Origin of the sequence: Mycobacterium sp. 1245801.1, from assembly GCF_001673055.1 — a bacterium.
GTDB classification, from domain to species: domain Bacteria; phylum Actinomycetota; class Actinomycetes; order Mycobacteriales; family Mycobacteriaceae; genus Mycobacterium; species Mycobacterium europaeum_A.
Map to the genome: position 1 here is coordinate 1 of NZ_LZKY01000306.1, position 57,281 is coordinate 57,281.

Annotated in this window: 50 protein-coding genes; 17 read left to right on the forward strand and 33 right to left on the reverse strand. The window is 67.9% G+C overall.

Translation table 11 applies throughout. From position 1 onward, the window contains the following. Nucleotides 1-253: 253 nt before the first annotated feature. Genes A5622_RS19510 through A5622_RS19540 form a run of 7 tightly spaced genes read right to left on the reverse strand, consistent with a single transcriptional unit; the run spans nt 254 to nt 10,214 of the window. Nucleotides 254-1,372: a Xaa-Pro peptidase family protein gene (locus tag A5622_RS19510; protein ID WP_066861300.1), complete on the reverse strand. Its 1,119-nt coding sequence runs from the start codon at nt 1,370-1,372 to the stop codon at nt 254-256. Then, entirely contained in the window at nt 1,362-2,597 is a 1,236-nt protein-coding gene (locus A5622_RS19515; protein ID WP_066880659.1) for a Xaa-Pro peptidase family protein, read from the reverse strand. The genes A5622_RS19510 and A5622_RS19515 overlap by 11 nt, the downstream gene beginning before the upstream one ends. After that, a complete protein-coding gene (locus tag A5622_RS19520; RefSeq protein WP_066880720.1) occupies nt 2,594-3,766 on the reverse strand; it encodes an amidohydrolase family protein in 1,173 nt (390 codons plus the stop codon). The genes A5622_RS19515 and A5622_RS19520 overlap by 4 nt, the downstream gene beginning before the upstream one ends. 23 nt (nt 3,767-3,789) lie before the next feature. Then, nucleotides 3,790-7,311 carry a carboxylic acid reductase gene (car, locus tag A5622_RS19525; RefSeq protein ID WP_066880661.1) on the reverse strand — a complete coding sequence of 1,174 codons (3,522 nt, stop codon included), beginning with the start codon at nt 7,309-7,311 and terminating at the stop codon, nt 3,790-3,792. 19 nt (nt 7,312-7,330) lie between these two features. Beyond that, nucleotides 7,331-8,278, reverse strand: coding sequence for an SDR family oxidoreductase (locus A5622_RS19530; RefSeq protein WP_066880663.1), 948 nt, complete (start codon nt 8,276-8,278; stop codon nt 7,331-7,333). Continuing rightward, nucleotides 8,272-9,495 (reverse strand): cytochrome P450, encoded by a 1,224-nt coding sequence (locus A5622_RS19535; protein WP_066880665.1) that lies wholly within the window; start codon nt 9,493-9,495, stop codon nt 8,272-8,274. The genes A5622_RS19530 and A5622_RS19535 overlap by 7 nt, the downstream gene beginning before the upstream one ends. Then, entirely contained in the window at nt 9,492-10,214 is a 723-nt protein-coding gene (locus tag A5622_RS19540; RefSeq protein WP_066861317.1) for a TetR/AcrR family transcriptional regulator, read from the reverse strand. The genes A5622_RS19535 and A5622_RS19540 overlap by 4 nt, the downstream gene beginning before the upstream one ends. A 135-nt stretch (nt 10,215-10,349) precedes the next feature. On the opposite strand from A5622_RS19540, the gene A5622_RS19545 reads away from it, so the two are divergent. Next, entirely contained in the window at nt 10,350-10,826 is a 477-nt protein-coding gene (locus tag A5622_RS19545) for a nitroreductase family deazaflavin-dependent oxidoreductase (RefSeq protein ID WP_066880667.1), read from the forward strand. 40 nt (nt 10,827-10,866) lie between these two features. Here A5622_RS19545 and A5622_RS19550 read toward each other — a convergent pair whose 3' ends face one another. From A5622_RS19550 to A5622_RS19560, 3 genes are all read right to left on the reverse strand, one after another. After that, nucleotides 10,867-11,358, reverse strand: coding sequence for a DUF2231 domain-containing protein (locus A5622_RS19550; protein ID WP_066880669.1), 492 nt, complete (start codon nt 11,356-11,358; stop codon nt 10,867-10,869). Nucleotides 11,359-11,385: 27 nt separating this feature from the next. Further along, complete coding sequence (locus A5622_RS19555; RefSeq protein WP_066880671.1) at nt 11,386-12,018, reverse strand: hypothetical protein; 633 nt, start codon at nt 12,016-12,018, stop codon at nt 11,386-11,388. Nucleotides 12,019-12,131: 113 nt separating this feature from the next. Next, a complete protein-coding gene (locus A5622_RS19560) occupies nt 12,132-12,944 on the reverse strand; it encodes a SigB/SigF/SigG family RNA polymerase sigma factor (RefSeq protein ID WP_066861329.1) in 813 nt (270 codons plus the stop codon). 849 nt (nt 12,945-13,793) lie between these two features. On the opposite strand from A5622_RS19560, the gene A5622_RS19565 reads away from it, so the two are divergent. After that, complete coding sequence (locus A5622_RS19565; RefSeq protein ID WP_066880673.1) at nt 13,794-14,714, forward strand: SDR family NAD(P)-dependent oxidoreductase; 921 nt, start codon at nt 13,794-13,796, stop codon at nt 14,712-14,714. Nucleotides 14,715-14,742: 28 nt separating this feature from the next. On the opposite strand, the gene A5622_RS19570 is transcribed toward A5622_RS19565, so the two are convergent. From A5622_RS19570 to A5622_RS19580, 3 genes are all read right to left on the reverse strand, one after another. Then, complete coding sequence (locus A5622_RS19570; RefSeq protein ID WP_066880675.1) at nt 14,743-15,378, reverse strand: cutinase family protein; 636 nt, start codon at nt 15,376-15,378, stop codon at nt 14,743-14,745. Nucleotides 15,379-15,520: 142 nt separating this feature from the next. Beyond that, nucleotides 15,521-16,009 carry a hypothetical protein gene (locus A5622_RS19575; RefSeq protein WP_066880677.1) on the reverse strand — a complete coding sequence of 163 codons (489 nt, stop codon included), beginning with the start codon at nt 16,007-16,009 and terminating at the stop codon, nt 15,521-15,523. Between the two features lie 101 nt (nt 16,010-16,110). Further along, a complete protein-coding gene (locus A5622_RS19580; protein WP_066861341.1) occupies nt 16,111-16,782 on the reverse strand; it encodes a TetR/AcrR family transcriptional regulator in 672 nt (223 codons plus the stop codon). A 205-nt stretch (nt 16,783-16,987) separates the two neighbouring features. On the opposite strand from A5622_RS19580, the gene A5622_RS19585 reads away from it, so the two are divergent. Beyond that, nucleotides 16,988-18,754, forward strand: coding sequence for an amidohydrolase family protein (locus A5622_RS19585; protein ID WP_066880679.1), 1,767 nt, complete (start codon nt 16,988-16,990; stop codon nt 18,752-18,754). Between the two features lie 43 nt (nt 18,755-18,797). Here the strand turns inward: A5622_RS19585 and A5622_RS19590 are convergent, their stop codons facing one another. Continuing rightward, on the reverse strand, nt 18,798-19,397 hold the full coding sequence (locus A5622_RS19590; protein WP_066861346.1) for a TetR/AcrR family transcriptional regulator: 600 nt from the start codon (nt 19,395-19,397) through the stop codon (nt 18,798-18,800). A 119-nt stretch (nt 19,398-19,516) separates the two neighbouring features. Here A5622_RS19590 and A5622_RS19595 point away from each other — a divergent pair, with 119 nt between their 5' ends. Further along, nucleotides 19,517-20,062, forward strand: a complete 546-nt coding sequence (locus A5622_RS19595) for a bifunctional 2-polyprenyl-6-hydroxyphenol methylase/3-demethylubiquinol 3-O-methyltransferase UbiG (RefSeq protein WP_066880681.1) — start codon at nt 19,517-19,519, stop codon at nt 20,060-20,062. 16 nt (nt 20,063-20,078) lie between these two features. Here A5622_RS19595 and A5622_RS19600 read toward each other — a convergent pair whose 3' ends face one another. The 4 genes from A5622_RS19600 to A5622_RS19615 all read right to left on the reverse strand — a co-directional run bounded on the left by A5622_RS19600 (nt 20,079) and on the right by A5622_RS19615 (nt 23,659). Next, nucleotides 20,079-21,452 carry a DEAD/DEAH box helicase gene (locus A5622_RS19600; RefSeq protein WP_066880722.1) on the reverse strand — a complete coding sequence of 458 codons (1,374 nt, stop codon included), beginning with the start codon at nt 21,450-21,452 and terminating at the stop codon, nt 20,079-20,081. A gap of 274 nt (nt 21,453-21,726) precedes the next feature. After that, entirely contained in the window at nt 21,727-22,077 is a 351-nt protein-coding gene (locus tag A5622_RS19605; RefSeq protein ID WP_066861350.1) for an SH3-like domain-containing protein, read from the reverse strand. A 14-nt stretch (nt 22,078-22,091) separates the two neighbouring features. Beyond that, the gene (gene scnC / locus A5622_RS19610; RefSeq protein WP_066880683.1) at nt 22,092-22,802 is read right to left on the reverse strand and encodes a thiocyanate hydrolase subunit gamma; all 711 of its coding nucleotides are present in this window, start codon (nt 22,800-22,802) and stop codon (nt 22,092-22,094) included. Further along, entirely contained in the window at nt 22,799-23,659 is an 861-nt protein-coding gene (locus tag A5622_RS19615; RefSeq protein ID WP_066861356.1) for an SH3-like domain-containing protein, read from the reverse strand. Before A5622_RS19615 ends, scnC begins: the two co-directional genes overlap by 4 nt. Nucleotides 23,660-23,763: 104 nt before the next feature. Here A5622_RS19615 and A5622_RS19620 point away from each other — a divergent pair, with 104 nt between their 5' ends. Further along, nucleotides 23,764-24,603 (forward strand): enoyl-CoA hydratase-related protein, encoded by an 840-nt coding sequence (locus A5622_RS19620; RefSeq protein ID WP_066880685.1) that lies wholly within the window; start codon nt 23,764-23,766, stop codon nt 24,601-24,603. Here A5622_RS19620 and A5622_RS19625 read toward each other — a convergent pair. From A5622_RS19625 to A5622_RS19660, 8 genes are all read right to left on the reverse strand, one after another. Further along, nucleotides 24,600-26,309 (reverse strand): FAD-binding protein, encoded by a 1,710-nt coding sequence (locus A5622_RS19625; RefSeq protein ID WP_066880687.1) that lies wholly within the window; start codon nt 26,307-26,309, stop codon nt 24,600-24,602. The two genes, A5622_RS19620 and A5622_RS19625, sit on opposite strands and share 4 nt — an antisense overlap. Next, a complete protein-coding gene (locus A5622_RS19630; RefSeq protein ID WP_231998007.1) occupies nt 26,306-27,655 on the reverse strand; it encodes an aromatic ring-hydroxylating dioxygenase subunit alpha in 1,350 nt (449 codons plus the stop codon). The genes A5622_RS19625 and A5622_RS19630 overlap by 4 nt, the downstream gene beginning before the upstream one ends. Before the next feature lie 76 nt (nt 27,656-27,731). Then, the gene (locus tag A5622_RS19635) at nt 27,732-29,261 is read right to left on the reverse strand and encodes an acyl-CoA synthetase (RefSeq protein WP_066880689.1); all 1,530 of its coding nucleotides are present in this window, start codon (nt 29,259-29,261) and stop codon (nt 27,732-27,734) included. A 7-nt stretch (nt 29,262-29,268) separates the two neighbouring features. Beyond that, nucleotides 29,269-30,141, reverse strand: a complete 873-nt coding sequence (locus A5622_RS19640) for an enoyl-CoA hydratase-related protein (protein WP_066861372.1) — start codon at nt 30,139-30,141, stop codon at nt 29,269-29,271. Nucleotides 30,142-30,160: 19 nt separating this feature from the next. Next, complete coding sequence (locus tag A5622_RS19645; RefSeq protein ID WP_066880693.1) at nt 30,161-30,397, reverse strand: biotin/lipoyl-containing protein; 237 nt, start codon at nt 30,395-30,397, stop codon at nt 30,161-30,163. Next, a complete protein-coding gene (locus A5622_RS19650; RefSeq protein ID WP_066880695.1) occupies nt 30,390-31,388 on the reverse strand; it encodes an alpha-ketoacid dehydrogenase subunit beta in 999 nt (332 codons plus the stop codon). Before A5622_RS19650 ends, A5622_RS19645 begins: the two co-directional genes overlap by 8 nt. 3 nt (nt 31,389-31,391) lie before the next feature. Next, a complete protein-coding gene (locus A5622_RS19655) occupies nt 31,392-32,372 on the reverse strand; it encodes a thiamine pyrophosphate-dependent dehydrogenase E1 component subunit alpha (RefSeq protein WP_066880697.1) in 981 nt (326 codons plus the stop codon). A 43-nt stretch (nt 32,373-32,415) separates the two neighbouring features. Further along, on the reverse strand, nt 32,416-33,279 hold the full coding sequence (locus A5622_RS19660) for a mycofactocin-coupled SDR family oxidoreductase (protein ID WP_066880699.1): 864 nt from the start codon (nt 33,277-33,279) through the stop codon (nt 32,416-32,418). A gap of 257 nt (nt 33,280-33,536) precedes the next feature. Between A5622_RS19660 and A5622_RS19665 the strand changes: the two genes are divergently transcribed. The 4 genes from A5622_RS19665 to A5622_RS19680 all read left to right on the forward strand — a co-directional run bounded on the left by A5622_RS19665 (nt 33,537) and on the right by A5622_RS19680 (nt 37,291). Further along, on the forward strand, nt 33,537-34,793 hold the full coding sequence (locus A5622_RS19665) for a CaiB/BaiF CoA transferase family protein (protein ID WP_369829248.1): 1,257 nt from the start codon (nt 33,537-33,539) through the stop codon (nt 34,791-34,793). Nucleotides 34,794-35,050: 257 nt separating this feature from the next. Continuing rightward, nucleotides 35,051-35,338: an ANTAR domain-containing protein gene (locus A5622_RS19670; RefSeq protein WP_066861389.1), complete on the forward strand. Its 288-nt coding sequence runs from the start codon at nt 35,051-35,053 to the stop codon at nt 35,336-35,338. 245 nt (nt 35,339-35,583) lie between these two features. Then, nucleotides 35,584-36,459, forward strand: coding sequence for an AraC family transcriptional regulator (locus A5622_RS19675; protein ID WP_231998232.1), 876 nt, complete (start codon nt 35,584-35,586; stop codon nt 36,457-36,459). Nucleotides 36,460-36,466: 7 nt separating this feature from the next. Further along, nucleotides 36,467-37,291 (forward strand): SAM-dependent methyltransferase, encoded by an 825-nt coding sequence (locus A5622_RS19680; RefSeq protein ID WP_066880703.1) that lies wholly within the window; start codon nt 36,467-36,469, stop codon nt 37,289-37,291. Between the two features lie 15 nt (nt 37,292-37,306). Here A5622_RS19680 and A5622_RS19685 read toward each other — a convergent pair whose 3' ends face one another. After that, nucleotides 37,307-39,139 (reverse strand): DUF4407 domain-containing protein, encoded by a 1,833-nt coding sequence (locus A5622_RS19685; RefSeq protein ID WP_066880705.1) that lies wholly within the window; start codon nt 39,137-39,139, stop codon nt 37,307-37,309. 227 nt (nt 39,140-39,366) lie between these two features. On the opposite strand from A5622_RS19685, the gene A5622_RS19690 reads away from it, so the two are divergent. Beyond that, nucleotides 39,367-39,924 (forward strand): hypothetical protein, encoded by a 558-nt coding sequence (locus A5622_RS19690; protein ID WP_066880707.1) that lies wholly within the window; start codon nt 39,367-39,369, stop codon nt 39,922-39,924. Between the two features lie 106 nt (nt 39,925-40,030). Beyond that, the gene (locus tag A5622_RS19695) at nt 40,031-40,459 is read left to right on the forward strand and encodes an SRPBCC family protein (RefSeq protein ID WP_197498191.1); all 429 of its coding nucleotides are present in this window, start codon (nt 40,031-40,033) and stop codon (nt 40,457-40,459) included. Nucleotides 40,460-40,480: 21 nt separating this feature from the next. Here A5622_RS19695 and A5622_RS19700 read toward each other — a convergent pair whose 3' ends face one another. The 5 genes from A5622_RS19700 to malQ form a co-directional block, all read right to left on the reverse strand. Continuing rightward, nucleotides 40,481-40,750, reverse strand: coding sequence for a hypothetical protein (locus A5622_RS19700; protein ID WP_066880709.1), 270 nt, complete (start codon nt 40,748-40,750; stop codon nt 40,481-40,483). A 101-nt stretch (nt 40,751-40,851) separates the two neighbouring features. Then, entirely contained in the window at nt 40,852-42,594 is a 1,743-nt protein-coding gene (locus A5622_RS19705) for a molybdopterin-dependent oxidoreductase (RefSeq protein WP_066880711.1), read from the reverse strand. A gap of 307 nt (nt 42,595-42,901) precedes the next feature. Continuing rightward, nucleotides 42,902-43,372: a nuclear transport factor 2 family protein gene (locus A5622_RS19710; protein WP_066880713.1), complete on the reverse strand. Its 471-nt coding sequence runs from the start codon at nt 43,370-43,372 to the stop codon at nt 42,902-42,904. Next, nucleotides 43,369-44,250 (reverse strand): LLM class F420-dependent oxidoreductase, encoded by an 882-nt coding sequence (locus tag A5622_RS19715; RefSeq protein ID WP_066880715.1) that lies wholly within the window; start codon nt 44,248-44,250, stop codon nt 43,369-43,371. The genes A5622_RS19710 and A5622_RS19715 overlap by 4 nt, the downstream gene beginning before the upstream one ends. A gap of 36 nt (nt 44,251-44,286) precedes the next feature. Next, a complete protein-coding gene (gene malQ / locus A5622_RS19720; RefSeq protein ID WP_066880716.1) occupies nt 44,287-46,443 on the reverse strand; it encodes a 4-alpha-glucanotransferase in 2,157 nt (718 codons plus the stop codon). A 422-nt stretch (nt 46,444-46,865) separates the two neighbouring features. On the opposite strand from malQ, the gene eccB reads away from it, so the two are divergent. Both eccB and eccCa read left to right on the forward strand, forming a co-directional pair. Next, nucleotides 46,866-48,383 carry a type VII secretion protein EccB gene (gene eccB, locus A5622_RS19725; RefSeq protein WP_066861415.1) on the forward strand — a complete coding sequence of 506 codons (1,518 nt, stop codon included), beginning with the start codon at nt 46,866-46,868 and terminating at the stop codon, nt 48,381-48,383. After that, complete coding sequence (gene eccCa, locus A5622_RS19730) at nt 48,380-52,546, forward strand: type VII secretion protein EccCa (RefSeq protein WP_066861418.1); 4,167 nt, start codon at nt 48,380-48,382, stop codon at nt 52,544-52,546. The genes eccB and eccCa overlap by 4 nt, the downstream gene beginning before the upstream one ends. 53 nt (nt 52,547-52,599) lie before the next feature. Here eccCa and A5622_RS19735 read toward each other — a convergent pair whose 3' ends face one another. After that, nucleotides 52,600-53,763 carry a cytochrome P450 gene (locus A5622_RS19735; protein WP_066861421.1) on the reverse strand — a complete coding sequence of 388 codons (1,164 nt, stop codon included), beginning with the start codon at nt 53,761-53,763 and terminating at the stop codon, nt 52,600-52,602. Between the two features lie 306 nt (nt 53,764-54,069). On the opposite strand from A5622_RS19735, the gene A5622_RS19740 reads away from it, so the two are divergent. The 4 genes from A5622_RS19740 to A5622_RS19755 all read left to right on the forward strand — a co-directional run. Continuing rightward, nucleotides 54,070-54,264, forward strand: coding sequence for a ferredoxin (locus A5622_RS19740; protein WP_066861425.1), 195 nt, complete (start codon nt 54,070-54,072; stop codon nt 54,262-54,264). Nucleotides 54,265-54,761: 497 nt separating this feature from the next. After that, on the forward strand, nt 54,762-56,000 hold the full coding sequence (locus A5622_RS19745) for a PPE family protein (RefSeq protein ID WP_066880718.1): 1,239 nt from the start codon (nt 54,762-54,764) through the stop codon (nt 55,998-56,000). Nucleotides 56,001-56,042: 42 nt separating this feature from the next. Continuing rightward, complete coding sequence (locus tag A5622_RS19750; RefSeq protein ID WP_066861431.1) at nt 56,043-56,339, forward strand: PE family protein; 297 nt, start codon at nt 56,043-56,045, stop codon at nt 56,337-56,339. Nucleotides 56,340-56,346: 7 nt separating this feature from the next. Further along, nucleotides 56,347-57,281: PPE family protein (locus tag A5622_RS19755; RefSeq protein ID WP_066880726.1), on the forward strand; the 935-nt coding region annotated here is incomplete at its 3' end.

Below are 57,281 nucleotides of genomic sequence, written 5' to 3' on the forward strand. Positions count from 1 at the left end.
ATTGATCACGGGGTGCTCGACGGCTGGGATGCGCCGGCGCTGCTTTTCGCAGCGCGCCAACACCGCCAACTGCTGCCGGGGCTTCAGCGCGTCGACGTTCAGCGCGCACACGCGATCCCAGGCGGCATCGAGCGCATCGAACGCCGCCTCGACATCCTGCTCATCACTCACACCGCCAAACTAGCGATGCCCACCGACAAAACGTCCCGCTTTGTGACCAATGAAACCAAAGTGGCACAAGTTATTTCAGCCGCTAACCCCACGATCGACTGGTGGTCAGTACATCGACACCATTAACGGTGATGTGCACGGTGTCCCGGCGGTACACCGCGCCGAGGCCCTCTCGCCACACATATCCGGTGATCGCCAACACCATCCCCGCCTCGAGCACGTCGTGTTCGCCCGCGGCCAGCAGCGTTTCGGACACCACGGGCGGATCGAACCCCAACCCCAGCCCGTGCGCGACCGGCATCGGCGGCACCGGCTCACCGGCCGTCGCGTAGGCGGCGAGCAGGTCGCGGGTGGACGCGCCGGGGCGGCATGCGGCAACCATCTTGTCGTACAACACATGCGAGCGCTCGAAGAGCGTGCGGACCTCGTCGGTGACGGTATCGCCGGCCGGCCGGGTCCGCCCCACCTCGGCGACATAGCCGTTCGCCAGTGCGCCCGCGGCGAACGCGACGAGGTCACCCGGCCGGACCTCGGACGCGGCGGCGCGACGCCACGGTTGTTCGCGCGACGTCACCCACGCGGCGTCCTGGGTCGCCGGCGTGCTCACCCCGCCCGCGGCCATCGCCTCCATCATCACCCCAGCCAGCGTCCGCTCCGACACGCCCGGCGCCAATTCGCTGAGCGCGGTTGCCAGTCCGTGTTCGGCGACCCGGACGGCCTGGCCCATCGCCGCGATTTCGTCCGGCGTCTTGATGCGTCGCGCCGCCCGCATGGCGGGCTCCGCGTCGACCAGCTCGGCATTGGGGAACGCCTCGGGCAGCAACGCCGCGAAAGTCGGTGTGATCGCATCGGTTCCGACCCGCCGTGCCGCGTCGGCGCCCTCGATCTTCTTCAGGACGTCGATGAGGGTCAGTGGGTTCCAGGCCAGCCCGTAGAGGTGGTCGTGGCCGATCTCCTCCGGCACACCCTCGTCGTCGGTGCTGTTGAGATAGATGTCTCCGGTGTCGCGCACCAGCACACACATCGGGCCGAACGGGCGGGTGCCGGCAATCCATAGCTGCGGGGCGCCGGTGACGTAGCGGATATTGGCCTGCCGGCCCAGTACCAGGATGTCGAGGTCGTGCTCCGCCATCTGGGCCAGCGCCCGTTCCCTTCGGCCCGAACGCAATTCGCGCGCGTCGGGCAGGACTTCAGTCGCCATACGGGGTGTAGGGGTAGTCGGTGATCGGCGCGTAGCCGTCTTCGGTGATCACCACGATCTCCTCACTGCGGTAGCCTCCGGTGCCGTCCTCCCACATCACCGGCTCCAGAACCAGCACCATGCCGGGCGGAAAGACGAAGTTGTCGTCGAACTCCGCGCCGAGATCCGTTCCGATCATCGGCGCCTCCGCGGGGTAGGTGCCGATGCCGTGACCCAGATAGAAATGCGGCAGCCATGGTTTGCGGCCACCGTTGGCCGTGATCGCGGCGCGCGCCAAATCCCCCGAAGTCACACCGGCTTTGGTCACGGCGAGCACGGCGTCCAGGACCGTGCGCCACTGCCGGAACTGATCTTGCTGCCGCGGCGTGGGCCGGTCGCCGACGATCCAGGTGCGGCCGAAGTCCGAACAGTATCCGTGGTAGGTGATGCTGATGTCGGTCCACAGCACGTCGCCGGCGGACAGCTCCCGGTCGGTGGGCAGCAGGGGCAGCGCCAGATCGCCGTGCGTCGTCCACACGCCGGCTTCCCGCGAACTCGGCATCACCTGCCAGATCGCCTCGAGCATGTTGGTGGTGGCACCGAGTTCGAACGCCCGCCGCACGAAGGTGGCCGAGAGATCGATCTGTCGTGCGCCCGGCTTCAGCGGCTCCTGCACGTCGACGATCGCCTGTTCGGTGATGCGGGCGGCCCTGCGAAGACAGGACAGCTCGTCGCGGGTCTTGACCAGTTGCGCCGCCCCGAGCACGATCGCCGCGTCGGTCGGCGGGCCACCCGGGAACAGCGTGGACGTCGAGCGGCGCATGGCGCCGGTGAGTTCGTCGACGGCCACGCTGGCGCCCGGCGGAATGAGATCGGACAGTTTCCGAGCGAAATCCTCGACGCCGGAGTCGAACTCGAGGTAGGCGGGGCCGTGCAGGTGGTCGTCTGGCACGGGGTACTCCGCGGACGCCCCGCTGCGCAACGGCATGAACAGGTGTGGATGCACGTCGTCGGCGAGCACGACGGCGACCGGACGCTCGACGTGGGACAGGCCGGCGTCCAACAGCGGCCAACTCACCCCGGTCGCGTATCCGACGTAGCCGTTCATCAGCAGGATCAGCGCGTCGACGCCGTGCTCGGACATGGCGGACCGCAGCCGCGCTCCTGTCTCGATGCGCATGCGGGCCCAGTCGGGTTCGTCGGGTATATCGAGCGCCGAGGTGCGGGCGGCCACCGAGTTCGTCATGCCGAGATCCCCAGAAAATTCCTGATGTTGCCGCCGACCACCCGAACGGCGTCATGCGCACCGACGGCGTCGACCACGGCGGCCAGGGACCGCTCCGAATAGCCGAAAGTGCTTTCGTTGTGCGGATAATCGGATGACCACATCACCTTGTCGATCCCGATCTCCTCGATCTGCCGCAGCCCCAGCGGATCGACCATGAACGAGGCGCACATGTGCTCATCCCAGTAATGGCGGACCTCCCGCTCGGGTTGGTGCGCCAGCATGTGCCGGTAGGAGGCCAGCACATGCTCGGCGTCCTGCAGGGCCGTCGGCACCCACGCGATGCCGCCCTCGAACCAGCCGATCCGCAGCTGCGGATGCCGGTCCAGGATGCCGCCGAAGATATACTTGGAGAACATCTCCCGGAATGAGTCGATGTTGACCATCATGGCCACCGCGACGCTGTTGACCTCGCTGGGAAACTTGGGCTGGCTCTCGCCGATGTGGTGCGTGACGGGCAGCCCGGCCTCCTCGATCTCATCCCAGACCGCACTCATCGCCGCGCTCGAATAGTCGATGGGCTGGCCGTTGGCATCGTTGCCGGGGCTGATCGGCATCAGAAACGTGGTGAGCCCCAACGACTTCAACTCGGCCAAGGTGCGGCGCGCGCCGGCCGGATCCCACCAGTTGATCAGTCCGACGCCGTAGCAGCGCCCGCGGGAGCGTTCCTGAACGCCGGCGATGTGCTCGTTGTAGACGCGAAAGATCCGCTCGCGGATCTGGTGGTCAGGGTGGTGGAACAGCGCGAGCACCGCGTTGGGGAAGGCCAGTTCCCTGTCGACGCCGTCCTCGGCGAGCTCGCGAACCCGGGCTTCGACGTTGTTCGTGGCCGCCCCGGCCAGATCGTCGTATTGCATGAGCACCGCGCTGAAATCGCCGACCACCATGGATTGCCCGGGCGACCCGAGCAGATACGCGCCGTCCTCATACCAGATCCGCGGGGCCTGCTCCTTGAGCTCGTCGGGAAAGCCTTGGTAGAAGATGTCATCGGCCACCGAGATGTGATTGTCGGCGGAGAACACCTCGGTGCCGGGTGGCAGGCCGGTGCTGAACTCCGCGGCGTGACCGCGGCGATCCTTGGGCGCGCCGATCACGCCTTCGGGGTAAAGCGTTTGGGCTGGGCTGGACATCATCGTCCCTTCGTTGCGATCACCTACGTTTTGAACCGGGGGGAGAGCACACCGATCCGTTCCAGGTCTTCGAGGTACTTCTCGATCAACTGCTGCGAGACATGCGGGATGGTGCGACCCGAATGTTCGACGGCCGCCCGGAATCGCGCCCCGGGCACCGGCGACCCGGCTATCGCGGTCATGGGTTCACGGTAGACGTCCAGCACGCCGAGGACGGACTGTGCGCGCTGGCGTTCGGGTAGCGCGCGCATTGCCGTCTCGAACCGCGCCAGCCAGGCCGGATAGTCGTCGATCTTCTCGACCGGATAGCCCGCCGCGACGATCCAGTCGACGAAGGTGTCCAGCGAGATTCCGTCGTCGTGCGGATTTGTCGTGTTGTAGGTGTCGAAGCTGATGCCGTGCCGTGGCCCGATCGAGGCGATCGCGTCCGCCAGGAAGTCCACCGGCAGACCCTCGTAGTGTGGGCGGGCGCCGTCCGGATCGTTAGCGCCCCGGTAGAACGAGCGCGGAGCGACGCCGGTGGCGACCAGGCTGAACAGCAGCCGGGTGAAGATGTCAGGCACGTTGATCTGTCCCGCGTGCCGGCTGTCGGCCAGGATCATGCCGGGCCGGAACACCGCAATCGGTAACCCGCACACGTCGTGTGCCTCGCGCATCAGGACCTCGCCGGCCCATTTGCTGATCCCGTAACCGTTGGCGTAGTCGTCGCCGATTGTGCAGCTGGGCACCGAGCGGCGGATGTCGGTGTCCTCGTCGACGAGTTGATGGGCGACGGCGCTGACCCCCAGGGTGGAGACGTAGTGAATCGGCTTGAGCCTGGCCGTGATTGCCAGCCGGATGATTTCGGCGGTGCCCACGACATTGGGCGTGAAAAGTTGGCGATAGGGCAGCACGTGGTTGACGTGCGCCGCGGGGTGCACGACGAGGTCGACGGTGTCGGCCAGGCGCCGCCACGTCGCCTCATCCAGCCCGAACCGTGGCTTGCCGATGTCACCCGGGACGACTTCGAGATGATCGGCGGCGAGGGACCGGAAGCGTTCCAGCAGCGTGGGATCCGAGCCCAGCGCCGCCTCGATTCGCTGACGGGCCTGCACGGCATCGGCACCCCGGGTGAGGCAGATCAGGTTGCCGTCCTGGCCTGCAACCCCCTCGAGCCATTCCATGGCGAGGAAACGGCCGAGGAAACCGGTTGCGCCGGTGAGGAGAACGGTGCGCACCTCGGCTGTCGGCGGTGGGAGCAGCGTCGCGGACTTCAAAATGTCGTCGTCGAGGAACTTGTTCAAGGTCAGGTCTTCGGCGTGGACCTCGACGCCGTCGGTGCCGTGGACCGACGCGAAGCTCAGTACGTCGGAGTCCCGATGCCGGTCGATGTGGTCGGCGATGGTGAGCAGGTCACCGGTCGGGTCGATCACCACGCCGACCGGAACGTCGACGCCGTAGATGTCGGTAAGCAGGGTCGAAAAGGTCAGCGCCGAAAGGGAATCACCGCCCAGGTCAATGAACCGCGCCTCCGGGGACACATCGGCCGCGGGCACGCCGAGGGTGGCCTGCACCGCCTTGGTGACGGTGGCCAGCACCGGCTGATCGGCGCCGCCGGTGCGCAGGGCGCGAAGCTGCCCGAGCTGGTCGTCGGCCATGTCGGCGTAGAGCTGTTCGAGCCGCTCACCGTAGCGCTCTCTGAGCTTGGGTCGTAGGAACTTTCCGACGCCGGACAGCAAGCCGTTGGCCAGACTGAACGGTTCGGTTTCGATCAGGAATTCGCGGGGGATCTCGTAGCCGTTGAGGTGGTTGTCGCGTGCGATCTGCCGCAGCGACCGGGCGATCGCCGACGCGTCGGCGCCGCCTTCGGCCGGCACGATCACGGCCAGCAGGAAGGAGCGGGCGCTGTTGCCGTAGATGTAGATCTGATGGATCAGGGCGCTGGTCGAATACAGCGCCTCCAGGCGAGAGACCGCCACGAACTCACCCTGGGCGAGCTTGATCACGTTGTTGCGGCGGTCGACGTAGCGCAACTGGTCCGGGCCGACCTCGGCCATGATGTCACCGGTCTTGTAGTAACCGTCCTCGTCGAACATCGTGGCGGTCAGGTCGGGCCGGTTGTAGTAGCCGGCCATGAAGCGAGCCGACTTTACCGCCAATTCGCCTCGCGGATAAGGCTTGTCGGTGGTGAAATAGCCGAGTTCGGGTACGTCGAGCAGTTTGTAGTCGATGACCGGGGGCCGCAGCACGTGCTCGTCGGCCACGATCATCCCGCCGGCGATCTCGGTGGACGAATAGCCGATCAGCAGGTGCTGATCGAGCACCTCCTCCATGAACTCCTTGATCTCCGGGGACAACGCGGCCGAGCCGCAACCCACCGCCAGCACGCGACCGCCCAGGATCTCCTCGCGGATCGCCGTGGTGATCTGCGCCCGGGCGGTATCGGGGTCGGCACCGGACATGACGTGGCGGTCCAGCTCGCGCTGGTAGTGGTGAAAGAACATCTCACAGACCCGTGGCACCAGGCTCATGGAGGTGGGCCGCACCAGTGCCAGGTCCTCGAACAGGGTCGAGAGGTCGCTCTTGGCGGCGAAATAGCTGGTGCCCCCGTTGGCGAGGGTCAGGATTACATATCCGTAACCGATCAAGTGACTCATCGGCATGTAGCTCAGCGTGATGACGGGCTGGTCGGATTGCGCCAACCAGGTCCCTATACAAAGGCTTTCGGTGAACATCGCTCCCTTGGGCGTGCCGGTGCTGCCGGACGTGTAGAAGACCCAGGCCAACGGGTCTTCGCCCGCCGCGGCGACGTGCAGGGGCGCGGGTGGCAGGACCGCGCCGTGGGTGGCGACGGCATCGATCGTCTCGATGGTCAGCGCACTGCCCGCCTCGGACAGCCGCGCGACCGCGGCCTCGAAGGCGGCGCGCTGGTCATCGTCGCGCAGCTCGTAGTCGAACACGATCAAGCGATCGGGCGCGGTGCCCGCCAAGGCCGCCTCGACGGCGGTCGCGAGGTTGTCGAGGCCCACGGCCAGAACGCGCGGCCGGGTCTCGGCGAGGATCGGCGCGTGCTGGGCGGCGGGTGCGCTGGTCTGCAAGGGCACCACCACGGCGCCGAGGTGGATGCAGGCGCATTCGATGGCCGTGTAGTCGATGCTGGCGAACCCCAGCACGCAGACGAAGTCCCCGGCGCGAACCGGGAACCGTCGGTGGTGATGCCAATCGGCGGCCGTGGCCTGCACCCGCGCCCACAGATCGGCATAGGTGATCGTCTCGAAGCGCGGCAGGAAGTTCAGCGCCGAACGGCCCGTTTGCGGATCGGTGACGACCTCGCGGGCGCGCTGCGCGAGCGCCGGCCGCCCGGCGTAGCCCTGCAGGACGGTGGCCATCACCTCGGCGATCCGCAGCCCCGGAGCACGTGCGGCCGCGGCGATTTCGTCGTCGGGCTTGGTATCGCGGAACTGTTCGTCGTCGGCGTACAACCGCTCACGCCTGCGCGCCAGGCGTTCCCACTGGTCCTGCTGCGCACCCGGATCTTTGACGTCACTGCGACCGACGAACGCCATCTATCACCACTTTCTGAGGTCAATCCGGATAGCTGACACCGGTGAGCCGTTCGGAGAGCCCCCACAGCTCGCGCAGGTCGGCCTCGCTGCGCGCCAGCCGGGGGACATTCGCGAAAGTGACACCGCCCCGGACCGTTTCGTAGAAGCCACGCGGCCCGTAGTATGTGGCGCCCTGCGCATCCGGGGACACCGCGGCGTACAACGTCGGCTTGATGCCCTCGTCGATGTCGAGCCACATGAACGGCAGCAGCCGCCACGTCAGCTGCGTCAACCGGGCCTGCAAGGTCGGTGTGGTGCGACCGTACGACGCGCCGCTGAGCAGGTTCGTCTTGGTCAGACCCGGGTGCGCGGCGTTGGACATCAATCCCCACCCACCGCGTCGACTGCGCCGATCCAATTCGACGGCGAACATCAATTGCGCCAGCTTGGCGACCCCGTACGAACGCATGGGTTTATAGCCGCGTTGCGCGTTGACGTCGCCGAAGTCGAGATTGCCCTGGGTCGCGGCGAGGCTGCTGACCGTCACCACCCGCGCGGACTCCGCCGCCCGCAGCAAGCCCAGCAACCGTCCGGTCAGCGCGAAATGCCCCAAATGATTTGTGCCGAACTGCAATTCGAAGCCGTCACGGGTCTGCTGCCGGCGCGGCGGCGTCATGACGCCGGCATTGTTGATCAGGATGTCGATCGGGCGGCCTTCCGCGGTCAGCTCTTCGGCCAGCCCGGCCACGCTCGGTAGCGACGACAGGTCGAGTTGTCTGATGGTGAGCTTGGCCTGCGGCACCTCCCGGCGGATGTCCGCGACCGCCCGCTCGCCCTTGGCCCCGTCGCGGACGGCCAGCACCACCTCGGCACCCGCGGCCGACAGCCGCTTCGCCAGGCCGAACCCCAGACCGCTGTTGGCCCCCGTCACGACGGCGAATCTGCCCCGCAGGTCGGGAACGTCCAGCGCGAGATCGGGTTTCACCATGTCACAGGCAACTCGTAGAGACCGTAGGCCAGCGCGTCGTGTTTGAACGGAAGCTCATCCAGTGGCACGGCGAGCCGCAGGGTCGGGACGCGGCGCAGCAGGGTGGGCAGGACGATCTGCAACTCCATGCGCGCCAGCTGCTGACCCACGCACTGGTGGCGTCCGTAGCCGAACCCGACGTGCGGCCCGTCCTCGCGCAGCAGGTCCAGCCGGTCGGGATTGGGGAACTGGCGCTCATCCCAGTTCGCGGGGGCGACGTCGAGGATGATGCCGTCACCGGCGCGGATGGTTTCACCGCCGATCTCGATGTCCTCGACGGCAATTCGGCGCTGCCCGGTCTGGATGATGCTCAGGTAGCGCATCAGCTCTTCGACCGCGGTGGCGATGACCTTGGGATCGTCGGTGTCGTGCAACAGCGCTCGTTGATCCGGGTGTTCGAGCAACGCCGCGATGCTCAGGCTGATCATGTTCGCCGTGGTCTCATGGCCCGCGATCAGCACGCCGGTGGCCAACTGCGCGGCCTCGCGCACGCTGATCTCGTCGGCGTTGACCCGCTCGGCTAGGTCGGATACCAGATCCTCTGACGGGTCTTGCATTTTCGCCCGCACCAAATTGGCCAGATACTTGGCCAACGAGGCAGCACCCTGGGCGGTGTCCTCCTCGGTCGCGTAGCGGCCCATGCCCCGCTGGGCCTGAGTCTGGAAGAATTCCGCGTCCTCGTAGGGCACGCCCAGTAGTTCGCTGATGACCAGCGACGGGACCGGCAGCGACAGGGTGCTGACGATGTCACCGGGCTTCGGGCCGGCGAGCAGGGCGTCGATGTGGTCGTCGGTGATCTTCTGGACCGCCGGCCGCAGTGCCTCAACCCGCTTGAACGTGAACGGTTTAGACAGCATCCGGCGGAACCGGGTGTGTTCTTCGGCGTCGGAGGTGAACACCGAGCGGGGGCGCTTGTGCACCGTGGCCAGCATGCCTTCGTTCCAGTGCGGATAGCCGGGCAACCGGTCGTCGACGCTGGTGCGCGAATCGGTGAACAGCGCGCGTATCGCGTCGTAGCCGTGGATGAGCCAGGGGGTGCTGCCATCCCAGATCCGCACCCTGCTCAGCTGCTTGTCGGCGTTGAGCGCCAACACCTTCGGGGGTGGGGCGAACGGGCAGCCGGCGGCCCGCGTCATCGGGAACTCCGGGAGATCGGTGGCGGTGGATCCTGCGGTCATCGTGCTCCTCTGTTGTCGGCCTGCGCGGTGGTGTGTCCCGGCTGGCCGCCGGCCGCACCCACATGGACGGGCGCGCGCCAGAGGCCGACGATCGCATCGATCAGCCCTTCGCCGGCCACCGGCCACGCCGACCGCGACCGCGGTCCGTGTTCGGCCAGTGCGCCCTCGTGTTCGGCGCAGGTGTGCATGAGTAGGTTGCGCACCATCACCATCCGTTCGGCACGCACTCGCTTGGGTAGCTCCGGCAGGCAGCGGTTGATGCCGTCGAGCGTGCGGACCAGCAGCGGTGACGCCAGGGCGTCCTTGGTGACCACATGCCGGTATGTCGGGTCGGCCATCGCCTGCGCGGCGAACCGGGCGTACCAGGTCGGGGTGCCCAGCGCGGACAGATGATCGGTCAACGGGCGAACCAGCGCGCCGACCCAGTCCCGCAACTCGCTCGATTCGCCGATGGCGCCCAGCATCTGGGCGCGCAGTTCCTCGATCGGCTCGCGGTGCTTGCTCTCGATCGCGCGGAGCAGGTCGACCCTGGTGCCGAAGTGGTAGCACGCCGCGGCGTTGTTGCCCTGCCCGGCCGCCTCGCTGATCTGCCGATTGGACACGGCGTACATCCCGCGTTCGGCGAACAGCACTTCGGCGGCCGACAAGATCGCCTCGCGAGTGCTTGTCGACCTATCGGAGCGGGCGACCCGCTCGGCGGTCATCGCCTCAGTGAACACGCCGCGCCGGATTAAATCAAGCAATTTATTTATCCGGCGGCGATCGGTCGCGGGCCGTCGCCGAAACCCCGGTTCGTCAGCGGTATTTCATCGACGCGTCGCCCCAGTCCGGCACCCGCGGCATACAGTCGTCGCATGAATCCGCTGCAGCGGTGGGCCCGCAACCCGACGGTCTACCGCGTGCTGATCCTGAACGGTCACCGGCTCGTGGAGTGGCTCGAAGCCGCGCTGCGTTTCCTGACCAACGGACGCCTCGGCGTTTTGGATGTGGCCGGCCTGCCCAACGTGCGGATCACCGTCTCTGGTCGCAAAACCGGCCTCGCCCGCAGCGCCACCGTGCAATACGTCCCCCTCGATGGGGCCCTGTTGCTGATCGGAGCAAACTGGGGGCGCGCATGCCACCCATCCTGGTCCGCGAATCTCAAAGCGGCGCAACGTGTCACCATGCGCCGGCGTGGGCACCGTTGCGTGGCGGCGGTGCGCCTGCTCGATGGCGCGGAACGCGATGAAGCGTGGGACAAGGCGCTGGCGTCCTGGCCGAATTATCGCCTCGCCCAGGAACGCGCCGGCCGGCGCCGATTCCGGTTGTTTCTACTCACGCCCGCCGGATGAATCGCGATCGGCCGTCCTGCTTTTGGCCGACAGGGGGCCCTCAGCCCGCGTGGTTCTTGGTCAGGCGCGCGATCTCGGTGCCCCAGACGGATTGAGCACCAGCGTCGCCCACCCGGTAGATCTGGACCATCGACGAGATCCCCACCGCCAGCGCGACTATCGCGACGAGTGTCCGGGTGGCGGCGCGGCCCTTGTCGGATCGGCGTTCGATCACCCGCACGACGACGAGCACGACCGCGGTCGCCAGCAACGCGCCGGCGAAATAGGCCATCAGGCTGCCCCGCTCGGCGTGCTCGCGCAAGATCGGGCTGGGGTTCGCCCTCAGGTCGTAGAGCCATCCGCCGGCGTTGATGGTGATGGGCGTCAACACCATGGTGACCACGGCAAGGATCAACGTCAGCCACAGCAGCTGTCCGCGCCGGGCCGCCGGCCATAACCCGCACACGATCACCAGCAGGGCGGTCAGCGGCACCAGCACCAGGACGAAGTGCAGCCATAGGGCGTGAGCCGGCATGCCGTTGATGACGTTCATGGCGTCCCTCGCGGTCTGAAGCGGCGCCTAGCCGCCGAGCCCCTTCTTGATGGCCGCGTCCTGCTTCTGGCCGACGTCGTTGACGAAGTCCGGGGGTGCCAGCGTGTCGGTCGGCCCGTCGAACTCCAGCGTCGCGAGCGCCTTGCCCTCGGTGAAGAGCAGGATCACCACGCCCTTGCTGCGGTCGGGGGTGTTGCCCATCAGCATCGTTCCACCGCTGCCGATGTTGGACGGCTGCGTGGTGGGATCTTTGATCGCCCCGCCCTGTTGACCCTTGGCGGTGTTCAGCGCGTTGGTGGCGGCGTCGGGGTCGTCGTACACGTTGATGGTGACCTTGATGGCGTGGCTGCCGTCGTCGTCTTTGAAGGTGGTCGCCACGCCCGGCTGGCCGTTGGGATTGTCGGTCGGGGGAGCGGCGGTGAAGGGGACCGGGGCGTTGATGTCACTGGCCTGGATCAGCAGCTTGGTGTACTCGTTGGGCTGCGCCGGCGCCGGCGCCGGTGACGCCGGCGCCGAGCTGCTGGGTGCGGAGGTTGCCGAGGTGGCCGATCCCGACTTCGACGGCGACGGCTGCGGTTTGTTGTTGCCGCAGCCGGCGACCGACACCGCAAGTGCCGTCGTCGCTGCGACACCCGCGAGCACCGTTCGTGACATCCTCATCGCATCGAGCTCCTTCCAGGTTTTCCTGGCGACACCGTCGGGTGATCTTTCGAATCGCACAGTACATTGCTGCGCGGCGGCGGATGCCGCGCAGCGCCCTGGGGAGCCGAGCGCTACTCGAGCTGATCGCGCAGGCAGCTCAGCGTGTTGGCCAGGATGCGGGACACCTGCATCTGGGACACGCCGATGCGCTCGGCGATCTGGCTCTGGGTCATGGATTCGAAGAACCGCATGCGCAACACCTCGCGTTCGCGCTCGGGGAGGGTGGCAACCAACACCCGCAGCGCTTCCCGGTTGGTGATGTGCTCGATCTGCGGATCGATGTCGCCGACCGAGTCGGCCACCGAGCGAGGAGTTCCCGAACTGTCGGCGCCGAGGGGCGCGTCGAGGGAGTCGAGCCGGTAGGCGTCGCCGGCGACGAGGCATTCCACGATCTCCTCGCGCGGAACCTCGAGCACCTGCGAAAGCTCACCCGCGGTGGGCGCACGGCCGAGTTGTTGCGACAAATCGGCAGTCGTCCTGCTGATCTGCACGTGCAACTCGCGCAGCCGCCGCGGGACGCGCATTCCCCAGCTGTAGTCGCGGAAGTAACGCCTGACCTCGCCCATCATCGTGGGGACCGCGAAGCCGATGAAGCTCGGACCCTTCGCGGGGTCGAACCGGTTGACGGCGTTCATCAGGCCCAGCCGAGCAACCTGAATGAGATCGTCGAGGCCCTCGCCCCGCCGGGCGAAGTGGCTGGCCACGTGGTCGGCCAGCGGCAGGCACCGGGACACGATGCGTTCGCGCTGATGGGCGTATTCGTACGATTCGGCCGGCAACTCCTGCAGTACCAGGAACATTTCGACGACATCGTCGTAGGAATCATCGGATTTGGTGGTCCGCGTGGTCGGGGCCGGACGGGTTGCAGAAATTACGTTGGTCATCGGCTGGCGCACCCCACGTTCACTCGAAGAATCGGGTAAACGGTTGCGCGAAAACAAGTTTGCATCGCTGACTCCTAGAGTCGTCCGCGGTGAAGGTTTGCAGCTATGCGCACTTCTCGCCCCCACAGCATCTCGATCCGCAGGACGGTCGGTGGGCCAACGCGCGACACGAAGCGAAAGGTGACTGGGGCTGATTCGCCGGAGCCATACCAAGCTCAGTAGCCATGCGGCTGACTGGACCGCTTTTAGCTAAACGGCGACACGTCCACAACGGACTTCATTGGAGACTATACGCCCCCTTGCACCATCCGGCGATCGCTCGGGGCGACGGATTCAGATAATTTCTGAACAGTTTCCACGGTGTAGCAGCGGGGGGTCGGCAACCCGCGGTTGCAGGGCTTCGACGCCCTCCCGAGCGCTGGCGCACGTCCCCCAGCTGCGGTGTTATCGAGGTGCTGCGGCCCGCGGGGAAGCGCCCGGCAAACTGATTCGGGCCGATTCGGGGCCACTTCTACCTGAGGTGATTGCTTTACCTGCCACGCCCGGTGGACGGTACGCGGCTTTGCCCGGCGGGGCAGCGGGGCCGCACCCGGCGCCGCCGGGGGTGCGTTTGTGCAGCGCGATGGCGGCGACGAGGTGCCAAACCTGCCCGTGTTGGCGGGTTGCCGGCGGCGTGCAGCGCCGCGTGCGAGGTAAACGTGGGTTTGCGTTCTCATTTCTGAGTCGGCTGGGTACTGTTCGCCTAATGTTCGTGACCACCGTCGAGCGCGTGCCCATCAGCCGGCCGCGAGAGCAATTCGCGGGCAACGCTTTACGGTGCGCACCGGTTGGCGCACACCGGAGCTTGCGATGAGCCGAATCGGTCCCGAGGGCCCGCTGTCGGGGCACGGTGTGGTGGTTTCGGGCGGTAGTCGCGGTATCGGCCGCGCGGTCGCCGAGCTGCTGGGCAGCCTCGGTGCCGGCGTCGTCGTCAACGGGCGCGACGAACAGGCCGTGCACGAAACGGTCGCGGCGATCACGGCGGTCGGCGGGCGGGCCCACGCGGTGGTGGGAGCCGCGGACGACGAGCGCGTCGCCCGTCGGCTCGTCGACGCATGCGTGAGCACGTTCGGGCGGTTGGACACGCTGATCAATTGCGCCGGGATCGCCGAACCGCCCGGTTCGTCGATCCTGACCGTCTCCCCGGCCGAGTTCGACCGTCTGATCAGCGGTCACCTCGGCACGGTGTTCCACACCTGCCGGGTGGCCGCTCCGGTGCTCGCCGCCCAGGGGCACGGCGCCATCGTCAACACCAGCTCGGTGGCGTTCCTGGGTGACTACGGCGGCACCGGATATCCGGCGGGCAAGGGCGCCGTCAACGGCCTGACGATGGCGATCGCCGCCGAACTGAAGCCCTACGGCGTGCGGGCCAACGTGGTGTGCCCCGGGGCCAGGACCCGGCTGTCTACCGGCGCCGACTACGAGAAGCACATCGAAGACCTGCACCGCCGGGGGCTGCTCGACGAGATGACCATGCGGGCCTCGCTCGACAGCGCTCCGCCCGAGTTCGTCGCACCGGTCTACGCGTATCTGGCCGGTGACCTATCGCGCGACGTGACGGGTCAAATCCTTGTTGCCGCAGGCGGTTTCGTGGGCAGTTTCGATCGCCAAACGCCGCGGCTGCTGGGCTACCGCGACCACCACCAAGCCGGGCCGTGGTCGGTGCAGGACGTGCACGAGATGGTCAGCGGCACGCGCGCCGAAGAACCGGCCGGAAAGTCGGCGACCTAGCCACGCCTGAGGCGTCCGCGCGCCCCGCTTACGAGAGGCGCTTGGCGGCGAAATCGGCCGCCTGGTCGACCATGCCTGCCTCGACGTACTGCCGGTGCGCGGCGGGGTTGCCCGCGTCGGAACACACCGGATCGCCGGGCACGCACAACTCGAGGGTCTTCGCCGCGTACAGCGGCCCGATGGTCACCGGTGGCTCGTTGATGATGCTCATGAACTGGCTCGACGGCTTGCCGAACAGCGCCACCGCGGCCACGTGGTTGGCCACCTCGGCCGGCATCGGCTGCAGCGCCTGCACCAGGTGCACGCCGTCGGGTACGGCGCTTTCGGTGACGAAGCCCATCACCGCCGCGCCCTGCGAGTAGCCGCCCAGCACCATCTTGGTGCGCGGGCAATTCGCGGCCATCTGCTCGACGTGATTGCCGGCGTCGCTGATGCCGTCGGCGGCGGTGGGAAAGTCGGTAGTGGCCGGATAGTTGACCGGATAAACCCCCACCGACTTCCCGCCGACGTGCGAACGCAGGGTGTCGACGAAGCTCTGGCCGATGCGGCCGATACCTGGGGGCTCGGTGGTGCCCCGGGCGAACACCACCTCGACGTCGGGGCATGGTTCTGCGGACGCCGGCTCGACCGGGCCGATCAGCAGAGCCGAAAACGGCGACAGCACAGCACAAGTCAACACGGCGAAAGGATGGGCCTTCACATCGCGATCCTGCCACAGGACGCCGCCGCGCGCGCGTCGTGCGGATCGTCCCCGCCCCGGATGTGACGAAGACCTCCACGTCGACTGGTCACGTCGACGAGCTGCGCTACCTGTGGGCGCGACCCTGCCGCTTCGCGCGGAACGCGGACTGGGCGGCGTGCAGCGCGCCGCGGAATGTGTACGCGGCAGCCACCACGCACAGCAGGATCAACACGACGAACATCGGCAGCCAGTTGTCCCTGGTGTGACTGACGTTCCACCAGATGATCGTGAAGAGCACGGCACAGAGCAGCAGGACCCCGTCCCGCCAGTTGCCGTGGTAGGACAGCGCGGCCCGGCGCAGCACGCGGCTGCGGTCCGCCGCATCGATCAGGTCGTCGACGCGACCCTCGATGCTGCGCCGCAATTCGGCGCGCCTGTCGACGTCTTCGGGCGGGAGTCGGTCGAGCAGGTCCATGTCCTGCTTGATCGCTTCGCGGTAATCAGGACCCCGGAATTGCCCGGCCGCCACCGCGAGCAGCGCGCCACCAAAGATGGGCGCGCTGTTCAGCGCGACCTGTGCCAAACCCACCACGTCGAGGCCTCCTTCGATCATTGGACAGCGTCGGCCCATTGAGGATTAGCGCATCGCCCGCGCGCGACTTCAAGACATAACGGCGAATGTGTATGGTCAAAATCGCCGCTCCGCGCCCGGGATCAGGACGCTTTCGAGGACCGGCGGCGCGTTGGGGCCGGCTCGGGCGCGCCGAGGGCATCCATGGCGCGGACCAGCTGCGGGTAGGCGATCGCCGGCCCGATCCAGCGGCTGAGGTAGCGGCGCAGATCGTCGCCGGTGCGCGGTGGCCGTCCCGGGTCCGCCAGGAAGGAATGCAGAACCCGCAGCGAGAATTCGTTCAGCTCGTCCAGGCCCGCCTCATCGAAACCGTAACGCTCCCAGTCGATGTCGTAGCGGTGCAACATCGAACGGCCGAACGCCAACGCGGTATCGGAGACGATCGACACCTTCTGGCCGCCGCGGTGGCGCTGGTTGAGCACGAATTCGACCTGGTTGTCCGAGGCGAGCTCTTCGACCGCGAAAGCCATGCCTTCGGTGATGGCCACCACCGGATCGGTGACACCTTCGAGATGGGCTGCCATGCGATCGAGGAAGCCGTCGGCCGACCGCATCGCCGACGCCACCAGCAAGGCCTGCGTGCCGGGAAAGTACCGATAGACGGTCTGGCGGGTGACCCCCAGCGCGCGTGCCACGTCGGCGATCCGCATCGCCGAGCCGCGTTCGTCGATGATCTTGTCTGCTGCGTCCAGGATGCGCTCGATCGCCTCCGCGTCCGACGCGGGGGTGTTTCCCGCCCAACCGTGACTGCGCATGATTAACGGACGGCAAACCCGTAGCCGATGAACCCCACCGCTGGATCATATCGTCTGCGGGGGCGTCAACGGTGCTGGCTAACCGCGCGGTCGGGCGCCGATTACGCGGCAAGACAAAACGGGCATTATGTATGATCACTGCGGATCTCCGAGGCAGCGGCCCGACGGTCTCCCCACGCGCCCGGCGCAACAGAAAGGCCGACCGATGCAGTATGACACCGTGATCGCCAACGGACGCTGGTTCGACGGGACGGGCGGGCCGTCGGCCTACCGGGACATCGGCGTGCGGGACGGGCGGGTCGTCACCATCGCCAAGGGCCCGCTGGACACCACCGGCGCCCGGGTCATCGACGCCACCGGTCAGTGGGTGATCCCCGGCATCATCGACATTCACACCCACTACGACATCGAAACCCTCTGTGAGCCGGCGCTTTCCGAATCGCTGCGACACGGCGTGACGACCGTGATGTTGGGGTCCTGCTCGCTGTCCACGGTGTACCTGGACAATGTCGACGCGGGCGACATCTTCGGCCGCGTGGAGGCGATTCCGCGGCGCTATGTCATCGAGCAGCTCAACGCGACCCGGTCGTGGAACAGCCCCAAGGAATATGTGGCCGCGCTCGAGCGGCTGAACCTGGGCCCCAACATCGCGGCGTTCATCGGGCACTCCGACATGCGCGCCGCCACGATGGGCCTGGACCGGGCGACCCGCAAGGACGTCCGCCCGTCGGCGGCCGAACTCGCGCGGATGGAGGCGATGCTGGAAGAGGCGCTCGACGAAGGCTTCGTCGGGTTGTCCTCGCAGCAACTGCTGTTCGACAAACTCGACGGCGAGGTCTGCCGGTCGCGCACCCTGCCGTCGACCTATGCCAAGCCTCGCGAGCTGCGGCGCCTGAACGCCATCCTGCGGCGGCGCAACAAGATCCTGCAGTCGGGCCCCGATATCAAGAACCCGCTGTCGATCGTTTCCCAGTTGGCCACCTCCCTCGGGGTGGGGCGCCGCCGGTTGAAGACCTGCCTGCTCTCGGCCGCCGACGTCAAGTCCCTGCCGCCCGTCATCTACCTGATGGACTGGCTGGCGCGGATGGTCAACGCGCTCGGCGCCGATTTCCGCTGGCAGCATCTGCCGGTCCCGTTCGAGGTCTACGCCGACGGGATTTCGCTGGTGATCTTCGAGGAGTTCGGCTCCGGCGCCGCGGCCCTGCACCTACAGGACGAGATCACCCGCAACGAGCTGATGCGCGACGAGGACTACCGGCGGCAGTTCCGCAAGGACTACGACCAGAAGTACGGCCCCCGGGTGTGGCACCGCGACTTCTTCGATGCCGACATCGTGGCCTGCCCCGACGAATCGGTCGTCGGTAAGTCGTTCGGGCAGGTGGGCCTGGACCGCGGCGGCCTGCACCCGGTCGACGCGTTCCTCGACCTGGTGCTCGAGCACGGCGAAAAGCTGCGCTGGCGCACCACGATCTCCAACCACCGGCCCGAACTGCTCAAGAAGCTGGCGCAAAGCCCGGGCGTGCAGATGGGGTTCTCGGACGCGGGCGCGCACCTGCGCAACATGGCCTTCTACAACTCCGGGCTGCGCCTGCTGCGCCACGTGCGCGACGCCGAGAAGCGGGGCACGCCGTTCATGTCGATCGAGCACGCCGTGCACCGGCTCACCGGCGAGCTCGGCGCCTGGTACGAGCTCGACGCCGGCACCCTGCGGGAAGGCGACCGCGCCGATATCGTCGTGATCGACCCCGAGAGGCTCGACGACTCCCTCGACGCCTATGCCGAACATCCCGTCGAGTCCTACGGCGGGCTGTCGCGGATGGTGAACCGCAACGACGCCACCGTCACGGCGGTTTTGGTGTCCGGCAACCTCGCGTTCGGCGCCGGCAAGGCGTCGCCGGAGCTGGGCGAGAAACGATTCGGTGAGTTCCTCCGGGCGGGCGCGTCGGCGCGAAAGCCTGCCTACGCCGGCTAGCCGCGCCGATTGCGCGGGGGTTTGTGCTGGGGCGCCGCAGTTTTCAGGCCACCGACGCACCCAGGATGAGGTTGACCGCCTCGTCGAGCTGCCCGGAGATCTCGGCGAAGCTGACGAACCGGGCCGTCATCAGCGCACCCGAAAAGGTCATCTGCAGCGTGGATCTCACGGCGCGGGGCCACCCCGGACCGAGCGCGGCCGCGATCCGCTTGGCCACTTCCTCGCCGATCTGTTCGCGAAGGGGGGTGACCGCCGGATCATCGGCCATCAGGGCCGCGCCGCAGGCGGCGGTCAGTTCCGGCTCGTCGGCGACGACGACCGCCATGTCCCGCAGGGTTGCGCTCACCCGGGTTTTGGTCGTCTCGTTGACGTCGGTGTGCAGCGGCAGGTCCCGCAGGAAGCGCAGATACACCGCCGCCACCAGCGCACTTTTCGACGGGAAGTAGGTGTAGGCGCTGGCCGGCGACACCCCGGCGCGCGTCGCCACCGCGCGCATCGTCAGATTCGCGTACGAGGATTCCCGCAGCTCCGCCAGCCCGGCGTCGAGCACCTTGCGGATGGTCTGCCCGGGCCGGCGGTCGGATCGGCGGGCCGCGCCGACCGTTTTCCCGGCGACCGCCGGGGACGACGCATCTCTAGACACCCGTCCAGTGTAGAAACGGGTCCTGCCACCAACAACCTCCATCGCGGGCGGTCGGCGCGAGCGCGGGATCCCGATAACGGACAAGTGTCCAGAAGAAGCCGGGTTCTAGAGTGGCGGCTATGGGCGAAGCGGACCGGCGTCGCTGGGACGATCGGTACGCGGCCAAGGGGCCGCCACCGTTGAGTTCGGTTGCGCCTCCGGGCGTTTTCGCGGGCCACGCGGATGTGTTTCCCGCCGCGGGGCGGGCCCTCGACCTGGCCTGCGGGCAGGGGACCGGCTCGGTCTGGCTGGCGGCACGCGGCCTGCGGGTGCTGGGCCTCGACGTCTCGCCGGTGGCCATCGCCCACGCGCGGGAACTGGCCCAGCGGGCCGGCGTGGGTGACCGCTGCCGCTTCGACGTCGTCGATCTCGACGCCGGCCTGCCGGCGGGGGCGCCGGTCGATGTGATCCTGTGCTGCAAGTTCCGCGACCCCCGCCTCGACCGGGCGATCATCGATCGGCTCGCGCCGGGCGGGCTGCTGGCGATCGCCGCATTGAGTGAGGTCGGGGCCGGCCCGGGTCCCTTCCGCGCCGTGGCCGGCGAACTGCCCGCCGCGTTCGCCGGCCTGGAGCTGATCGGCGCCGGCGAAGGCGACGGTCAGGCGTGGCTGCTGGCCCGGCGCTGACCGCCGCGGCCGGGGGCTAGCCGGTAGCGCCCTGCGCGCGGCTGGCGCGGCGGCGATCCGGCCGTCGTCGAGGCGCAGCGGTGCGGTGCGACATCGCCGATTCCGTGGGGGTGGGATTGGTCCTCGGCGACCTGCTGGTCCGGCGGCGCCGCTGCCCGCCGGAGTTGGCCCGATGCTGCACCGGCGCGTGCGAGGGCGCCCGGGCCGGCGCGGGGGCCTGGTAGGGCGCGACCTCGCCCACCAGCGCCTGCACCGCCTCGGACGCGGCGGTCACCTGCACCGGGGCGACCTGGATGCCGGCCTTACGCATCAGCAACTGGGTGTCACGGCGCTGCTCGGGCAACACCACGGTGACCACGTCTCCGGTGCTGCCCGCCCGCGCCGTTCGCCCGGACCGGTGCAGATAGGACTTGTGCTCGGCGGGCGGGTCGATGTGCACGACGAGCTCGACCTCGTCGACGTGCACGCCGCGCGCGGCGATGTCGGTCGCCACCAGCACCCGCGCGCCGCCCGAGGCGAACATCGCCAGGTTGCGCTCGCGTGCCGGCTGAGACAGGTTGCCGTGCAGGTCGACTGACGGAACTCCCGATTCGGTGAGCTGCCTGGCGAGCTTGCGGGCCTGATGCTTGGTGCGCATGAACAGAATCCGCCGACCGGTGCCGGAGGCGAGCCGGTGCACCACCTCTTTCTTGGCCTCGGCGTTGGCGACGTGGAAGACGTGATGGGTCATTTCGGGCACCGGCGAGTTGGGCTCGTCGACCGAGTGCAGCACCTCGTTGCGCAGGAATCGCTGCACGAGCTTATCGACGCCGTTGTCCAGGGTGGCCGAAAACAGCAGGCGCTGGCCGTCTTTCGGCGTCGCGGCCAGGATCCGGGTGACGCCGGGCAGGAAGCCGAGATCGGCCATGTGGTCGGCCTCGTCGATGACGGTGATCTGCACGGATTCCAGGCTGATCAGCCGCTGCTTCATCAGGTCCTCGAGCCGGCCCGGGCAGGCCACCACGATGTCGACGCCGGACTTCAGCGCGGCCACCTGGCGGCTTTGCGAGACGCCGCCGAAGATCGTGGTGATCCGCAGGCCGGCGGCATTCGCCAGTGGCTCGAGCGTCGCTGTGATCTGCGTCGCCAGTTCCCGGGTGGGGGCCAGCACCAGGCCCGAGGGCCGCGAGGGGCGCCGGCTGCCCGACGCGAGGCGGCTGACGAGCGGGATGGAGAAGGCCAGGGTCTTGCCGCTGCCCGTCTTGCCGCGACCGAGCACGTCGCGACCGGCCAGGGTGTCGGGCAGGGTCTCGATTTGAATCGGGAAGGGATGGGTGAGGCCGCGCTTGGCGAGCGCATCGACCAGGTGGGTGCGCACGCCGAGATCGGCGAAAGTCTTGCTGGTGGTCACTTTTCGGTGCCTTTCGGGCATCGGTGGTGCCGCGCCGGAGGCGAGAACGCCGCGCGGCATCGGCACGAGGTGGCGAGATTGCCGGATGGCAAAATCGATCGCCGCGAGACAAGCTAGTGCGCGATGCACGGATCATCTAGGTGACAAGCGCGATCTTTTCGCTGGCACCGGAGGGATGAGGAAGCGTTCCACGACGGTGTTGGCATGCAGTGTCATGAAGCCAACGTTGCTGCCAGCGTAGCGTATGCGACGCCGAACGGCTAAATGGCGTAGCTCACTCTTCGAGCCGCGCACGAACGGCCGCCAGCCGCGCCGCCAGCTCGTCTTCGTCGATGACGCCGCGCGCCACCAGCGAGTGCGCCAATGCCACCAACCGATTCTCCGGATAGGGCAGGCCCGCGTAGACGGTTGCCGACAGCGCGTCCTCGTCGCTGCGCCGCTCGGCGAAACTGAGTACCTGTGCCCCGCAATTACTTTGATCGAGGGCATCGCAGATGCCGTCCAGGCTCGTCTGCCACGGGGGCACCGGGTTGCCGACGCCGTGTTTGGCCGCCATGCGGCTCCAAATCTGGTTGCGTTCAACGATTTTCGTCAGCGGCGCGATGCTGGAGTGTTCGATGCTCATCGATGCGCCCCGGGTCAGTCGCCGACGGGGTGGACGGCCGGGCGCGTCTGGGTGACGGCGTTGGTGGTCACCCCCGGCTTGGGCAACGCGACGCCGATCAGGCAATCGCGCGTGATTATTTCGACGAGTTGGTCCTCGGTCCAGCCCTGCGTTCCGTCCGGCCGGACGGGCATCACCATGAACCGATGCTTCTGGTTGGAGTCTTCCACCCGGATCTCGACGTCCGCCGGGAGTATCAGGCCGAATTCCGCGAGCACCTGCCGCGGCCAGCGCACGATGCGGCGCCGATAGTTAGGGGTGCGGTACCACTCCGGCGAGTTGCCCAGAATCGGGCGCGGGTAGCACGAGCACAGCGTGCAGACGATCACGTGATGCAGCGTCGGGGTGTCTTCCAGCACGTGCAGGGCGGTGAAGTCACTCGGCGTTCCGAACCCGGTCGGTTCCAGCCAGTCGACCCCGACCTCCTTGCTGGCCGCCAGCGCATCGGTGCGCACCAACTCCTTGAAGTCGGGATCCAGCCACGCCCGGGCCACCAGGCGGGCGGCCGGCGTGGGGCCGATTTGTTCCGCGTACTCCGTCATCAGGCGGTGTTCCTCGGCGGTGAAAATGCCCTTCTCGATGCACAATTCGCGAAGCGCGATCTCGAGGACTTCGAAATCGGTGATCTCGTCCACCATCGGCGCGGCCGTACGGTCGTGATCGTGATCGTGGTCGTGGTCGGTCATGATGACGTTCCTTCAGAGGTCGCGGCCGCCTGCAGCCATCGCTCGGGAAGCTCAGTCTGCAGCGAGTCATGGAAGGGACCGGTGTAGCCGGGCCACAGTTCGGACATAGTGAATCGAACGATGTAGAACCATTCGGGTTGTTGGTCCGGCGCGTCCCACGTCTCGTCCTCGGCGGCGGGGCTTTCGTACGAGACGACCGCGATCTCGCCCGTCGCCCCACGCACGTACTCCTGCGTGCGGGTGTAGAGCAACACCGGCAAATCGCGGACCACGACCTTGTCGCCGACGTTGAACTTCGGTGCGCCGGCCTGTCCGGCGTACACCTGCGGGTCGCCTTTGCCGACGGCGTGGCGGTGGTGCCGGTTGCGTGAGACGGCGGCGGGATCGCCTTCGGACTTGGGCTTGGCCTGCAAGGGATTTCCGCGCAGGCCGTCGGCATAGCGGGCCCTGACCTCGGCCATACGTTCGGCCAATTCGCTGAGGCCGATGTGGTGCTTTTCGACGAGGACGCGTGCGACGGCAAGCAGCCACCGCCCGTAGTAGGGCAGTCCGAGGTAGATGGTGCGGCCCAGGTCGACGTTGCCCATCCGGCGTCGTTCCTCGGACAACCAGATCCCGCGCCAGCCGAGCACCTCGCACAGCACATAGGTGTTGTGCTCCCAGATCTCGTACTGCTTGTTCTCGAACTCGATGGGAGCGTCCGGCTCGCCGCCGACGTCGTGGGGGGTCTTGACATAGGCGTTGAAGCGTTCGTGGTCAATGAGATCCGGCGTGGGAGCGTCGGGGAGCTCGGGGTAGGACGATTGCAGCCGGGCTATCAGGTCGAGCTGTGCGGCTCGGTCCGACGCAGTCGTCATCCCAGCTCCATTCGACTAGTCCAGCGCCTTCGTACACTTCACTCTTCCGGCGGACATTGCGCAACCGCAAAGCGAATGTCGCCGTCTCCGGTAACGTCACCGCAATGGAGCGGCGCGTCCTGGAAGCGGTCATTTATGAGCGTGAACCGCCGATTGCGCGGATCATTCTGAACCGGGTGGACAAGGCCAACACCAAGGACGCGGTGCTGGTCGGCGAGGTCGACAGTTGCCTGCACGAGGCCGACCGCGACAAGGACATCAAGGTCGTCATCCTCAAGGCCAACGGCAGGGGATTCTGCGGCGGCCACGTGGCGCGCTGGGGCCCGGACGAAAACCCGTATCCGGATTTCGGGGACACGTTCGAGGACCTCTACAAGGGCACCGCCGATCTGTTTTTGTGGCCCACGCTGTACCTGTGGGAGTTTCCCAAGCCGACCATCTCGCAAATCCACGGCTACTGCATGGGCGGTGGCATCTATCTCGGACTGCTGACCGACTTCTGCGTCGCCTCCGAGGACGCGTATTTCCAGATGCCGCTCGCCCAGAGCCTCGGCGAACCCGGCGGCCACACCATGATCGAGCCGTGGCTGCTGATGAACTGGCATCGCACCATGGACTGGCTGCTGCTGGCGCCGACCCTGACCGCGCAACAGGCGCTCGAGTGGGGCCTGCTCAACCGGGTAGTGCCGCGCGACGACCTCGAGGACACGGTTGAGGAGATGGCGCGCAAGATCGCCCAAATCCCGTTGACCACACTGATGGCGGTCAAGAACAACGTGAAGCGCGCGTGGGAACTGATGGGCATGCGGGTCCATCTTCAGGTCAGCCACATCCTGACCAACATGGTCGGCGCCGCGTCCGACGTGCAGGCGCGGCGCGCCGAGCTGATGCAGTCCGGCATGAAGCCACGCGAATTCGTCGACAAACCCGAATCGCCCGCCTAGCGGCTCATCTCACCGGCGATCTTGCGTCCGGCGGCATGGCGCGCGGCGACGTACCCGAACACCATCGAGCTGGCGATGCTCGCGCCGGCGCCGGGATAGGTCCGGCCCATCACCGTCGCGGTCGTGTTGCCGGTGGCGTACAAACCCTCGATCACCCGGTCCTGTTGGTCGAGAACCTGCGCGTGTTCGTTGGTGATGACGCCGCCGCACGTGCCGACGTCGGCCGGCAGCACCCTGGTTGCGTAGTAGGGGGCGGTGTCGAGCGGGCCGATGGCGGCGTTCGGCCGATAGCCGGGGTCGCCGAGGCAGTCGTTGTAGGCGGACTGGCCGCGGCCGAAGTCGGGATCCAGCCCCTTGGCCGAGAATTGGTTGAATCGCCGAATCGTGCGCGCCAGTTCGTCGGCGGGAAGATCGATCTGGCGGGCGAGGTCGGGGATGCTCGCCGCCCGGGTGACGGCACCGGATTCGATCAGCTCGGCCGGCAGCGGCTGGTTTCGCTTCAGGGTTTTCAGGGGGCTTGCGCTCGTGACGTATCTGCGTACGTATCCCTCGTCGAAGATCATCCAGCACGGCACCGCCTTGTTGGCGTACATCGCCTTGCCGACCTCGACGTAGGAGTTGGACTCGTTGCAGAACCGCCGCCCGGTCGAGTCGACGTAGATGGCACCGGGACGCTGGCGTCCCGAACCGAGCGAGGCGGCGACGGCGCCGCCGTTGGCGATGAAAACCGAAGGCAGCCACCAGGCCTCGTCCAGCAGGTCGGTCTTCGCGCCCAGTCGCATCGCCGCCTCGAGGACCTCGCCGGTGTCACCGGCGTTGGCGATCGACCACTTCCCCTCGTTGGGCTGGTTGCCGCTGTAGCGGCGGCGCATCTCCTCGTTGTGACCGAAACCGCCGGCGGCCAACAGGACTCCCTTGCGGGCCTCGACGGTCAGCGGCCGTCCGTCGCGGACGACGCGCACGCCGACCACCCGGCCGTCGTCGACGACCAGATCCGTCATCGCGGCTTGTGTCCACAGCGGGGGATCACCGTCGCTGAGATCGATCAGCGCCTTGAGCATCTGGGCGATCAGCGAGGCGCCGTTGGTGAGGAGCTGACGCCGCCGGGCCCGGGCGATCGCGGTGCGCAGGAATACCCGCGCCGCGACGGCGAAGGCGCGCGGTGCGCGGTTGAAATACTGGACCGACCGTAACTCGTTGGTCAGCACCACATATCCGTAGTTCTTGGCCAGCGGCGGCTGCACCTTGTCGCTCCAGTCGCCGAGCCGCGCGGCGTCGAACGGGATGCCCTCGACGGCGCGACCGGAGGCGTTGCCGCCCTTGTGGTTCGGGTAGTAGTCGCTCCAGCCCGCGCAGCGGATCAGCGCCACGCCCTTGCGGGTGAGGAAGTTGATCATTTCGAAGCCCGCGGTGAGGAACATTTCGCGTCGTTCGGGTGAGGAGGGCGCGCCGATGTCGCCGACCACGTCGGCCAGGTAGGCCAGGCCGTCCTCATGGGAGTCGGCGATGCCGTCGGCGCGCATCAACGGGTTGTTCGGCAGCCACACGATGCCGCCCGACAGCCCCGTCGAACCGCCGACCAGCGGCTGCTTTTCGATGATCAGCGGTTCGAGGCCGCAGTCCAGTGCGGCCAGCCCGGCGACCATGCCGCCCCCGCCGCTGCCCGCGATGACCAGGTCCACCGAGTGGTCCCACCGGCCGGTCATCGCGCCGCCGCGCCGAAGCCGAGGTCGACGATCGGTACGTCGATGGTGGTGTTGGTCTTTCCGATGGCGGGCAGCAGCGTGGTGTAGGGCAGCCCGGCCAGGAAGCCGTCGATGACGCGTTCGAAATTCGAGATCAGCCCCTCGATCTGATCCGACAACCGCATGAAGTCAAACCCCCTGGAATGCAAGCCCTTCTGCTGTCGGGGCAGGTTGGAGAAATCCTGGGCCGGGATGGGCGGCCACCGCGGGTCATCGGGTGCCATGGGTTCGGGAGGCGTGGGCTTGCCGGCCGACGCGTCCGCGGGATACCGGGTCAGCGACCAGATCTCGAACAGCGTCTCCTCGGGACCCAGCGGGCGGATGCGGTACGAGGAGGCGCTGCTGTAGGTGGGCAGGATGAAGTGGTGCGGGAAGGCGAATCCGATCGCGTCGGTGATCCCGCGCCGAACCAGCTCGTTGAGGTCGGGCATGGTGCTGCCGCGGGCGCGATGCCAGTTGACGACGGCGTCGTTGAGCGCGTCGCGCCACCCCGCCATCGCTGCGGCCGGGTCGGCCGGCAACTCGATGTGCTGCAGTCCTTCGGCGATGCGAATGTCGTTCTCGTGCGTCATGCCACCCATGCCGGCGCCGAGCGTGCGCATGAAATACAGGCTGCTCGCGACGACGGGATGCACTGCCGCGCAGGGCTGTCCGGTCTGCGCCGACGGCAGCAGCTGCGGATGGGTCTGCGGGACGTGGTAGCCCTCCATGAACGCCGCGGTCGCGAGTTTCCAATTCACCGGCAGCCGGCACGATTGCCACCACTCCACCCGCAGCGACTCCACCCGCCACGCGTCGTAGATCGAGGCGAACGGTTCCATCCAGTCGCGCAGTGCCGGTGCGTCGTCGTCGAGGTTGATCCACGCGCAGCCACCCCAGAGCTCGCAGCGCACCGCGACGAGTTCCAGGTCGTCGGGACGCAGGTTCTCTTCGGCGAACGCTTCGGGGCGCAGCACGAAGGTGTTGCGCCCGTCGATGCCCCAACACCAGCCGTGGAAGGGGCAGACGAACGTGCGCCGGTTGCCGTTGCCTTCCACCAGCTTCACGCCGCGATGCCGGCAGGCGTTGTGGTAGGCGCGCACGGTGTCCTGGTCGACGCGCACCACGATGATCGAGTCATCGAGGATCTCGTACTCCACGTAGTCGCCGGGTTTCGGGATCTCCTCGAGCCGGCAGGCCATCTGCCACACCCGGGGCCAAAACAGCTGCGCCTCCAGCGCGTAGAACTCCGGATCGAAGTAGCGCTGCTTGGGGATTCGATCGGCGGCCTGGACCGCCCACGGCACCGGTAGCGGCGTCCAATTCACCGCCGACCCGCGGGGGGTGTGCGGGTCGGAAATCTCGTTGCCCATTCCTATAGCCATCTCGTCATCCCTTGTCACATCACAAGATCCGCGACACCCGCCCTTGCCAATAGCGGTCGCGGATGCGTCTCTTGTAGAGCTTGCCGTTCGGGTCGCGCGGCAGGACGTCGAACTCGACGGTGCGGGGGCACTTGTACCCGGCCAGGCGGGTCCGGCAGTATTCGATGAGTTCTGCCTCCAGCTCCGGCCCGGGAAGGACACCGTCGGCCGGTTGCACGACGGCCTTGACCTCTTCGCCGAATTCGTCATTGGGGATCCCGAACACCGCCGCGTCCACCAGCTTCGGATGCATGACGAGCAGATTCTCGACCTCTTGCGGGTAGATGTTGACCCCGCCGGAGACGATCATGAACGTCGAGCGGTCGGTGAGGTACAGGTACCCGTCGGCGTCGACATAGCCCATGTCGCCGAGCGATCGCCAGCCGCGGTCGTTGGACACCGATGCGGTCTTGGCGGGGTCCTTGAAGTATTCGAAGTCCGGTCCACCCTCGAAATAGAGTTCACCGGATTGGCCGACGGGAAGCTCCCGCCCGTCCTCGCCGACCACGTGCACCGGGGCCATCGGAATGCCCACCGAACCGGGATGGTCGAGCCACTCCCGTGGCCCGATCGTCGTGCCCGCGAAACCCTCTGTGCCGCCGTAGTATTCGTGGATGATCGGGCCGAACCAGTCCATCATCCGGTGCTTCACATCGACCGGGCACGGTGCCGCCGCGTGGATGACGCACCGCAGGCTCGACACGTCGTAGCGCCGCCGGACGGCTTCGGGCAACTTGAGCATGCGCACGAACATGGTCGGGACGAACTGCGCGTGGGTCACCCGGTGGGTCTCGATCAGGCGCAACACCGCCTCGGCGTCGAATTTGGGCATGAGGACGGTCGCGGCGCCCACCCGGTTGGCCGCCATGGTGTAGTTGACGCCGGCCGCGTGATACAGCGGCGCGGGGGACAGGTACACGCTCGAGGAGTCCATTCCGTATTTGTGAATGAGCGCGAGCTCGAGCACCGACTGCGCCCAGGATCCGTTGCCGTCGGCGGGAAGCGGTCGCCGCACCGCCTTGGGCCGCCCGGTGGTCCCGGACGAATACAGCATCTCTGACCCGTCCGACACCGGTGGGGCCTCGCCGGCCGTCGCCAGCGCGTCGTCGTAGGACTGCCAGCCCGGCAGCGCGCCACCGACCGAAAAGCGGGCGACCACCGCGGCATGGGCGGCACCGATGTGCGCGGCCAGTTCGGGCATCGCGGCATCGACGAACACCGCCTTGGCGTCCGAATCGTCGATGACATAGCTGACCTCGTCGGGCAGGAAATGGGTGTTCACCGCGGTGTAGTAGAGGCCGGAAAGCTGAGCGCCCCAGGTGATCTCGAGAAACTCCGGCCGGTTGGGCAGCACCAGCGCCACGCCATCGCCGCGTCGCAACCCCGCCCCGTGCAACGCGGCGGCCACCCGCTTGCTGCGGGCATGCAGTTCGCCGAACGAGATCGTACCGCCGTCGCTGATCAGGGCCGGCGACTGTGCGGCGGCGATCGCGTGGTCGGCGATGTTCACCAGGGGCCTAAGTTGTTGCGGCGCCGTCGGTCTGGGCGGCGGCCGCGGCCTGGCGGCGGGCGTGCTCGGAGGGCAGCACCTTGTCCTTGAACACGGTCTGGATCAGCTGTTGCACGTCCTTGCTGATGGAGGCCAGCGCGACGAGGTCGTTGGAGCTCTGCCAGTGCACCCGCATGCCCATCAGTTCCCAGGCGCGTTTGAGGTTGGCCTTGGTGAGCATCAGGGTCGTCAACGGCGCCTGGGCGATGTGGCGCGCGATCGCGTCGACGCGGTCGTCGAGGTCCTCCCGCTTGACCACCTCGTTGACCAGGCCGACCTCCAGCGCCTTCCGGGCGTCGATCACCTCCGCGGTGAACAGGTAGTAGGCGGCGCGGCGCCAGTTCATGAACACCCAAGGCTCGATGGAACATTCACCCGACGGCATGCCGAAGCCCTGCAGCGGCGGGTAGGAGAAGTAGGCGTCCTCGGAGGCGATGACGATGTCGGTGGTCAGGCCCAGGTGCGTGCCGCCGCCCACGCAGTAGCCGTGCACCTGCGCGATGGTGGGCTTGGAGAACTCCCACAGGTTCAACGTCGGCTTGACGAACAGGTCCGACTGCGCCTTCCACGGGTGGCCGGTCACCATGGCGTTCTCGACGAACGACGGGTAGTCGACGGCGTTGTTGCCGATGGCGTGCCCGGAGCAGAAGCCCTTGCCGTTGGCCTTGAGCACCAGCACCTTGATGTCGTAGTCGCGGTCGGCGTCGGCCAGCGCGGCGTCGACCTCTTCGGCCAGCTTCTGGTCCTGCGCGTTGGCCTTCTCCGGCCAGTTCAACGTGACGCGGGCGATCGGGCCGTCCTTTTCGTAGATGATTCTCTCGCGGGTCTCGTTGAGATCCATCGGGCTCTACCTTTCCTCGTTAGGACGTGATGACGCCGATTTCGGCGCCGATGTCGTAGGTGGTCCCGACCTGACCCGTCCAGCGCACGGTGCCGGATGCCCCCGCTTCGATTTCCTGTTCCACCTTCTCGGTGGCGACCACATAGATCGGCGTGCCCTCCTCGACGTGTTCGCCGGCGTCGACCAGCAGGCCGGTGAGTTCGGCCTCGGACACCGCCACCGATACCCGGGGGATGCGAATGATGAAGTCAGCCATGCACCTTCGCCTTCTGACAGGTGCGCTGCGCCGCTGCGACGATGCGCGCCGGCGACGGATACACCTGTGCCTCGAGCGCGGCGGCGGCCGGGTTGGGCACGAATCGCGCGGCGACCCGCTCGATGGGTGCGGCGAGTTCGCCGAACAACTCGGTCGACAGGATCGCGGCGATTTCGGCTCCGGGACCGGCGAATTGGACGGCGTCGTGCACGATGACGGCCCGGCGGGTGCGCCGGACGGATTCGACGATGGTCCCGACGTCAAGCGGCACCAGGGTGCGCAGATCGACGACTTCGGCATCGACACCCCGCTCGGCCAGGGTGGCTGCCGCGGCAAGCGCGTCGTGCACGCAGCGTCCGTAGCCGATCAGGCTCACGTCGGTGCCGGGCCGCTTGATATCGGCCTGGCCCAGCGGGATCGAGAAGCCGGGATCGACGGGCACGAACCCCTTCTTGCTCTGCAGCCGGATTGTTTCGACGAACAGGCAGGGGTCGGGGTCGAAGATCGCCGTCGTCAACAGGCCTTTGCCGTCGCGCGGGGTGGACGGCACGATCACCTTCATCCCGGGGACGTGCATGAACCAGGCCTCCAGGCTCTGCGAATGCGTCGCACCGGTGGCCAGTCCGGCGTATACCTGGGTGCGCAGGGTGATGGGTGCCGACGTGCGCCCGGCGGTCATGAACCGCAGTTTGGCGGCGTTGTTGATCAGTTGGTCGGCGGCGATACCGATGAAGTCCATGATCATGATCTCCGCGACCGGCAGCAGCCCGTCGATGGCCGCGCCGATGGCCGCGCCCAGGATGGCGGCCTCCGAGATCGGTGTGTCCAGCACGCGTTCGTGACCGTATTTGGTCGACAACCCCGCGGTGGGACCGGACGCACCGGGATCGGCGATGTCCTCGCCGAGCAGGAACACCCGCTCGTCGGCCTCGAGTGCCTGATCCAGCGCGAGGTTGAGGGCCTCGCGCATCGTCATCTCCTGATCGGCCATGTCCTACACCGGAAACCCGATGGCCGCCGCATAGACGTCGCGGTCGAGCTCGTCGATCGATGCCGCGTCCGCGGCCAGGACGGTGCGCAGCGCGGCTTCCACCGCCGCCACCGCCTCGCTGTCGATGCGGTCCAGCTCGTCGTCGCGGCAGGCGCCCGTCTCGGCGAGGTGGCAGCGGAACCGGGGCACCGGATCGGCGGCCATGGCCGCTTCGAGTTGCTCGGCGGGGATGTAGGGCATGCGGTCGCCGAAATAGTGGCCGCGGAAGCGGAACGTCACACATTCGATGAGGGTCGGCCCGCCGCCGCTGCGCGCCCGCTGCAGCGCGTCCTCGAGCGCGGCCTGCACCGCCAGCGGGTCGTTGCCGTCGACGCGCGCCCCCGGCATCCCGTATCCGGCGGCCCGATCGGCCACCCGCTCGAGCTTCATGGTGTCGCCGGTCGGGGTCATCTCGGCGTACTGGTTGTTCTGGCACACAAAGACCACGGGCAGGTCCCACAGCGCGGCCATGTTGGCGGCTTCGTGGAAGGAGCCGGTGTTGGTGGCGCCGTCGCCGAAGCTGACCACCGTGACACGGTCTAGTCCCTTCCGTTTGGCGGCCATCGCCAGTCCCACGGCCACCGGCGGCCCGGCGCCGACGATGCCGGTCGAAAGCATCACGCCCACCTCGGGTTTGGCGATGTGCATGGTGCCGCCCTTACCCCGGCTGGCGCCGACGGTGCGGCCCATCATCTCGCCGTAGATCTCCTCGAGCGGCACTCCCTTGCCGATGAGATCGTGCAACCCACGGTAGGTGGTCACCAGCTGATCGTCGGGCCGCAGCGCGACACCCATCGCGGCGGCGATCGCCTCCTGCCCACGGGAGGGCCAGTACACGCACATGAATTCGCCGGTGCCGATCCCCTTGGACAGCCGGTCGTCGGCCGCCTTCATCAGCACCATGAGTTCGTAGAGGCGTCGCTGGATCTCGGAGTTGTCGGTCATCGCCGAACCCCGTTGCGGTGCACGATGATCGGTGCCACCGCCGTCACGCGCCCGACCATGGCTTGACCTTGAGGAAGCCGCCGCCGTCCACGCGCAGTTGCTGTCCGGTGACATAGCGGGCGGCGTCGGACGCGAGGAACAGCACCGCCTCGCTGATGTCCTCGGGTTCGACGTAGGGGATGGGCATCGCCTGCACGAACGGGAAGATCGGTTCGGCGTCCTCGCGGGTCGGCTCCTTCAGGTCGGGGCGGAAGGCGCGGTACATCGGCGGGCTGTGCAACATGTCGGTGTTGACGTTGGTCGGGTGCACCGCGTTCATCCGGATGGAAAACGGCGCCAGCGCCAGGGCGAAGTCGTTGACATAGTGCGCGGCAGCCAGTTTCGCGAAGGCGTAGCCCGCTCCGCCTGGACCGCCGTCGATGCCGGTGGTGTTCAGGGACGACATGAAGGCCGCGTTGGAACCGATGACGACGATCGACGCGCCCGCCTGCAGGTGTTTGAGGCTGGCGTGCACCAGGTTGAGCACGCCGACCAGGTCCACGTCCACCGCGTCGGCGAACGCCTTCGGGGGCAGCCCCGCGGTCAGGGGGCAGATGCCGGCGTTGGCCACCACGACGTCGAGGTGCCCGAGTTCGGCGACGCCCGCGTCGATGGCCGCCGACAGCGCGACACGGTCGCGGACGTCGGCGACCGCGGTGTACGCGCGCTGCCCCTCCTTTTCCACCAGCCGCGCCGTCTCATCCAGGTCCTCGGGGCGCGCCAGGGGATACTCGTTGGTGTCGATGTCGGCGCAGATGTCCACGGCGATGACGTCCGCACCTTCGGCGGCCAGCATCCGCGCGTGTGAACGGCCCTGCCCGCGCGCGGCCCCGCTGATCACGGCCACCTTGCCCGTCACCCTGCCCATCGCCCGTCCTTCGTCCGTGTCTACACCACGACCCGCGTTGGCGCCCAACGCCGTTCGTCGACATCACTGAAGCTGAAGCGGGAACCTTGCGACCGCTCACCCGCCCGCGCCGCGGGACGGCGCGCGGTCACCGCGGCGGGCGTCGCAACGAGACCTTCGGTCGGCTGCATCGCATCTCTTCCCCGAAAAACCGCGCTGACCTGCAGATGGGCTATCACTACGACCAAGACTAGCTAGAATATCTAAAATAGCAAGGAATGGCCGCGACGAGGGGGTTGGCGATGTCTGACGTGCACGGCGGGGTCCTGCGCGGGGTGCGGGTCGTCGAGCTGGCGTCCTGGACCTATGTGCCCTCGGCCGGGGCCGCGCTGGCGGACTGGGGTGCCGACGTCATCAAGGTCGAAGGCGTCGCCTCCGGTGACCCCGGACGGGCGCTGGTGGTCGGCGGGTTCACCCGGCAAGCGGCCCGTCCGGATGCCGACTTCATTCTCGAACTGGGCAACCGCGGCAAGCGCAGCATCGCCATCGACGTCAAATCGGAAACGGGTCGCGAGTTGTTCGGCCGGCTATTGGCCAGTGCCGATGTGTTCTTGACCAATTGGTTGCCCGGCGCGCTCGAACGGGCCCGGCTGACCGTCGAGGACGTCCGCTCGTTCAACCCGAACATCATCATCGCGCGCGGCACCGGCCTGGGCGTCCGCGGCCCCGATCGCGACCGCGGCGGCTTCGACGCCGCAACCTATCTGGCGCGCGGCGGGGTCGCCTACACGCTGACACCCTTCGGCAGCGAGACGCCGGCGGTCCAGGGGCCCGGTTTCGGTGACCTGCAGGGCGGGGCGACGCTGGCCGGCGGCGTCTGCGCCGCGCTGTTCCACCGGGAACGTACGGGCGAACCGACGATCGTCGACTCTTCGCTGCTGGCGCAGGCGATGTGGTCGATAGCGCCATCCATCTGCGCGGCCGACTTCTTCGACATCGACGGGATCCCCGGTGCGCCGCCCGGCCTGGCCATCAACCCGTTGGTCAACCGGTACAAGACGAAAGACGGCAGGTGGATCCAGCTGGTGTTCTTGCAGCCGGACAAATTCTGGGCGGGCTTCTGCCGGCGCATCGGGCTGGCGGAACTGGCCGACGATGACCGATTCGTGCCGTCGGCCAACCTGATCGCCAATGCGGCCGCCGCGACCGAGCTGCTGGCGAATACGTTTGCCGGCCATGACCTCGCGCACTGGCAGGCGGTGCTCGCGGACGAACCCGGCGTGTGGGGTGCGCTGGCGACTCCGCGGGAAACCCTCAACGACCCGCAGGTCGAACCCAACGGCTATGTGGTGACGAACGTCGACGACCGCGGGGAGAAGTACCGAATCGTCGCGGCCCCAGTGCAATTCAACGAGACGCCACCGTCTCCGGCGCGCGCCCCCGAACACGGCCAGCACACCGAGGAGATTCTGCTGGAGCTCGGCATCGGCTGGGACGACATCGCCAAGGCGAAGGAGTCCAAGGCGATTCTGTAGGTGGCCCGGTCGGTCGCTAATTGTGCTGTTTCACAGCCGGTTTCGATACCACGGGTCGCGAATTTCGCGATGAGCAACCGATCCCGAAACGGTCACAGCCGGGTATCAATGTCAGTGGTGGACTGGCACAACGCGACGGATCCGCAAATCATTGCACAGGGCGCCTTTTGGGGATTTGCGGCCGCGACGACGCGCACGGATTCCTGCCGCTATGCGAGTAGCGGTTTCACCAGGGCGCAGCAGGAGGTATCAACAGCATGACGACGAACTGGGTTCCCGCCCAAACTTCGTGCGGCCCGAACTCCGGCCGCATTCTCGACACCGCGCGGGGCATCCTCATCGGTCTTCGCCGGTGTCCGTCCGACGCCGCACTGGACGAGTTGCACAGCGCGGCAATCCGGCACAAGGTACCGGTATTCGCGATGGCGTGGGCATTGGTCCACCTGGCGGGTGACGGCGAGAAGACCCCGAGCTTCGTCGACGCCCAGTCCGCGGCCCGCCGCGAATGGGGCGCGCTGTTCAAATCCCGCGCGCTTACCTGCTGAGCGCGCACCAAGACGTTGGGGCGGCCGAGCTTTCGAGGGGTAACCCGGCCGCCTCCAACCACAAAAACATCGGCCCGAAAGCGCGTTCGGAGGGTGGCGCCCTCGGGCTGCGGCTGCAGTGGCCGACGCGGACGAGGGGGTTGCGGCGCCCACGGATGAGCCGTGCCGCGAGCGGTCCGGCCCCGATCCGGGCTACGTGATCACCCTGCTCCGCTGAGCCGGCGTCGAGTGCGAGAATTCTCGTCGTGTCCGCAATCGAGCGTGGGCGGCCGACGGGTCCCGGGCCCAGGCTGCACCGTCCGCGCGGTCCACTGGCCGACCACATCGAATTCTTCGGGCATTGGCTGCACCGCGGCAGCAGCTACCGGAGCCGGGCGCTGCCACGCGGCGCCGTGACGGTCGTCTTCGACGTCGGCCCCCGGCAGCGGCTGGACTTCTATGCCGCGGACGGCACGACCGAAGAGCGTGTTCCGCCCGCGTTCCTCACCGGACCGCAGAACGTGTCCTATGTGTCGGACATCGCGGCCGACGAGCCCGTCATGGCCATCCATTTCCGGCCCGGTGGCGCTTTTCCGTTTCTGGGCATGTCGCTGGGTGACTTGGCCGGCGCGCCCGTCGGCGTCGACGAGATCTGGGGTGGTGCGGGACGCGAATTGCACGAGCGCCTGATCGAGGCGCCGTCGATCCCGGCCAGGTTCGCCCTGCTCGAGCGATTCATGCTCTCGCGGATGGGCTCGTCGAGACAGCCGAGCCTGGGCGCCGCGTTGGCGGCCATCGAGGCCGATCCCTCGGTGCGGTTGGCCGAACTCCGCCGCCTGACGGGATTGTCGAGCAAGCGGCTCGTCGCGCTGTTTCGCGCCGAGGTGGGTTTGGCGCCAAAGGAATTCGCCCGTGCTCGCCGATTCCAGGCGGCGCTGAGGCGACTGGGCGAGGACGCCGGCGGCGGCGCCCGCATCGCGGCCGACCTGGGCTACTTCGACCAATCCCATCTGGTGCGGGAGTTTCGCGCGTTCAGTGGAATGACGCCGACGTCCTACCGGCGGCGGCGAATCCTGTTGCCGAGCCACGTTCCGTTCGAGCGGCGCAAAAATCCAAGACCGCCCGGTTCGGGGCGCAGATGATGACCACATGGAGGAAACCAGACAAGCCGTAGCGGACACCGGATTTCTGGTCGCTGCGATGCGCGCCGAGGAGTGCAAGCGCCCGGACCGGCTCTTCACCGACCCGTTCGCCGACCGCCTGGCCGGCGCGGAAGGTCGCGCGTTGCTCGCCCGGGCCGCCGCAGAGACGGGCGCGTCCTCGCCGCAGATCGCCATCCGCACGCGGTTCTGGGACGAGGCATTGCAGAAGGCGGAGTCGGACGGCATTGCGCAGGTGGTGATCCTCGGGGCGGGCATGGATGCGCGTGCTTACCGGCTGCCGTGGCGCCCCGCCACCACCGTCTACGAAGTCGACCAGCCGCAGGTGATCAGAATCAAGGATCAACGGCTCGCCGGTGAGCGTCCCCGCTGCCGTCGCGTCCCGGTGGGCGTCGACCTGGCTGACGACTGGCCGAAAGCCCTGATCTGTGAAGGGTTTTCCTCGGACACCCCGGCCGCGTGGCTGGTCGAAGGCCTGCTGCAGTACCTCGACGCCGCCGACGTCGACGTCTTGTTCGCCCGAATAGATGCGTTGTCCGCGCCGGGTTCGCGTGTCTGCTACGACCTGGTCGGCGCGGCGCTGCTGGAGGCGGACTTCATGCAACCCACCCTCGGGTACATGCGGCGCAGCGGCGCGCCGTGGACGTTCGGCACCGACGCGCCGGCCACCCTGATCGAGCGGCACGGCTGGATGGCGGAGGTCACCGACGTCGCCGAGCCCGGCGCGAGGTGGAATCGCTGGGATCATCCGGCCGTCCCGCTGAAGGTGCCCGGCGTACCGCGCGGCTACTTCGTCGAGGCGACGAAGTCCTAGCGCGACAGCGGCGGGCTATTTGGGCGGCGGCAGCTCACGCGGACCGTCGGGCGGGCCCAATTCCGGCGGACCGTCTCGCTTCGTCAGCGCCCGCCGCCGGTCGCGATCCGCGGGCGGGACCGACAGGCGCTCGGCGTCAGGGGCGGACCGTCCCGGCAGGGACGCGCCCGACCCGCGCCCGGACACCCGGCGCTGCGCCCGCTCGGCGGGGTGGTGTCGCGATGAGGTGACGAATTCCGCCCGGCCCGAGGGTGTTTCGGTGTCGGCGGGGTGATCGGACAGCCGGGTGTCGGAGGCCTCAGAGCTGATCGCCACCTTGCGGGTGCGCTTGAGGGTGAACGTGATCTCTTCGGTTTCCTCGAGGACGCCTTCGAACACCTGGCGCGCGGTGCGTAGCGGCTGGGTGGTGGTGTCGATCACCTTGGCCACGAACGGCGGCACCAGCGGGCGGATCCAGCGGGCGGCGGCCTTGGTGGCGTCCGGAATCGACGGGATCAACGGCGCATGGCGTTCTTGGTGTTGCTCGACCGCGCCGCCCCACGGCTCCGGCGCGGGCAGGTGCTCCGGAAGGTCGGTCTCGGGACCGGCCAAGCCGGCGGCGGGCTCCGGCGTGGGCAGTCGGGTGATGGCCCTGCTGGCCGCCTCGGCTTCGGCGGCGATCGGCAGGTACACGTCGTCGTCGCCCGGCTCGAACTCGCGCTGCGACGGCGCGTGCACCGGAGCATCCAGGGCTTCGGAAACCCGCCGGCGTTGCTGCTCACGGTCGATCTGGGTCTGCGCCTCGACGGCAAGCCGGGCCTGTGTCAATTGGTGCTCGGCCCACAGGATTTCGGCCTCCCGCCGCACCTCGGCCCGTTTGATCGCGATGGCGGTGTCCGCGTCGAGTTCGGCGCGTTCGCGCTCGGCCCGCGAGGTGGTGCGGCGATCGTGCGTGGTCTCACCACGCCAGCACCCCAGGATCAGCGGCGCCAGGTAGAGCAACACGCAGGCCCCGATCGTCAACAGCCGCAGGCTCATCGCCCCGGCGTCGGCCGCGGTGAGGTCGTTCATCGCCACCCAGCGCGCGCCCAGGCCGCGGTCGGCGTCCGCCGCGACACCGTCCCGCGCGTCACGCAGCGCCAGCTCCTGTCGCGAGATCGTGGCGTCCAGCCCCGGCGCGCGGCCGTCGCGCGCGGCGAGGGCGGTGTCCAATTCGTGCTGGGCATCGCCGAGAAGCTCGTTGGCCGTGCGTGTTTCGGGCCCGGCACCGGGATCGCCGGTGATCCGGGTCTGCGGGCAGCCGGGGGTGGGGTGGTATTCGCAGCGGGCGACGACCAAGGCCTTGTCCTGACGGTCGCGGGCCGCCGCGACGGTGTTGTCGAGTGCCGTGCGGGCGTCCCTGGTCTGCTGCAGGGCCGCCGCTGCCCGCGCCACGGCCGGGGCCGATTCGGCGTGGCGCAACGCCCGTTCGTCGAGCCGGTGGGCGATCGAGCTGGACAGCAGAACGAGCGCCGCGAGTTCACCGACCACGACGCCGACCGCCGCCGCCACCGCGACGCGTCCAATGACACCAGCGCGACTCCGGCCGGGCCCCGGAATGGTGGCGCGGCCGATGGCGCCGACCAGCACACCGAAGACCAAGGTGGCGGGCACCACCGCCGGCAGCGGCCAGGGGGTCGAGCCGGTGACCGCGAGCGTCGCGACCAGCCAGGCCAGCATCGCACCGGACAGCGTGACGGCGCCGGCGACCGCATGAGCGGACCGTTCGTGACGCTCGCCCAGCTCGCGCCGGTGCCCGCCGCCGAGCCAGATGAGCATCCCCGCCGCCCGGGCCAGGCCCGATGGCTGCTCGATCACTTCTTGGGGCATAAGACTGAAAACACCTCCACCATCAAGCCTCGCAGGCCACCGCCCGACACTTCGAATCGAAGCGCCCCGCCTGTGGCGCGCTTCACAGATCCGCGGAACCGACGCGGATCGCCGGCCGCGCATCGCTCGCACCCGCCGGTCCAACGCGGGGGCACCTGACGCGGAATTCCTGCGACGCGAGCAGATCAGCGACCGTTCTGGCAGGTGACATGAGACGGTATAAGCCTATGACGAATCACGATTATGTCACCTACGAGGAGTTCGGCCGCAGGTTCTTCGAGGTCGCCGTCACTCCCGAGCGTGTCGCCGCGGCGTTCGCCGACATCGCCGGCAGCGAGTTCGCCATGGAGCCGATCGCGCAGGGGCCGGGCGGGATCGCCAAGGTCAGCGCCAACGTCAAGATTCAGGAGCCCCGGGTCACGCGCCGGCTGGGCGACACCATCACCTTCGTCATCCACATCCCGCTGTCCATCGATCTGCTGATCGATTTATGGCTCGACAAGCCGCGTTTCGTGGTTTCCGGAGACATTCAGTTGCGGGCCACGGCGCGCGCGGCAGAACCGCTGCTGCTGATCGTCGACGTGGCCAAACCGCGGCCGTCCGACATCACCGTCAATGTCTCGTCGAACTCGATCCGCGGCGAGGTGCTGCGCATCCTGGCGGGCGTGGACGGTGAGATTCGGCGTTTCATCGCCCAGTACGTCGCCGCCGAGATCGACGCGCCCCAGTCGCAGGCGGCGCAAATCATCGACGTGGCCCAGCAGCTGGAGCAGGCCTGGCCCTGACCGGCCGAGCCCACGAATACGCCCGAGGCCGTCGGGGTACCCAGTCAGGGTTGTGCGTCGGTCGCCGGTGGGCGACGGCGCTGCCGATCGCCAGGGGAGGAAGACGTTGGCTCGCGTAGATGTGTCGGTGTCGTCGCAGGTGGAACCGGAAGCGGCGTGGAAGCTGGCGTCCGACCTGGACCGATTCGACGAGTGGATGACGATTTTCGCCGGGTGGCGCGGGCCGGTGCCCGACACCATCGAGAAGGGCACCTGCGTCTCGTCGTGTGTCAAGGTCAAGGGTTTCCGCAACGTGATCCACTGGGAGGTCACCCGCTACGACGAGCCGAAAGCGATTGAGCTGCAGGGCCGCGGCCGCGGCGGTATCCGCCTCACGGTGGCGATGACCGTCACCGACAATCATCCCGGATCGACGTTCCACCTCACCGCCGACCTCGGTGGCGGTCTGCTCAGCGGGCCGGTCGGGGGACTGGTCGCCCGGGTGCTGCGGTCCGACGTGCAGAAATCCGTCAACAACCTGGCTACCCTGCAATAACCGGCCCCGCGGGGTCCGCCGCTAGCGCGCGGGGTGGCTGATCATCCAATGGCGCTCGGCGTCGCGAATTCGCCTGCGGTCCATGGCAAGCCACGACAAACCGGCGCCGAAGGCGAGCATCGCGACGATCGCGGCGGCAACCCCGGCGCCGGCCTGCCCCAGAGCGAAGTTGGCCACACATGCGACGAACGCCAACGCGGCCGCCGCGACCACCAGCAGCCCGGGCGTTTGCCGCGACCCACCCGTGTGCGGGTCAGCGGTCCGACCATGGTCGACAGGGTGGTGCCTCATGGCGTCTCCTCTGCTGTCACTTGGAGTTTCGGCCCGATCTCTTGGAGCTACCCAACGGGCTGTCGGGACAAACGACTTGGCGGAGGTGACGCGCGATACGCCTAGAGCGTCTGGTGGCGGCCGAAGTACTTGTGGTCTTCGCTGTAGCCGCCATAACCGCTACCGATGTCGTGGTAGTCGGCGACGAACTCGATGCCCTTGATCCACTTCACCAGCTTGAAGCCGTGCTGCAATTCGTTGCGCAGCCGCAGCGGCCTACCGTGCATGTAGGGCAGCTGCTGGTCGTTCATGTTGTAGGCCAGCATCGTCATGTGGTGGTCCATCTGGCCGATGTGATGGGCGTTGTAATAGATGCCGCCCGTGGCGCCCAGACCCATCGAATAAAAGACCGCCCACTTCGCTTCCGGGAGCGGTTTGACGATGTCCATGATCGTCTTCATCTGCACGCCACCCCATTTGGCGACGCCCGACCACGCCTGAATGCAGAAGTGCTGGCTGATCTGCTCGTGATAGGGCAGCGCCATCAAGTCCTCGAGGGAGAACTCCATCGGGTGCTCGACCAGTCCGTAGACCTTGAGACGCCAGTCCTTGAAGTCGTCTCGCTCCAGTTCCTTGTACTCGACGGTCTCGGGCAGGCGCCCGTTACGCCAGTGGTGCGGCGAGATGTCCTTCTCGGTGAAGGCGCCGGGCTTGGGGTCCAACTGCTCGAGCATCCGTTGGAAGGGACCCACCAGCGCGTAGCCGACCCGCTGCACCACGCGCGGGTGGCGAATGGTGAAGGGAGTGGCCCAAACCCACGCGATCGCGGTCAGCACCATGGCCGCGGCGAAGATGCCGAAGCCGACCCAGCTGTTGTCGTCGCGCGAAGCGAACATGTGGTTGAGGTTTCGCAGTGCCTCGGTGGTCAGAACCATGGTGACGTGCACCAGGATGAAGAACAGGAAATAGACCAGCACCACGAAATGCAGGGACCGCGCGTGCTGAATGCTCAGCCGCTTGCTGAGCCAGTGGACCCGCTGGGACAGCGCGGGCGACATTCCCAGACCGGTGATCAGCGCGGCCGGGGCGGCGATGAACACGGTGGTGAAGTACGACAGCAGCTGCAGGCCGTTGTAGGCGACCCAGCCGTTATCGGTGGGCCAGTCCAGCGACAGGTACTGAATGGCCACCGACGCCGCGTTGGGGAAGACGTCCCAGCTGGTCGGCACGATGTGGCGCCATTGTCCGGTGGCGAACAGCAGCACGTAGAAGACGGCCCCGTTGACCAGCCACAGGACGTCGACGCCCAGATGCCACCAGCGGGCCAGGCCGATGGAGTGCCGGAACCCGGGCAGCCCCAATTGCGGTGGCAACGCGACGGTGTCGGCGTTGGCGGTCCACAGCTCGTCGTCCGGAACGGACGGACCGACCCGCAGCCACTCGTCCTTGCCCGGGGTGGCGTTGCGGCTGAAGTAGAGCCGGGGATGGTCGCAGAGGATCTGGATCCCCGTCCTGATGATGAACATCATCATGAAGAGGTTGAAGAAGTGCGTCCAGCCGATCCAGGCGGGCAGTCCCGGGGGGATGCCGGCGCTGTCCGAGCCGGGGTAGCGGTGGATGAACGACTGCACCGCCGGCATGTTGTGCAAGCCTTTGCCGACCGCGATCCCGGCGATCAGCACGGCAAAGCCGATGGGGATCAACCAGAGCAGGTTGAACCATCGGTCGCGGCCGACGCGCAGTTTGGGGGCGGTGGCCCGCCTGGTGAGATCGAAGCCGCCACCGTAATGCTCCACATCGATGACGTCTTCGGCGGTGTGTATCTCGTTGCGGTAGTCCGGGATGGACGTCAGCGGCGTGCCCACTGCCAGGGTCGATACCGAGCCGCCCTGCGCTGCCCGCCCTCCACCGGTCCCCGCGGAATCAACGGTGTTGGTCACGCGGCCGAAATTACACGAACGCACCTGGATTAATTGGAGTCAATCGGGAACGAAGGCTCTGGTCGCGGCCCGGATCAGGGCGGCGGAACTCCGATGCGCGCGTCGAGCGCGCAAAATCCGGCCGGGCCTCGACGGCGTTAGCCGCACCTACCCACGAAAATGCCGATTTTGAGCCGCAGATACGAACCGATGAGTTTTGCTGTGAGTGTGCGCATAATGTGCTGCCAACACGCTAAGCGGGGTCGCGCGGCAGCAGCCGGCGCACCGGTCGGGTCTCGATGGCGTTGACCGTCAACGCCCGGCGGGCGATCCGCCAACCCGCCTGCGTCAACGCGTATTCGTCGTCGTAGCGCAGGTGCCATGCCACGTCCAGCAGCTCGTCGTCGCGCTGGTTCCAGTGGTGCGCGACGCACGCGATGCGCCCGCGGGCGGTGCCGGGTGTCCCGGCCGCATCGTACACCTCACCGACGATCGCGTGCTCGGTGCGCACGACCGTGGCGACGGCCGCGACCGCCGTGCCGATGGCGTCCCGGCCGCGATGCGTTTGCCTCGGCCGCAGATCGGCGGGCGGTGCCGGCACCAGCAGCTCGGCGTCGACAGTGAAAAGCTCTGCCACGGCGGCGAATTCGCGGTCGTCGACGTGCGCCGCGTACCGGTGCACCAGATCGCTCAGGGCAGCCCGGTGATCGGCGGAAAGCGTCATGAGCTCAATGACAACCGTTGCGCGCAGGCCGACAACAGATCCTTGGCCTGCTCAATGTCGGTGGTCGGCGGCATGGCCAGCACCAGCCGGTCGGCCCCCTGGTCGGCGAGGGCGGCCGCGCGCTCGGCATCGACCTTGGTGACCGAATGGCCCAGCGACACTTCGAGTGCCGCCGGGTCGCGGCCCGCCGACGACGCCTCGTCGCGCATCAGCGCAAGCAACGACGCGAGTTGCGGACCGGTCACCCCGAGCGGCTGGAAGCCGTCGCCGAGGCGTCCGGCGCGGCGCGCGGCCGCTCGGCTGTGCCCACCGATGTGAATTGGGAGACGTTCGCCCGCAACGGGTTTCGGGTAGCTCATGACGTTCTCGAAGTTGAAGAACTCGCCCGCGAAAGATACCCCCTCGGGCCGCTGCGCCCACAACGCGCGCAGGACGGCCAGCTGCTCGTCGGCCCGCCGGCCCCGGCTGTCGAACTCCACGCCGCAGGCGGCCAGCTCTTCGGAGAGCCAGCCCACCCCGGCGCACAGGTGCAGCCGGCCGCCCGACAGGGCGTCGACGGTGGCGGCCCGCTTGGCCAGCACCACCGGGTGGTGATTGGGCAGCACCAACACGCCGGTGGCCAGCCCCAGGCTGCTGGTGTGGCCGGCCAGAAAGGCAAGCAGGTCAAGGGGATCCGGGATGGGGCAGTCTGCCGCCAGGCCGACGCGTCCCGAACTGTCGTAGGGATAGACGCTGTCGTAGCGGGTGAGCAGGACGGTGTGCTCGACAACGACGATCGATTCGAACCCGCAGGCCTCCAGATGGCGCGCGAAGGCCACCATCCAGTCGGGGTCCGCAGTGACACCGTCGGCGACCGGGGCCACCACCGAGACCTTCATGGTTTTCGAAGCTAACGAAGGCATCCCGCCGGTCGACTAGCGGGTCGCGCTTTCGGCCACGGCGGGCGCTATCGCGGCGCGCACGGCTTCGGCGAGCGTGGCGGCCCGGCGGTCGGTGAACACGTCCTCGAGCATCACCGCGCGCCCGTCGGGCCCCGTCAGCGGCACCCGCCAGTTGGGGTATTCGTCGGTGGTGCCGGGCTGATTCTGGGTCCGGCGGTCACCGACGGCGTCCGTCAGCGCCACGCCCAGCAGCCGCGACGGCGTCCTGCCCAGATAGCGGTACAGCGCCACGACGACGCGCTCCGGGTCGTCGTCGCCGTCCTCAAGCAACCCGACCCGGCGCAGCTCGGCCAGCCACGCCGCCAGCTCCGTTCGGTCGGCCTCCAGCTCCTCGTCGACGGGGCGGGTCAGCAGCCCTAATGAATCACGCAGCCGCACATGGTCGCCCGCCAGATAGCCGGCGGTCGGCGGCAGATCGTGCGTGGTGACCGAGGACAGGCAGTACTCGCGCCAGCGCTCCGCCGGCAGCGGGCCACCGGTCCCGTCGCGGTCCAACTCGAACCAGAGGATCGAGGTGCCCAGCAAGCCCCGCAACAAGAGGTAGTCGCGCACCCACGGCTCGACCGTGCCGAGATCCTCACCGACGACGACCGCGCCCGCGCGGTGCGCCTCCAGGGCGACGATGCCGATCATCGCTTCGTGGTCGTACCGCACGTAGGTGCCTTCGGTGGGCGAGGCGCCCTGCGGGATCCACCAGAGCCGGAACAACCCGATGATGTGGTCTATGCGCACCCCGCCGGCGTGCCGCAGCACCGCACGGATCAGCGCGCGAAAGGGCCGATACTCGTGCTCATCCAACCGATCCGGTCGCCACGGCGGCTGCGACCAGTCCTGGCCGAGCTGGTTGAACTCGTCCGGCGGCGCGCCCGCGGTCACGCCCAGCGCCAACACATCCTGCAGCGCCCAGGCGTCGGCACCATTGGGGTGCACCCCGACGGCCAGGTCGTGCATGATGCCCAACGACATGCCGGCCCGGATCGCCTGTGACTGCGCCGCGGCCAGCTGCTCGTCGAGCTGCCACTGCAACCACCGATGGAAATCGATTGTGTCGGAATGCTTTTGGACGAAGGCCGCCACCCCTGACGCGTCCGGGTGCTGCAACGCCTCGGGCCAGGAATGCCAGTCGTCGCCGTGCTTCTCGGCCAGCGCGCACCAGGTGGCGAAGTCGTCCAGCGCGCGGCCCTCCCGGTCGCGGTATGCCGCATAGGACAACTCGCGACCCGCCGACCGCGGTTCTTGGTGCAGTAGCCGCAGCGCCGCCCGCTTGGCCGCCCACGACGCGTCGCGGTCGATGGCGTCGACGTCGCCGGCGCGCTGCTGGACCTCGGAGCGCAGCCGCCGGACCCGGCTGCGCTTGGTCAGGCCGGCGAACTCGGGAATCGCCTCGACATGAAGATAAATCGGATTGACGAAGCGTCGCGATGTCGGCAAATACGGCGACGGCTCCATCGGCTTGGTCGGGGCCGCGGCGTGCAGCGGATTGACCAGCAGGTAGTCGGCGCCGTGCCGGGAGGCCGACCACACCGCGAGGTCGGTCAGATCGGTCAGGTCGCCGACGCCCCACGACTGCCGCGACCGCACGCTGTACAGCTGCGCGGCCAGGCCCCACGCGCGCCGGGCGCCGAGCCGCTCGGGCAACCCCAGCCAATCCGGCGTCACGATCAGCGCGGTGCTGGTCTCGGCGTCACCGGAACGCAGATGCACCCGGTGATAGCCCAGCGGCAGGTCGGCGGGCAGCAGGAAGCTGGCCTCACCCACCCAGCGACCGTCCAGGTCGAACGGCGGGGTGAAGTTGTCGACCTGTGCCACACCGCCGCGCACGGTGCCGTCTTCGAGCTGCAACCACACCTCGGCGGGATCCCCATGGGTGACATGCGCCCAGAACCGGATCTGCTCGCCGGTACGCCCCACGATGGTCGGCGGCAGTTGGCGCGCCCAGTGCGACCGCAGCTTCGCGGTCAGCGCGACGTTGCGCTCTTGCTCGTCGTCGGCCGCCACACCGAGGGCACCCAGCACCGCCTTCAACGTCGCCTCGGCCACCCGCACCCGTCGGCCCGACCAATCCTCGTACTCGGTCGCGACGCCATATCTGCGGGCGAGTTCGATCAGCGACGGAGCGAGTTCAGTCATGACGTCATCTTGCTGCCCGGATTCGGCGGGCGGCGACTCGGACCCGGGGCGAGTTGGCGCATTCTTTGCTGGGCGGTCGCCCGCCATTCATTTGAGGCCACTGCCGGCAATGGCTTCGCGCGCTCGACAGGACGAGCGGGCCCGCGGCGATTACGATGCCTTGAGGAGATCACCAGGCTCCGCTCGGCTCATCCATGGGGGAACGAAACTGCCAGTTCAGTGGCGCGCGTCGGGACCGCCTCTCCTGGCGGCCCGCAGCGGTGGACGGGGCCGGATTCGGGTGCATAAACAGATGTAGAAATGAATGCGCTCCGGCGCCGCGTGGCGAGGTCCGCGCAGGTGCCTTAACGTTGTCATGTAATTCGCGCTGGATCGGTCAAAGGACGATATCCAGGCGCTTCAGCAGACCGGATGGTGAATAAGTGGCGGAAGAGAGTCGCGGGCAACGCGGGTCGGGGTACGGCCTGGGGTTGTCGACCCGGACCCAGGTGACCGGCTACCAGTTCCTTGCGCGCCGCACCGCGATGGCGCTGACCCGGTGGCGCGTCCGCATGGAGGTCGAGCCGGGACGGCGGCAGAACCTGGCCGTGGTGGCATCGATCTCCGCCGCGCTCGTCATCTGCCTGGGCGCGCTGCTCTACTCCTTCATCAGCCCGGCCGGACAGATCAACGAGTCACCGATCATCGCCGACCGCGACTCCGGAGCGCTGTACGTCCGCGTCGGCGAGAAGTTGTACCCCGCGCTGAACCTGGCCTCGGCGCGCCTGATCACCGGTCGGCCGGACAACCCGCACCTGGTCAAATCCAACCAGATCGCCAGCCTGCCGCGCGGCCCGATGGTGGGCATCCCGGGCGCGCCGTCGAGCTTCCACCCGACCAGCCCGGCCGCGTCGTCGTGGTTGGTCTGCGACACCGTGGCGAACTCGACCGGTGCCGGCGCCCCGTCCGGTGTGACGGTGACCGTCATCGACGGCAACCCGGATCTGAGCAACCACCGGCGGGTGCTGACCGGCTCGGACGCGGTGGTGCTGAACTACAGCGGGGACGCGTGGGTGATCCGGGACGGGCGCCGCTCACGCATCGACGGGTCCAACCGGTCGGTGCTGCTGCCGTTGGGACTGACCCCCGAACAGGTCAGCATGGCCAAGCCGATGAGCCGCGCCCTCTACGACGCGCTGCCGGTCGGGCCGGAACTGACCGTGCCGCAGATTCAGAACGCGGGCGCGGGGGCGTCGTTCCCGAACGCGCCCGGCCCGATCGGCACGGTGATCGTCACCCCGCAAATCAGTGGGCCGCAACAGTATTCGTTGGTGTTGGCCGACGGCGTGCAGACCCTGCCGCCGTTGGTGGCCCAGATCCTGCAGAACGCCGGACCGGGCAACACCAAACCGGTGACCGTGGAGCCGTCCGCGCTGGCGAAGATGCCGGTGGTCAACAAGCTCGACCTGTCGTCGTACCCGGACGCGCCGCTGAACGTGATGGACATCCGGGAGAACCCGGCGACCTGCTGGTGGTGGCAGAAGACGTCCGGTGAGAACCGGGCCCGCGTGCAGGTCATCTCCGGCGCGACCATTCCGGTCGAGCAGAAGGACGTCAACCGGGTGGTGTCGCTGGTCAAGGCGGACACCACCGGGCGCGAAGCCGACCAGGTCTTCTTCGGGCCCGACTACGCGAACTTCGTGGCCGTCACCGGAAACGACCCGGGAGCCAAGACCACCGAATCGCTGTGGTGGCTCACGGACGCGGGCGCCCGCTTCGGGGTCGACGACACCCGCGAGGTGCGAGAAGCGTTGGGCCTCAAGACGAAACCGGGCCTGGCGCCGTGGGTGGCGCTGCGGCTGCTCCCGCAAGGGCCGACGTTGTCGCGGGCGGATGCGCTGGTGGAGCACGACACGCTACCGATGGATATGTCCCCAGGAGAGTTGGCGGTACCGAAGTGAAACGTGGATTTGCGCGGCCGACGCCGGAGAAGCCTCCGGTAATCAAGCCGGAGAACATCGTCCTCCCGACGCCGCTGAGCATCCCGCCGCCGGAGGGCAAGCCATGGTGGATCGTGGTGGTCGGCGTCGTGGTGGTCGGTCTGCTGATCGGCATGGTCGCCATGACCTTCGCCAGCGGCTCGCACGTGTTCGGCGGCGCCGGCTCGATCTTCCCGATCTTCATGATCGGTGGCGTCGCGATGATGATGTTCGGCGGCCGGTTCGGCGGCCAGCAGCAGATGAGCCGCCCCAAGCTGGACTCGATGCGCGCCCAGTTCATGCTGATGCTGGACATGCTGCGCGAGACCGCCCACGAGTCGGCCGACAGCATGGACGCCAACTACCGGTGGTTCCACCCGGCGCCCACCACGCTGGCCGCCGCGGTCGGGTCGTCGCGGATGTGGGAACGCAAGCCCGACGGCAAGGACCTGAACTTCGGCGTGGTCCGCGTCGGCGTCGGCATGACCCGCCCCGAGGTGACCTGGGGTGAGCCCCAGAACATGCCCACCGACATCGAGCTGGAGCCGGTGACCGGCAAGGCGCTGCAGGAATTCGGTCGCTATCAAAGCGTCGTCTACAACCTGCCCAAGATGATCTCGGTGCTCGTCGAGCCCTGGTACTCGCTGGTCGGAGACCGCGAGCAGGTGGCGGGGCTGATGCGGGCGATCATCTGCCAGCTGGCCTTCTCGCACGGGCCCGACCACATGCGGATGATCGTGGTCAGTTCCAACGTGGACGAATGGGACTGGGTGAAATGGCTGCCGCACTTCGGTGACCCGCGCCGCCAGGACGCCGCGGGCAACGCCCGGATGGTGTACAGCTCGGTGCGCGAGTTCGCCGCCGAGCAGGCCGAATTGTTCGCCGGCCGTGGTTCTTTCACGCCCCGGCACGCCAGCTCGTCTGCCCAGACCCCGACGCCGCACACCGTGATCATCGCCGATGCCGTTGACCCGCAATGGGAGTACGTGATCAGCGGCGAAGGTGTCGACGGGGTGACGTTCTTCGACCTCACCGGCTCGGCGATGTGGAGTGCGGTCCCGGAGCGCACCCTGCGCTTCGACGAGAAGGGTGTGATCGAGACCCTGCCCCGCGACCGCGACACCTGGATGGTGATCGACGAGAAGCCCTGGTTCTTCGCGCTCACCGACCACATCAGCACCGCCGAGGCCGAGGAGTTCGCGCAAAAGCTGGCGCGCTGGCGGCTCGCCGAGGCGTACGAGGAGATCGGCCAGCGGGTGGCGCACATCGGCGCCCGAGACATCCTGTCCTACTACGGAATCGACGATCCCGGCCGCATCGACTTCGAGGCGCTGTGGGGCAGCCGCAACGACACGATGGGCCGGTCGCGGTTGCGGGCGCCGTTCGGTGTTCGCTCCGACAACGGCGAGCTGCTGTTCCTGGACATGAAATCGCTGGACGAAGGTGGCGACGGCCCCCACGGTGTCATGTCCGGTACGACCGGTTCGGGTAAATCCACCCTGGTGCGTACCGTGATCGAGTCGCTGATGCTCAGCCACCCGCCGGAGGAGCTGCAGTTCGTGCTGGCCGACCTCAAGGGTGGGTCGGCGGTCAAGCCGTTCGCCGGCGTGCCGCACGTGTCCCGGATCATCACCGACCTGGAAGAAGACCAGGCGCTGATGGAGCGCTTCCTGGACGCACTGTGGGGTGAGATCGCCCGCCGCAAGGCGATCTGCGACAGCGCCGGCGTCGACGACGCCAAGGAATACAACTCGGTGCGCAGCCGGATGCGGGCGCGTGGCCAGGACATGGCCCCGCTGCCGATGCTCGTGGTCGTCATCGACGAGTTCTACGAATGGTTCCGCATCATGCCGACGGCGGTCGACGTCCTCGACTCGATCGGCCGGCAGGGCCGCGCGTACTGGATCCACCTGATGATGGCGTCGCAGACCATCGAGAGCCGTGCCGAAAAGCTCATGGAGAACATGGGTTACCGGTTGGTGCTGAAGGCGCGTACCGCCGGTGCGGCGCAGGCCGCCGGCGTGCCGAACGCGGTCAACCTGCCCGCCCAGGCCGGTCTGGGCTACTTCCGCCGCAGCCTGGAGGACATCACCCGGTTCCAGGCCGAATTCCTGTGGCGGGACTACTTCCCGCGCGGGCTGACCGACGACGGAGAAGAGGCGCCGGCGCTGGTGCACAGCATCGACTACGTCCGTCCGCAGCTGTTCACCAACTCGTTCACCCCGCTGGAAGTCAGCGTCGGGGGACCCGAGGTCATCGCGCCCGCCATCCCCGCCGACGGCTTGCCGGTCGAAGTCGAGGGCGGCGATGACGACGACGCCGAAGGGATCAGGACGCCCAAGGTCGGTACCGTCATCATCGACCAGCTGCGCAAGATCGACTTCCAGCCCTACCGGCTGTGGCAGCCGCCGCTGAACCAGCCCGTCGCCATCGACGAACTGGTGAACCGGTTCCTCGGCCGCCCTTGGCAGCAGGACTACGGCACCGCTCAGGACCTGGTGTTCCCGATCGGGATCATCGACCGCCCCTTCAAGCACGACCAGCCGCCGTGGACGGTCGACACGTCGGGCCCCGGCGCCAACGTGCTGATCCTGGGCGCCGGTGGTTCGGGCAAGACGACGGCGTTGCAGACGCTGATCTGCTCGGCGGCGCTGACCCACACGCCCGAGCAGATCCAGTTCTACTGCCTGGCCTACAGCAGCACCGCGCTGACGACGGTCGCCCGCCTGCCGCACGTCGGTGAGGTGGCCGGCCCGACCGACCCGTACGGCGTTCGCCGCACGGTGGCCGAACTGCTGGCCCTGGTGCGGGAGCGCAAGCGCAGCTTCCTCGAGTACGGGATCGCCTCGATGGAGGTGTTCCGGCGGCGCAAGTTCGGCAACGAGCCCGGCCCGGTCCCCAACGACGGGTTCGGCGACGTCTACCTGGTGGTCGACAACTACCGGGCGCTGGCCGAGGAAAACGAGGTGCTGATCGAGCAGGTCAACGTGATCATCAACCAGGGCCCCTCGTTCGGGGTGCACGTGGTGGTCACCGCCGACCGCGAATCGGAGCTGCGGCCGCCGGTGCGCAGCGGTTTCGGGTCCCGGGTCGAGCTGCGGCTGGCCGCCGTGGAAGACGCCAAGCTGGTGCGTTCGCGGTTCGCCAAGGACGTTCCGGTCAAGCCGGGTCGCGGCATGGTCGCGGTCAACTACGTGCGCCTCGACGCCGACCCGCAGTCCGGTCTGCACACCCTGGTGGCGCGGCCGGCGCTGGCCAGCACGCCGGACAATCGGTTCGAGTCCGACAGCATCGTCGAAGCCGTCAGCCGGATCGCCAGCGGCCAGGCGCCGCCGGTGCGCCGACTGCCGGCCACCTTCGGCGTGGAACAGCTTCGGGAGCTGGCCGCACACGACACCCGTCAGGGCGTCGGTGCGGGCGGAATCGCTTGGGCCATCTCGGAATTGGACCTGTCGCCGGTGTATCTCAACTTCGCCGAGAACGCGCACCTGATGGTGACCGGCCGGCGCGAGTGTGGGCGCACCACGACGCTGGCCACCATCATGTCCGAGATCGGGCGGCTGTACGCGCCGGGAGCGACCAGCGCCCCGCCGCCGCCGGCGGGCCAGCCCTCGGCCCAGGTGTGGCTGGTCGACCCGCGCCGTCAGCTGCTGACCACGCTCGGCGCCGACTACGTGGAGAAATTCGCCTACAACCTCGATGGCGTGCAGGCGATGATGGGTGAACTGGCCGCGGTCCTGGCCGGCCGCGAGCCGCCACCCGGGTTGTCGGCCGAAGAGTTGCTGTCGCGCAACTGGTGGAGCGGACCGGAGATCTTCTTGATCGTCGACGACATCCAGCAGCTGCCCGCGGGCTTCGATTCGCCGCTGCACAAGGCCGCCCCCTGGGTGACCCGGGCCGCCGACGTCGGCCTGCACGTGATCGTCACGCGCACGTTCGGTGGTTGGTCGTCGGCCGGCAGCGACCCGATGTTGCGGGCCCTGGCCCAGGCCAACGCCCCGCTGCTGGTGATGGACGCCGACCCGGACGAGGGATTCATCCGCGGCAAGATGAAGGGTGGCCCGCTGCCCCGTGGTCGAGGCCTGCTGATGGCCGAGGACACCGGTGTGTTCGTCCAGGTCGCCGCGACCGAGCTGCGCAAGTAGGGCCCGAGTAGGTACCGGCCGCTGCGCCGGGGCTGACCGGTCACACCGGGGAGTCAGCCCCAGCGCAGCGGCAATTCCTTGAGCGCGAAGCTCTTCGACGGGTAATTGATGACGGGGGAGTAGCCCTCGGGCAGCTCGAAATCCGGAATCTGGGTGAGCCATTCCGCGACGATCACCGTCAGCTCGATGCGCGCCAGGTGAGAGCCCAGGCAGCGATGCGGTCCGCCGCCAAAGCCCCAGTGGCGGTGGACTTTTCCGTCCATGTTGAGCTCGTTGGTGGACATCGCGTCGCTGTCGTCGCGATTGACCGCGGCCATACACAGCCGCACCGACGTGCCCGGCGGCAGCGTCATGCCGCCGACCTCGACGAACTCGGTGGTGACCCGCGGTGCCACCGGCGCCGACGGCTCGAGGCGGACGATCTCCTCGATGAAGACCCGGATCTGCTTGGGGTTGTCGCGCAGCTCCTTGCGCAGCTGCGGTCTGCGGGCCAATTCGAACAGCGAGAACCCGATCGCCGCGGTCACGGTGTCCAGACCGGCCAGGATCAGCAGATGGGTCATGCCGAGCAGTTCGAGGTCGGTGAAGTTGCCCTTGCCGGTGATCACCTGCGACAACATGTCCGACTGCGGGTTTTGCCGGCGCTGCGCGATGACGTCGGCCAGGTACGCCAGCAACTGCTCGGATTTCTCTATGTCGCTCTGAGTGACGAAGGGCTTGTCGCTGACGACGGCGTCCTTCCAATCGATGAGCCGGTCACGATCCTCGACCGGCAGACCGTAGAGGTCCAGGAACACCTGAAACGGGTAGAGGTTGGCGAAGTCTGCCATCGCCTCGCACTCGCCCCGCCCGGCCAGCGCCGCGATCATCTCGCTGGCGTGGCGCTGCAGCACCGGGCGTGACTTGCCCAACGCGTGCGGGCTGAAGTACGGCTGCAGGATCTGGCGGTAGCGGGTGTGTTGCGGCGGATCGTAAGCCAGCGGCAGCACCGGCAAGGGGTGGCCGGGCGGCTGCAGGATCGTCGACGAAAACACCTTGGTGTTGCGCAGGGCGGCCAGCACATCCTCGCGGCGGGTGATGTAGTAGTGGCCGTTCATGAACACCACGGGTCCGGCGTCGCGCAGCGTCTTCCAACCCAGACCGCGGTCCTCGGTCATCGGCAACGTGGCGAAATCAAGCCGGGGCAGGTAGAACGACCCTTGCTGGCCCTCGCTCATGCGCTTCGATCTCCGGTTGTCTGTCTTGGATGAAATAGCTCCGACGCGAGTGCGTCAATGTCGGAATTCGTCGATACCAACACCTGGCGGCACATCAATATTGCATCGGTTCGTCAATATTGCATGCGGGGCAACGGAACACGGATCCGCCCGCCCGGGCTGAACCGGGTTTGGGCGCGAAAGCGATCGGCGATCACCTCCGACACTGTACCGACCGACTAATCTGGGGACCGCACCGTGAAGTGCGAGCTCGCCTGCTTGCGAAGACGTTTACGGCCGCGCCGTGCCGGCTAGGGAGGAAGCCTCGTGAGGGTTCGTCTGGACCAGTCGAAATGTGTTGGCCACGCCCAGTGCTACGCCGTCGACCCAGACCTGTTCCCGATCGACGAGTCCGGCTATTCGATCCTCGAGGAGCACGAAGTCAGGCCCGAGGACGAGCAATCGACACGCGACGGCGTCGCATCGTGCCCCGAGATGGCGCTGATCCTCGAAGAGGACTGACGCCTCGACCGCCCGAGAAGACCGGGCGGTGCCGCCGTGGGCGTTAAGCAAACGGCGAGTGAACAATCCATTGCCGTGTATGAACTCCCGCCGACCGGGAATGAACAGTGGCTGGCCATTGATGAACAGGTGCCTTTGCGTGTCGGTGTTTGCTTCATAACGAACTAATCTCAGTGCCGGGCGGCAGTTCGGGCACACGCGAGCTGTCGCTCGGTTGCTGATAGCGGGAGATTAGCCGAGGCAGAAGGTGCATGTCTTTCCTGACCAGACATCCGAGAAGCGCGGTGGCAGACCAGCTTTGCGGACGCGGTCCACTGGTCAGCATGCGCCGGCCCGCCCGGCTGATGGGGTTGCGGGGCGAAGGGGCTCCGTTGGTGACTCCCGTGGGTGCAGCGGCCAACCGGTGGCGTCGTCTACAGAGCCGTGACCACGGCCACCACTGATTCCTACGTGACAGCCGAGATCGCCTGCGGTCCCGGCCGACTGAGGAGGACACGGTGTTTGACTTCGCGGCGTTACCGCCCGAAATCAATTCCGGTCGCATGTATGCGGGTCCGGGGTCGGGGCCGATGATGGCTGCCGCCGCCGCCTGGGACGAGATTGCGGCGGAATTGGGTGTAGCGGCCAGCGGCTACAACTCGGTGGTCACCGAGCTCACCAGCGGGCCATGGGTGGGACCGGCGTCGATGTCGATGGTCGCGGCGATCACCCCGTTCGTGAGCTGGCTCACCGCCATGGCCGCGCAGGCCGAGGAGACGGCGGGGCAGGGCCGGGCCGCCGCGGCGGCCTTCGAGGCGGCGTTCGCGATGACGGTGCCGCCGCCGGTGATCGCCGCCAACCGGGTGCTGTTGGCCACCCTGATCGCGACGAACTTCTTCGGCCAGAACTTCCTGGCGATCGCGGCCACCGAGGCGCAGTACATGGAGATGTGGGCGCAGGATGCCGCCGCGATGTACGGCTACGCCGCATCGTCGGCGACCGCGTCGGAGCTGGCTCCGTTCGCATCGCCGCCGAACACCACCACCCCGGACGCGGAATCCGACCAGGCCGCGGCGGTCGCCAAGGCCGTTGCCGAGCCGGCGGGCAACACCGCGCAGACGACTTCCCAGCTGGCTTCCCCGCAAGCGTTGTCCGCCAGCACAACTCAAGTGGCGACCCAAACGAGCGCGGCCACCTCGAATCCGGGACTGCTCTCGAGCACACTTCAGAACCTCTTGGATTCGGGGCTACCCACCCCGGACAACAACTGGCTGGGGCTCAATCCCACGCTCTACACCGTGCTGCTGAAACAAAACACCGGTCTTGGCTATTTCTCGAACGGCATTGTGGCCTTCTGGTCGCAGCTTGCCCAGCAGTTGGTTTCCGGTCCCGGTGGTAGCACGGCCGGTGCCAGTGGTGCCTGGTATCCCACGCCGCAGTTCGCCAGCCTGGGCCTGGGCAACCTGGGCGGTGTGGGCCACGTGAGTGCGATCTCCGCGGGCACCGGACAGGCGGCCCGGGTCGGGATGCTTTCGGTGCCCCAGAACTGGGCGACGCTGACCTCGTCGGTCACCCCCGCGGCGCTGTCCGAGGAGGCTACTCCGATCGAGGCGGCGGGTGGAGCGAATTCACCGGCCAACGGGCTGCTGCGCGGCATGCCGGTCGGGTCGGTCGGGCGGCGCGGCGCGGCCGCCGGGTACGTCAACAAATACGGGTTCCGCTACAGCGTGCTGACCCGGCCACCCTCGGCCGGATAACCACCAGCCCAGATGAGTCCCACGGAAGGGGAAGGAAGCTAGATGTCTTTCGTGACCACGCAGCCCGAGGCGTTGGCAGCCGCCGCGGGCAATCTGCAAACCATCGGCTCAACGCTGAGCGCCCAGAACGCCGCCGCCGCCCCAACGACGGGGGTGGCGCCGGCCGCTGCCGACGAGGTGTCGGCGCTGACGGCGGCGCAGTTCGCCGCGCACGCCCAGATGTACCAGGCCGTCAGCGCGCAAGCGGCGGCGATCCACGAAATGTTCGTCAACACCCTGAGCACCAGCTCCGGGTCCTACGCGGTGACTGAGGCGGCCAACGCGGCCGCGACTGGTTAAGGAGTCGATGATGTTGGATTTCGGAGCACTTCCGCCGGAGGTCAATTCGGCGCGGATCTATGCCGGTCCGGGTTCGGAGTCGTTTACCACCGCGGCGTCGGCGTGGAATGCGATTGCCGCGGAGTTGCAGTCGGCCGCGTTGAGTTACCAGAACGTGGTTACTCAGCTGTCGAGCGAGGAGTGGACGGGGACCGCCTCGGCGGCGATGGTTCAGGCGGCGGTCCCGTATGCGGAGTGGTTGAGCATCACGGCTGCCCAGGCCGAGGAGGCGGCCACGCAGGCCAATGCCGCCGCGGCGGCGTTCGAGACGGCGTTCTCCTCGGTGGTGCCCCCGCCCGTGATCGCGAGCAACCGGGCGCTGGTTCAGCAGTTGATCCAGACCAACGTGGTGGGGCAGAACACCCCGCAGATCGCGCAGCTGGAGGCGCAGTACGGGGAGTACTGGGCGCAGGACGCGGCCGCGATGTACAGCTATGCGGGCCAGTCGGCCACGGCGACGAAGGTGACGCAGTTCCAGAAGGCGCCGGAGGTCACCAACCCGTCGGGTCAGGCCACCCAGAGTGCGGCGGTCACCAACGCCACGGCCAACTCCACGGCGACCAACACGTCGAAGACCCTGCAGTCCCTGGCGCAGCCCGCGGCGCAGACGACGACCAACGCCACGACCCAGGCCGCGACGCAGGCGACCACGGATCCGCTGTCGGAGCTGTGGTTCCTGCTGACCGGGCAGACAAGCCTGCCGACCAGCCTGGGCTCGGCCGTGAACGGCTACAGCCCCTTCGCCAGCCTCTTCTACAACACTGAGGGTCTGCCGTACTTCAGTACTGGTATGGCCAACACCTTTACGCAGATCGCCAAGTCGGTCGGTGCGATCGGTGGGGCGGCTCCGGCGGCGGCCAAGGCGTTGCCCGGGCTGGGTGGTCTGGGTGGGATGTTGGGTGG

What these genes read in the sequence shown, in the direction of transcription:
- A5622_RS19595 (WP_066880681.1), top strand. Translation starts at nt 19,517, where the DNA reads ATGGGCGAAGCGGACCGGCGTCGCTGGGACGATCGGTACGCGGCCAAG.
- A5622_RS19555 (WP_066880671.1), bottom strand. Translation starts at nt 12,018, where the DNA reads ATGAGGATGTCACGAACGGTGCTCGCGGGTGTCGCAGCGACGACGGCA.
- A5622_RS19565 (WP_066880673.1), top strand. Translation starts at nt 13,794, where the DNA reads ATGAGCCGAATCGGTCCCGAGGGCCCGCTGTCGGGGCACGGTGTGGTG.
- A5622_RS19715 (WP_066880715.1), bottom strand. Translation starts at nt 44,250, where the DNA reads ATGAAGGTCTCGGTGGTGGCCCCGGTCGCCGACGGTGTCACTGCGGAC.
- A5622_RS19640 (WP_066861372.1), bottom strand. Translation starts at nt 30,141, where the DNA reads ATGGATCTCAACGAGACCCGCGAGAGAATCATCTACGAAAAGGACGGC.
- A5622_RS19685 (WP_066880705.1), bottom strand. Translation starts at nt 39,139, where the DNA reads ATGCCCCAAGAAGTGATCGAGCAGCCATCGGGCCTGGCCCGGGCGGCG.
- A5622_RS19625 (WP_066880687.1), bottom strand. Translation starts at nt 26,309, where the DNA reads ATGACCGGCCGGTGGGACCACTCGGTGGACCTGGTCATCGCGGGCAGC.
- A5622_RS19550 (WP_066880669.1), bottom strand. Translation starts at nt 11,358, where the DNA reads ATGAACGTCATCAACGGCATGCCGGCTCACGCCCTATGGCTGCACTTC.
- A5622_RS19580 (WP_066861341.1), bottom strand. Translation starts at nt 16,782, where the DNA reads ATGCGCAGTCACGGTTGGGCGGGAAACACCCCCGCGTCGGACGCGGAG.
- A5622_RS19575 (WP_066880677.1), bottom strand. Translation starts at nt 16,009, where the DNA reads ATGATCGAAGGAGGCCTCGACGTGGTGGGTTTGGCACAGGTCGCGCTG.
- A5622_RS19665 (WP_369829248.1), top strand. Translation starts at nt 33,537, where the DNA reads ATGGCCGCGACGAGGGGGTTGGCGATGTCTGACGTGCACGGCGGGGTC.
- A5622_RS19510 (WP_066861300.1), bottom strand. Translation starts at nt 1,372, where the DNA reads ATGGCGACTGAAGTCCTGCCCGACGCGCGCGAATTGCGTTCGGGCCGA.
- malQ (WP_066880716.1), bottom strand. Translation starts at nt 46,443, where the DNA reads ATGACTGAACTCGCTCCGTCGCTGATCGAACTCGCCCGCAGATATGGC.
- A5622_RS19670 (WP_066861389.1), top strand. Translation starts at nt 35,051, where the DNA reads ATGACGACGAACTGGGTTCCCGCCCAAACTTCGTGCGGCCCGAACTCC.
- A5622_RS19605 (WP_066861350.1), bottom strand. Translation starts at nt 22,077, where the DNA reads ATGAGCATCGAACACTCCAGCATCGCGCCGCTGACGAAAATCGTTGAA.
- A5622_RS19710 (WP_066880713.1), bottom strand. Translation starts at nt 43,372, where the DNA reads ATGACGCTTTCCGCCGATCACCGGGCTGCCCTGAGCGATCTGGTGCAC.
- A5622_RS19750 (WP_066861431.1), top strand. Translation starts at nt 56,043, where the DNA reads ATGTCTTTCGTGACCACGCAGCCCGAGGCGTTGGCAGCCGCCGCGGGC.
- A5622_RS19620 (WP_066880685.1), top strand. Translation starts at nt 23,764, where the DNA reads ATGGAGCGGCGCGTCCTGGAAGCGGTCATTTATGAGCGTGAACCGCCG.
- A5622_RS19660 (WP_066880699.1), bottom strand. Translation starts at nt 33,279, where the DNA reads ATGGGCAGGGTGACGGGCAAGGTGGCCGTGATCAGCGGGGCCGCGCGC.
- A5622_RS19700 (WP_066880709.1), bottom strand. Translation starts at nt 40,750, where the DNA reads ATGAGGCACCACCCTGTCGACCATGGTCGGACCGCTGACCCGCACACG.
- A5622_RS19520 (WP_066880720.1), bottom strand. Translation starts at nt 3,766, where the DNA reads ATGTCCAGCCCAGCCCAAACGCTTTACCCCGAAGGCGTGATCGGCGCG.
- car (WP_066880661.1), bottom strand. Translation starts at nt 7,311, where the DNA reads ATGGCGTTCGTCGGTCGCAGTGACGTCAAAGATCCGGGTGCGCAGCAG.
- A5622_RS19585 (WP_066880679.1), top strand. Translation starts at nt 16,988, where the DNA reads ATGCAGTATGACACCGTGATCGCCAACGGACGCTGGTTCGACGGGACG.
- A5622_RS19680 (WP_066880703.1), top strand. Translation starts at nt 36,467, where the DNA reads ATGGAGGAAACCAGACAAGCCGTAGCGGACACCGGATTTCTGGTCGCT.
- A5622_RS19615 (WP_066861356.1), bottom strand. Translation starts at nt 23,659, where the DNA reads ATGACGACTGCGTCGGACCGAGCCGCACAGCTCGACCTGATAGCCCGG.
- A5622_RS19515 (WP_066880659.1), bottom strand. Translation starts at nt 2,597, where the DNA reads ATGACGAACTCGGTGGCCGCCCGCACCTCGGCGCTCGATATACCCGAC.
- A5622_RS19545 (WP_066880667.1), top strand. Translation starts at nt 10,350, where the DNA reads ATGAATCCGCTGCAGCGGTGGGCCCGCAACCCGACGGTCTACCGCGTG.
- A5622_RS19690 (WP_066880707.1), top strand. Translation starts at nt 39,367, where the DNA reads ATGACGAATCACGATTATGTCACCTACGAGGAGTTCGGCCGCAGGTTC.
- A5622_RS19735 (WP_066861421.1), bottom strand. Translation starts at nt 53,763, where the DNA reads ATGAGCGAGGGCCAGCAAGGGTCGTTCTACCTGCCCCGGCTTGATTTC.
- A5622_RS19530 (WP_066880663.1), bottom strand. Translation starts at nt 8,278, where the DNA reads ATGGTGAAACCCGATCTCGCGCTGGACGTTCCCGACCTGCGGGGCAGA.
- A5622_RS19535 (WP_066880665.1), bottom strand. Translation starts at nt 9,495, where the DNA reads ATGACCGCAGGATCCACCGCCACCGATCTCCCGGAGTTCCCGATGACG.
- scnC (WP_066880683.1), bottom strand. Translation starts at nt 22,802, where the DNA reads ATGACCGACCACGACCACGATCACGATCACGACCGTACGGCCGCGCCG.
- A5622_RS19655 (WP_066880697.1), bottom strand. Translation starts at nt 32,372, where the DNA reads ATGACCGACAACTCCGAGATCCAGCGACGCCTCTACGAACTCATGGTG.
- A5622_RS19560 (WP_066861329.1), bottom strand. Translation starts at nt 12,944, where the DNA reads ATGACCAACGTAATTTCTGCAACCCGTCCGGCCCCGACCACGCGGACC.
- A5622_RS19650 (WP_066880695.1), bottom strand. Translation starts at nt 31,388, where the DNA reads ATGGCCGATCAGGAGATGACGATGCGCGAGGCCCTCAACCTCGCGCTG.
- A5622_RS19645 (WP_066880693.1), bottom strand. Translation starts at nt 30,397, where the DNA reads ATGGCTGACTTCATCATTCGCATCCCCCGGGTATCGGTGGCGGTGTCC.